The sequence below is a fragment of the Petroclostridium sp. X23 genome (genome assembly GCF_030013905.1).
Classification (GTDB): Bacteria; Bacillota; Clostridia; order SK-Y3; family SK-Y3; genus X23.
This window is the reverse complement of the sequence record NZ_CP124862.1, coordinates 1,787,815-1,845,485: the sequence shown is the minus strand read 5'-3', so window position 1 is coordinate 1,845,485 and position 57,671 is coordinate 1,787,815. Positions and strand designations below refer to the sequence as shown.

59 protein-coding genes and 2 pseudogenes (2 of these 61 only partly in view) are annotated in these 57,671 nt (G+C 37.3%); 42 read left to right on the top strand and 19 right to left on the bottom strand.

Annotated elements, in window-relative coordinates; all coding sequences use genetic code 11:
- On the top strand, window positions 1-589 hold the 3' portion of the coding sequence (locus QKW49_RS09025; protein ID WP_282867220.1) for an ABC transporter ATP-binding protein. The gene continues 176 nt to the left of window position 1, outside the view; the window shows 589 of its 765 coding nt (coding positions 177-765); the start codon falls outside the window, past its left edge; it ends in the stop codon at window positions 587-589.
- 32 nt (window positions 590-621) lie between these two features.
- Window positions 622-1,371, top strand: coding sequence for an ABC transporter ATP-binding protein (locus QKW49_RS09020; RefSeq protein WP_282867219.1), 750 nt, complete (start codon window positions 622-624; stop codon window positions 1,369-1,371).
- Between the two features lie 200 nt (window positions 1,372-1,571).
- On the opposite strand, the gene QKW49_RS09015 is transcribed toward QKW49_RS09020, so the two are convergent.
- Window positions 1,572-2,900, bottom strand: a complete 1,329-nt coding sequence (locus QKW49_RS09015) for a transposase (RefSeq protein ID WP_282863714.1) — start codon at window positions 2,898-2,900, stop codon at window positions 1,572-1,574.
- A 145-nt stretch (window positions 2,901-3,045) separates the two neighbouring features.
- Here QKW49_RS09015 and QKW49_RS09010 point away from each other — a divergent pair, with 145 nt between their 5' ends.
- The 5 genes from QKW49_RS09010 (at window position 3,046) to QKW49_RS08990 (ending at window position 7,596) form a co-directional block, all read left to right on the top strand.
- Window positions 3,046-3,891, top strand: a complete 846-nt coding sequence (locus tag QKW49_RS09010) for a transketolase (protein WP_282867218.1) — start codon at window positions 3,046-3,048, stop codon at window positions 3,889-3,891.
- A 1-nt stretch (window position 3,892) separates the two neighbouring features.
- Window positions 3,893-4,831 carry a transketolase C-terminal domain-containing protein gene (locus QKW49_RS09005; RefSeq protein ID WP_282867217.1) on the top strand — a complete coding sequence of 313 codons (939 nt, stop codon included), beginning with the start codon at window positions 3,893-3,895 and terminating at the stop codon, window positions 4,829-4,831.
- A 27-nt stretch (window positions 4,832-4,858) separates the two neighbouring features.
- Window positions 4,859-5,311 carry an RpiB/LacA/LacB family sugar-phosphate isomerase gene (locus QKW49_RS09000; RefSeq protein WP_282867216.1) on the top strand — a complete coding sequence of 151 codons (453 nt, stop codon included), beginning with the start codon at window positions 4,859-4,861 and terminating at the stop codon, window positions 5,309-5,311.
- Between the two features lie 12 nt (window positions 5,312-5,323).
- A complete protein-coding gene (locus QKW49_RS08995) occupies window positions 5,324-6,649 on the top strand; it encodes a transaldolase family protein (protein WP_282867215.1) in 1,326 nt (441 codons plus the stop codon).
- A gap of 176 nt (window positions 6,650-6,825) precedes the next feature.
- The gene (locus tag QKW49_RS08990) at window positions 6,826-7,596 is read left to right on the top strand and encodes an SDR family oxidoreductase (RefSeq protein ID WP_282867214.1); all 771 of its coding nucleotides are present in this window, start codon (window positions 6,826-6,828) and stop codon (window positions 7,594-7,596) included.
- Window positions 7,597-7,866: 270 nt separating this feature from the next.
- On the opposite strand, the gene QKW49_RS08985 is transcribed toward QKW49_RS08990, so the two are convergent.
- On the bottom strand, window positions 7,867-8,739 hold the full coding sequence (locus QKW49_RS08985) for a LysR family transcriptional regulator (protein ID WP_282867213.1): 873 nt from the start codon (window positions 8,737-8,739) through the stop codon (window positions 7,867-7,869).
- Between the two features lie 114 nt (window positions 8,740-8,853).
- Here QKW49_RS08985 and QKW49_RS08980 point away from each other — a divergent pair, with 114 nt between their 5' ends.
- The 6 genes from QKW49_RS08980 (at window position 8,854) to QKW49_RS08955 (ending at window position 14,781) form a co-directional block, all read left to right on the top strand.
- Complete coding sequence (locus tag QKW49_RS08980) at window positions 8,854-9,735, top strand: 4Fe-4S binding protein (protein ID WP_282867212.1); 882 nt, start codon at window positions 8,854-8,856, stop codon at window positions 9,733-9,735.
- Between the two features lie 220 nt (window positions 9,736-9,955).
- Window positions 9,956-10,177 carry a hypothetical protein gene (locus QKW49_RS08975; RefSeq protein ID WP_282867211.1) on the top strand — a complete coding sequence of 74 codons (222 nt, stop codon included), beginning with the start codon at window positions 9,956-9,958 and terminating at the stop codon, window positions 10,175-10,177.
- A gap of 341 nt (window positions 10,178-10,518) precedes the next feature.
- A complete protein-coding gene (locus QKW49_RS08970; protein WP_282867210.1) occupies window positions 10,519-10,878 on the top strand; it encodes a hypothetical protein in 360 nt (119 codons plus the stop codon).
- 90 nt (window positions 10,879-10,968) lie between these two features.
- The gene (locus QKW49_RS08965; RefSeq protein WP_282867209.1) at window positions 10,969-12,483 is read left to right on the top strand and encodes a UbiD family decarboxylase; all 1,515 of its coding nucleotides are present in this window, start codon (window positions 10,969-10,971) and stop codon (window positions 12,481-12,483) included.
- A gap of 104 nt (window positions 12,484-12,587) precedes the next feature.
- Window positions 12,588-14,474, top strand: a complete 1,887-nt coding sequence (locus tag QKW49_RS08960; protein WP_282867208.1) for an aldehyde ferredoxin oxidoreductase family protein — start codon at window positions 12,588-12,590, stop codon at window positions 14,472-14,474.
- A gap of 16 nt (window positions 14,475-14,490) precedes the next feature.
- Window positions 14,491-14,781 carry a ubiquitin-like small modifier protein 1 gene (locus QKW49_RS08955; protein WP_282867207.1) on the top strand — a complete coding sequence of 97 codons (291 nt, stop codon included), beginning with the start codon at window positions 14,491-14,493 and terminating at the stop codon, window positions 14,779-14,781.
- Between the two features lie 69 nt (window positions 14,782-14,850).
- Here the strand turns inward: QKW49_RS08955 and QKW49_RS08950 are convergent, their stop codons facing one another.
- The 4 genes from QKW49_RS08950 to QKW49_RS08935 all read right to left on the bottom strand — a co-directional run bounded on the left by QKW49_RS08950 (window position 14,851) and on the right by QKW49_RS08935 (window position 18,577).
- Window positions 14,851-15,054: a hypothetical protein gene (locus QKW49_RS08950; RefSeq protein WP_282867206.1), complete on the bottom strand. Its 204-nt coding sequence runs from the start codon at window positions 15,052-15,054 to the stop codon at window positions 14,851-14,853.
- Window positions 15,055-15,247: 193 nt separating this feature from the next.
- Window positions 15,248-16,342 carry a glycerol dehydrogenase gene (locus QKW49_RS08945; RefSeq protein ID WP_282867205.1) on the bottom strand — a complete coding sequence of 365 codons (1,095 nt, stop codon included), beginning with the start codon at window positions 16,340-16,342 and terminating at the stop codon, window positions 15,248-15,250.
- A gap of 320 nt (window positions 16,343-16,662) precedes the next feature.
- Window positions 16,663-17,271, bottom strand: coding sequence for a hypothetical protein (locus QKW49_RS08940; RefSeq protein WP_282867204.1), 609 nt, complete (start codon window positions 17,269-17,271; stop codon window positions 16,663-16,665).
- A 22-nt stretch (window positions 17,272-17,293) separates the two neighbouring features.
- Window positions 17,294-18,577, bottom strand: a complete 1,284-nt coding sequence (locus QKW49_RS08935; RefSeq protein ID WP_282867203.1) for a hypothetical protein — start codon at window positions 18,575-18,577, stop codon at window positions 17,294-17,296.
- A 410-nt stretch (window positions 18,578-18,987) separates the two neighbouring features.
- Here QKW49_RS08935 and QKW49_RS08930 point away from each other — a divergent pair, with 410 nt between their 5' ends.
- Both QKW49_RS08930 and QKW49_RS08925 read left to right on the top strand, forming a co-directional pair.
- On the top strand, window positions 18,988-19,338 hold the full coding sequence (locus QKW49_RS08930) for a DUF3795 domain-containing protein (protein ID WP_282867202.1): 351 nt from the start codon (window positions 18,988-18,990) through the stop codon (window positions 19,336-19,338).
- Window positions 19,339-19,421: 83 nt separating this feature from the next.
- Complete coding sequence (locus tag QKW49_RS08925; RefSeq protein WP_282867201.1) at window positions 19,422-20,246, top strand: endonuclease VIII; 825 nt, start codon at window positions 19,422-19,424, stop codon at window positions 20,244-20,246.
- A 106-nt stretch (window positions 20,247-20,352) separates the two neighbouring features.
- On the opposite strand, the gene QKW49_RS08920 is transcribed toward QKW49_RS08925, so the two are convergent.
- Both QKW49_RS08920 and QKW49_RS08915 read right to left on the bottom strand, forming a co-directional pair.
- On the bottom strand, window positions 20,353-20,760 hold the full coding sequence (locus QKW49_RS08920) for a hypothetical protein (protein ID WP_282867200.1): 408 nt from the start codon (window positions 20,758-20,760) through the stop codon (window positions 20,353-20,355).
- 39 nt (window positions 20,761-20,799) lie between these two features.
- Window positions 20,800-21,231: a hypothetical protein gene (locus QKW49_RS08915; protein WP_282867199.1), complete on the bottom strand. Its 432-nt coding sequence runs from the start codon at window positions 21,229-21,231 to the stop codon at window positions 20,800-20,802.
- 312 nt (window positions 21,232-21,543) lie between these two features.
- Between QKW49_RS08915 and QKW49_RS08910 the strand changes: the two genes are divergently transcribed.
- The 3 genes from QKW49_RS08910 to QKW49_RS08900 are packed head-to-tail and all read left to right on the top strand — an operon-like array spanning window position 21,544 to window position 22,533.
- Window positions 21,544-21,774 (top strand): hypothetical protein, encoded by a 231-nt coding sequence (locus tag QKW49_RS08910; protein ID WP_282867198.1) that lies wholly within the window; start codon window positions 21,544-21,546, stop codon window positions 21,772-21,774.
- Between the two features lie 22 nt (window positions 21,775-21,796).
- Complete coding sequence (locus tag QKW49_RS08905) at window positions 21,797-21,988, top strand: YwbE family protein (protein ID WP_282867197.1); 192 nt, start codon at window positions 21,797-21,799, stop codon at window positions 21,986-21,988.
- Window positions 21,985-22,533 carry a hypothetical protein gene (locus tag QKW49_RS08900; RefSeq protein WP_282867196.1) on the top strand — a complete coding sequence of 183 codons (549 nt, stop codon included), beginning with the start codon at window positions 21,985-21,987 and terminating at the stop codon, window positions 22,531-22,533. The genes QKW49_RS08905 and QKW49_RS08900 overlap by 4 nt, the downstream gene beginning before the upstream one ends.
- A gap of 21 nt (window positions 22,534-22,554) precedes the next feature.
- On the opposite strand, the gene QKW49_RS08895 is transcribed toward QKW49_RS08900, so the two are convergent.
- Window positions 22,555-23,910 (bottom strand): IS4 family transposase, encoded by a 1,356-nt coding sequence (locus tag QKW49_RS08895; protein ID WP_282863409.1) that lies wholly within the window; start codon window positions 23,908-23,910, stop codon window positions 22,555-22,557.
- A gap of 145 nt (window positions 23,911-24,055) precedes the next feature.
- Between QKW49_RS08895 and QKW49_RS08890 the strand changes: the two genes are divergently transcribed.
- Entirely contained in the window at window positions 24,056-24,232 is a 177-nt protein-coding gene (locus tag QKW49_RS08890) for a hypothetical protein (RefSeq protein ID WP_282867195.1), read from the top strand.
- Between the two features lie 312 nt (window positions 24,233-24,544).
- On the opposite strand, the gene QKW49_RS08885 is transcribed toward QKW49_RS08890, so the two are convergent.
- The 3 genes from QKW49_RS08885 to QKW49_RS08875 all read right to left on the bottom strand — a co-directional run bounded on the left by QKW49_RS08885 (window position 24,545) and on the right by QKW49_RS08875 (window position 31,338).
- Window positions 24,545-25,564, bottom strand: a complete 1,020-nt coding sequence (locus tag QKW49_RS08885) for an alpha/beta fold hydrolase (RefSeq protein ID WP_282867194.1) — start codon at window positions 25,562-25,564, stop codon at window positions 24,545-24,547.
- 401 nt (window positions 25,565-25,965) lie between these two features.
- Entirely contained in the window at window positions 25,966-27,219 is a 1,254-nt protein-coding gene (locus tag QKW49_RS08880; protein WP_282867193.1) for a glyceraldehyde 3-phosphate dehydrogenase NAD-binding domain-containing protein, read from the bottom strand.
- 30 nt (window positions 27,220-27,249) lie between these two features.
- On the bottom strand, window positions 27,250-31,338 hold the full coding sequence (locus tag QKW49_RS08875; protein ID WP_282867192.1) for a PEP/pyruvate-binding domain-containing protein: 4,089 nt from the start codon (window positions 31,336-31,338) through the stop codon (window positions 27,250-27,252).
- A 631-nt stretch (window positions 31,339-31,969) separates the two neighbouring features.
- On the opposite strand from QKW49_RS08875, the gene QKW49_RS08870 reads away from it, so the two are divergent.
- The 10 genes from QKW49_RS08870 to QKW49_RS08825 all read left to right on the top strand — a co-directional run bounded on the left by QKW49_RS08870 (window position 31,970) and on the right by QKW49_RS08825 (window position 40,662).
- On the top strand, window positions 31,970-32,443 hold the full coding sequence (locus QKW49_RS08870; protein ID WP_282867191.1) for a hydrogenase maturation protease: 474 nt from the start codon (window positions 31,970-31,972) through the stop codon (window positions 32,441-32,443).
- Window positions 32,421-32,681, top strand: a complete 261-nt coding sequence (locus QKW49_RS08865; protein WP_282867190.1) for a hypothetical protein — start codon at window positions 32,421-32,423, stop codon at window positions 32,679-32,681. The genes QKW49_RS08870 and QKW49_RS08865 overlap by 23 nt, the downstream gene beginning before the upstream one ends.
- The gene (hypF, locus tag QKW49_RS08860) at window positions 32,674-34,977 is read left to right on the top strand and encodes a carbamoyltransferase HypF (protein ID WP_282867189.1); all 2,304 of its coding nucleotides are present in this window, start codon (window positions 32,674-32,676) and stop codon (window positions 34,975-34,977) included. The genes QKW49_RS08865 and hypF overlap by 8 nt, the downstream gene beginning before the upstream one ends.
- Entirely contained in the window at window positions 34,937-35,164 is a 228-nt protein-coding gene (locus QKW49_RS08855) for a HypC/HybG/HupF family hydrogenase formation chaperone (RefSeq protein WP_282867188.1), read from the top strand. Before hypF ends, QKW49_RS08855 begins: the two co-directional genes overlap by 41 nt.
- Complete coding sequence (gene hypD / locus QKW49_RS08850; protein WP_282867187.1) at window positions 35,157-36,239, top strand: hydrogenase formation protein HypD; 1,083 nt, start codon at window positions 35,157-35,159, stop codon at window positions 36,237-36,239. Before QKW49_RS08855 ends, hypD begins: the two co-directional genes overlap by 8 nt.
- Window positions 36,232-37,233 (top strand): hydrogenase expression/formation protein HypE, encoded by a 1,002-nt coding sequence (gene hypE / locus QKW49_RS08845; protein WP_282867186.1) that lies wholly within the window; start codon window positions 36,232-36,234, stop codon window positions 37,231-37,233. Before hypD ends, hypE begins: the two co-directional genes overlap by 8 nt.
- Window positions 37,234-37,311: 78 nt before the next feature.
- Entirely contained in the window at window positions 37,312-37,806 is a 495-nt protein-coding gene (locus QKW49_RS08840) for a cytochrome b5 domain-containing protein (RefSeq protein ID WP_282867185.1), read from the top strand.
- Between the two features lies 1 nt (window position 37,807).
- The gene (locus tag QKW49_RS08835) at window positions 37,808-38,710 is read left to right on the top strand and encodes a hydrogenase small subunit (protein WP_282867184.1); all 903 of its coding nucleotides are present in this window, start codon (window positions 37,808-37,810) and stop codon (window positions 38,708-38,710) included.
- Window positions 38,707-40,119, top strand: coding sequence for a nickel-dependent hydrogenase large subunit (locus QKW49_RS08830; protein WP_282867183.1), 1,413 nt, complete (start codon window positions 38,707-38,709; stop codon window positions 40,117-40,119). The genes QKW49_RS08835 and QKW49_RS08830 overlap by 4 nt, the downstream gene beginning before the upstream one ends.
- A gap of 96 nt (window positions 40,120-40,215) precedes the next feature.
- Window positions 40,216-40,662, top strand: coding sequence for a staygreen family protein (locus QKW49_RS08825; RefSeq protein ID WP_282867182.1), 447 nt, complete (start codon window positions 40,216-40,218; stop codon window positions 40,660-40,662).
- Window positions 40,663-40,808: 146 nt separating this feature from the next.
- Here QKW49_RS08825 and QKW49_RS08820 read toward each other — a convergent pair whose 3' ends face one another.
- Window positions 40,809-41,414, bottom strand: coding sequence for a cupin domain-containing protein (locus QKW49_RS08820; protein ID WP_282868100.1), 606 nt, complete (start codon window positions 41,412-41,414; stop codon window positions 40,809-40,811).
- A 683-nt stretch (window positions 41,415-42,097) separates the two neighbouring features.
- Here QKW49_RS08820 and QKW49_RS08815 point away from each other — a divergent pair.
- A complete protein-coding gene (locus QKW49_RS08815) occupies window positions 42,098-42,961 on the top strand; it encodes a hypothetical protein (RefSeq protein ID WP_282867181.1) in 864 nt (287 codons plus the stop codon).
- A gap of 365 nt (window positions 42,962-43,326) precedes the next feature.
- On the opposite strand, the gene QKW49_RS08810 is transcribed toward QKW49_RS08815, so the two are convergent.
- Together QKW49_RS08810 and QKW49_RS08805 are read right to left on the bottom strand one after the other, a co-directional pair.
- The gene (locus QKW49_RS08810) at window positions 43,327-43,614 is read right to left on the bottom strand and encodes a DUF2000 family protein (RefSeq protein ID WP_282867180.1); all 288 of its coding nucleotides are present in this window, start codon (window positions 43,612-43,614) and stop codon (window positions 43,327-43,329) included.
- Window positions 43,607-44,539: a DMT family transporter gene (locus tag QKW49_RS08805; protein WP_282867179.1), complete on the bottom strand. Its 933-nt coding sequence runs from the start codon at window positions 44,537-44,539 to the stop codon at window positions 43,607-43,609. Before QKW49_RS08805 ends, QKW49_RS08810 begins: the two co-directional genes overlap by 8 nt.
- A 140-nt stretch (window positions 44,540-44,679) precedes the next feature.
- Between QKW49_RS08805 and QKW49_RS08800 the strand changes: the two genes are divergently transcribed.
- The 3 genes and pseudogenes from QKW49_RS08800 (at window position 44,680) to QKW49_RS08790 (ending at window position 46,712) form a co-directional block, all read left to right on the top strand.
- Entirely contained in the window at window positions 44,680-45,504 is an 825-nt protein-coding gene (locus QKW49_RS08800; protein ID WP_282867178.1) for a TrmB family transcriptional regulator, read from the top strand.
- Window positions 45,505-45,528: 24 nt separating this feature from the next.
- Window positions 45,529-45,876: pseudogene (locus QKW49_RS08795) on the top strand (D-alanyl-D-alanine carboxypeptidase); the annotation flags it as partial.
- Window positions 45,877-46,187: 311 nt separating this feature from the next.
- Window positions 46,188-46,712: a VanZ family protein gene (locus QKW49_RS08790; RefSeq protein ID WP_282867177.1), complete on the top strand. Its 525-nt coding sequence runs from the start codon at window positions 46,188-46,190 to the stop codon at window positions 46,710-46,712.
- A 393-nt stretch (window positions 46,713-47,105) separates the two neighbouring features.
- Here QKW49_RS08790 and QKW49_RS08785 read toward each other — a convergent pair whose 3' ends face one another.
- Together QKW49_RS08785 and QKW49_RS08780 are read right to left on the bottom strand one after the other, a co-directional pair.
- Window positions 47,106-47,330 (bottom strand): hypothetical protein, encoded by a 225-nt coding sequence (locus QKW49_RS08785; RefSeq protein WP_282867176.1) that lies wholly within the window; start codon window positions 47,328-47,330, stop codon window positions 47,106-47,108.
- 105 nt (window positions 47,331-47,435) lie between these two features.
- Window positions 47,436-48,140: a hypothetical protein gene (locus QKW49_RS08780; protein WP_282867175.1), complete on the bottom strand. Its 705-nt coding sequence runs from the start codon at window positions 48,138-48,140 to the stop codon at window positions 47,436-47,438.
- Window positions 48,141-48,408: 268 nt separating this feature from the next.
- Here QKW49_RS08780 and QKW49_RS08775 point away from each other — a divergent pair.
- The 3 genes and pseudogenes from QKW49_RS08775 to QKW49_RS08765 all read left to right on the top strand — a co-directional run.
- Window positions 48,409-48,564 (top strand): annotated as a pseudogene (locus tag QKW49_RS08775) (DUF255 domain-containing protein); the annotation flags it as partial.
- A 272-nt stretch (window positions 48,565-48,836) separates the two neighbouring features.
- Window positions 48,837-49,409 (top strand): DJ-1/PfpI family protein, encoded by a 573-nt coding sequence (locus QKW49_RS08770; RefSeq protein ID WP_282868098.1) that lies wholly within the window; start codon window positions 48,837-48,839, stop codon window positions 49,407-49,409.
- Between the two features lie 1,147 nt (window positions 49,410-50,556).
- Window positions 50,557-50,718 (top strand): DUF255 domain-containing protein, encoded by a 162-nt coding sequence (locus QKW49_RS08765; RefSeq protein ID WP_282867173.1) that lies wholly within the window; start codon window positions 50,557-50,559, stop codon window positions 50,716-50,718.
- A gap of 101 nt (window positions 50,719-50,819) precedes the next feature.
- On the opposite strand, the gene QKW49_RS08760 is transcribed toward QKW49_RS08765, so the two are convergent.
- The gene (locus QKW49_RS08760) at window positions 50,820-51,704 is read right to left on the bottom strand and encodes a LysR family transcriptional regulator (protein ID WP_282867172.1); all 885 of its coding nucleotides are present in this window, start codon (window positions 51,702-51,704) and stop codon (window positions 50,820-50,822) included.
- Window positions 51,705-51,885: 181 nt separating this feature from the next.
- On the opposite strand from QKW49_RS08760, the gene QKW49_RS08755 reads away from it, so the two are divergent.
- The 6 genes from QKW49_RS08755 (at window position 51,886) to QKW49_RS08730 (ending at window position 56,876) form a co-directional block, all read left to right on the top strand.
- Window positions 51,886-53,841 (top strand): FAD-dependent oxidoreductase, encoded by a 1,956-nt coding sequence (locus QKW49_RS08755; protein WP_282867171.1) that lies wholly within the window; start codon window positions 51,886-51,888, stop codon window positions 53,839-53,841.
- A gap of 288 nt (window positions 53,842-54,129) precedes the next feature.
- Complete coding sequence (locus tag QKW49_RS08750; RefSeq protein ID WP_282867170.1) at window positions 54,130-55,224, top strand: NAD(P)-dependent alcohol dehydrogenase; 1,095 nt, start codon at window positions 54,130-54,132, stop codon at window positions 55,222-55,224.
- Window positions 55,225-55,751: 527 nt separating this feature from the next.
- Window positions 55,752-55,961 (top strand): hypothetical protein, encoded by a 210-nt coding sequence (locus QKW49_RS08745; protein WP_282867169.1) that lies wholly within the window; start codon window positions 55,752-55,754, stop codon window positions 55,959-55,961.
- Between the two features lie 77 nt (window positions 55,962-56,038).
- Window positions 56,039-56,254, top strand: coding sequence for a hypothetical protein (locus QKW49_RS08740; RefSeq protein ID WP_282867168.1), 216 nt, complete (start codon window positions 56,039-56,041; stop codon window positions 56,252-56,254).
- A 29-nt stretch (window positions 56,255-56,283) separates the two neighbouring features.
- Complete coding sequence (locus QKW49_RS08735; protein WP_282867167.1) at window positions 56,284-56,505, top strand: putative toxin-antitoxin system toxin component, PIN family; 222 nt, start codon at window positions 56,284-56,286, stop codon at window positions 56,503-56,505.
- Between the two features lie 188 nt (window positions 56,506-56,693).
- A complete protein-coding gene (locus QKW49_RS08730) occupies window positions 56,694-56,876 on the top strand; it encodes a DUF255 domain-containing protein (RefSeq protein WP_282867166.1) in 183 nt (60 codons plus the stop codon).
- A 166-nt stretch (window positions 56,877-57,042) separates the two neighbouring features.
- Here the strand turns inward: QKW49_RS08730 and QKW49_RS08725 are convergent, their stop codons facing one another.
- Window positions 57,043-57,671: the 3' portion of a LytTR family DNA-binding domain-containing protein gene (locus tag QKW49_RS08725; protein ID WP_282867165.1), read on the bottom strand. Its footprint extends 100 nt past the window's final position; the window shows 629 of its 729 coding nt (coding positions 101-729); its start codon lies off the right edge, out of view; its stop codon occupies window positions 57,043-57,045.

The following is a 57,671-nucleotide window of genomic DNA, read 5'->3' as shown; positions in this document are numbered from 1 at the left end:
GATGCAACCCACATCAGGGGAAGTGTTTTTAGATGGTAAATCTCATGCAGGAACGGATGACAGGATTTCAATGGTATTCCAAAAGATTGCGCTGATGCCCTGGAAAACAGTGATGCAAAATGTGGAGATGGGTCCGAAATTTGCGGGTATCAAGAAAGAGATCCGGCGGAAAAGAGCACAGCATTTTATTGATTTGGTAGGGTTAAAAGGGTTTGAAAACAGTTATCCCAGGCATCTTTCAGGAGGAATGAAGCAGCGTGTCGGAATAGCGAGGGCCTATACCAATAATCCGGAGATTCTCTTAATGGATGAGCCGTTCGGACAGCTTGATGCCCAGACCAGGTATGCCATGCAGGACGAGATCCTGAGGGTGTGGGAGCAAGATAAAAGAACCGTGGTGTTTGTTACAAACAATATTGAGGAAGCTGTATATTTGGGAGACCGGATTATACTGTTCAGTGAACGGCCTGCAAGAGTAAAAGATATCTATTCCTTGGAGCATCTGAAAAGGCCAAGAAACAATATGGATAAGGAATTTTTGGAGATGAGGGAATTGATCGCCAATAATACCGACTTGGCTCTTGCGTAGAACGGATATTAATAGCAAAGGAGTTATGCATCATGGCAAACAACTCGGAGTATAAAGTGGAAGTGAAAGATCTCTGCAAGAATTTTGACGATCTGACTGTTTTGAAAGATTGCAGCTTTAATATCAAAAAGGGAGAATTTGTATGCGTGGTAGGGCCAACAGGCTGTGGAAAAACCACTTTCTTAAACCTGCTGACCTGCCTTATCGAGCCTACATCGGGACAGATACTTGTAGATGGAGAGAAAGCCGACCCGCAGAAACACAATCTCGCTTTTGTGTTTCAGGAGCCTTCTGCTTTCCCATGGCTTACAGTGGAGCAAAATATGCGGTTTGGACTTGAAACCAAAGAGCACCCTGAAGCCTATATTAAAAGCCAGGTGGATAAAATCTGTTCACTAATGGGCCTTGAAAAATACCGTCACACTTATCCGGGACAGCTTTCGGTAAGCGCGGAGCAAAAAGTGGTGATAGGGCGGGCATTTGCGATGAATCCTGACCTGCTGTTGATGGATGAACCTTATGGACAGATGGATATCAAAGTACGTTTTTATTTAGAGGATGAAGTCATCAAGCTTTGGAAGGAATTGAACAGTACGGTGATCTTCATTACCCATAATATTGAAGAAGCGGTCTATCTTGCCGAAAGGATTTTGATTCTTTCACCCAAGCCTGCTTCAGTGAAAGAGGAAGTCATTATCGATTTGCCGCGCCCGCGCAATATTGCAGATCCTGAATTTATCAGGATACGCAGTTATGTGACGGATATGATCAAGTGGTGGTAAGCATCAATATTTTATAACAAGTAGATGTTCAGTAAATAACAACAAAATGGTATAGAATGTTAAAGTTTTAGGTTATAGCAATAAACTATGTTCATGTGTACTTTGAAAATTTAAAGAATGGATGATAGGAATAATTTGGTATCTAAAAATGGTCGGAGATTCCCTATGCAAGAGAATAGTAAGAATATTTTTCCTGTAGTTTATGCAGCAGTCTTATGGTATTCTTTATTCTCAAGGGTTATGGCTATGGCTTTTGCATGTTGGAGCATGCAAACTAAGGCAGTTCTCACGAAGAAGTTCTTGGTACCCCTAAATAATGGAGATTTAAGACCGTTGTTGAGTACAATATCTCCAATAACGGATTCTATACGTGCTCTTCTTGAATAGATGTCTTTCCAGAGTTGTGAGCCTCTGGGAACTTGGGTAAACCAACGAATATCATCTTCAATGTGAGTATAGACTGTCTTGCCATAGCCAGAATCACAACATGGATGATCACACTTTAGTTTTTCAGCCAATTTTTTAGAAGCTTTTCTTGGACACCGCCATTTTAGTCGTCTTTTTTTCTTATCAATACCCCAATAGTAAAATGTATGACCAGCAGCACAAACAGGCAAACCAAACTCATTAGTAGGTGTTGGAGTTTGAGAATTTCTTGGATTAATTGCAATAATAGGCTTACCGCCTAGTAAACTAATCCACCAGTAAACATAATAAGCGTCGTATCCCGAATCAGCAATGACATAATGAAAGTCAACTTTCAAGTTGTGATAAAGATGCATTATTAGATGTGGTGTCATTCTAACATCGTGGACATCAGCACCTTCGACGAAGAATGTTAGTGGTAGGCATTTAGATGGATTATCTATCATAGGAGTTGTTGCAAAATGCAGACCGTATCCCATTAGATATTCATCAAGATTATGATCATAACCTTTTGTGGCTTCGGAGTCAGTACACATAGAGCATTTAAAGGGTTTTATATTACTGGCATAGCATCTACAATATTTTTCAGGAACATACTTTTGTTTGCAAAAAGATTTTACCTTGCAGCCGTCAAAGATTACTTTATCATGGGGATCAATGATTCCTAATTCGATAGATTCTTTGACAAATAACAATTCAAATATTTTACGGATTAGAGAACCTTGAAGCATGACATCTTCAACGTTTTCATCGCCGAAAAGATTAGAGATAAACCAAGAGAAATAAGCCTTAGAGGGCGTCTTGTCAGGAGAGAAACCTGATAGATAAGCATATCTTGGTGTATCCCTAAGTTCTTTGACCCATTTATTAATGGATGTAAAGCCAGCAAGGTACATCACAAGTAAAGACCTTAAAGCATCTTGAGGGCGATAAAGTGCAATACGTCCTGCAGGATTTTGTGAATAAAAATGTAAACAGAAGTCATAAACACGAGATAGATCAATCTTTGATATTATCTTAGCAATGCTGTCAGTCTCACTGACAGATAGAAATAAATTAAGTTTATAAGCCAGGTGACTCTGGTTTGGTGGAAGCAATGACATCAGCCCCTTTCTAAAATATTCTCTATTTTAGCAGGTTTGAGGGCTGTGAGGTGAAGAAAATTGTTTCCAGTTGATAAAATCAAGTTGAATCAAGGGGTTCAGCTTTGCTGAACACCAACTTATAACAAATAAATGAGGTGAAAAAATGGAGAGTCATGCATATAAAGAATTGAAAATAGCGGCAGCGAAAATACGAATGGATATTATAGAATCACTCTATTGTGCCGGGTCAGGACATCCGGGCGGATCATTATCCATCGCGGATATTCTTGCGGTGCTTTATTTTAAAGAGATGAATATTAATGCAGAAAATCCCGAATGGCCGGAACGGGACCGGTTCGTACTTTCAAAAGGGCATTGCGCACCTGCATATTATGCGGCGCTGGCGGAAAAAGGATATTTTTCTAGGGATGAGTTGAAAAATCTAAGAAAGGGATCAAGTTTCCTTCAAGGACATCCGGATATGAAAAAAACACCGGGAGTTGATATGTCTTCGGGTTCTCTGGGATTGGGTCTTTCGGCGGCAAATGGCATGGCGATGATCGGGAAGGCGGAAAACAAGGATTATCATGTCTATGCCATGCTGGGGGATGGTGAAATTCAAGAAGGTCAGATATGGGAAGCCGCAATGACGGCTGCGCATTATAAGCTTGACAACTTGACAGCTTTTGTTGATCTGAACGGTCTTCAGATTGACGGGGAAGTAGCAGCAGTGATGAATCCTGCACCGGTAGATAAGAAATTTGCTGCGTTTGGTTGGCATGTGATTGTGATAGATGGGCATCACTTGGAAGAAATCATAGATGCCATTGAAGAAGGTAAGCGTACCAAAGGAAGGCCTACGGCGATCTTATGCCGCTCTATCAAAGGCAAGGGTGTGTCCTTTATGGAGAACAAGGTTGGATGGCATGGTATGACTCCAAATAAAGAACAATACGATGAAGCGGTCAAAGAACTGGAACAAACATTAAGGGAACTGGAGGTTGGCTGAAATGGCTGAAAAGATGGCGACACGAGAGGCGTATGGTCTTGCACTGGCGGAATTGGGAGAAAAGCACCTGTTTTATGTTTGTGATGCTGATTTATCCAAGGCGACGAGAACGGAACATTTTGCGAAGAAATATCCTGAAAGATTTTTTAACATTGGCATTTCTGAAGGGGATATGATGTCAACCGCAGCAGGCATGTCTACATGCGGTTCACCGGTGTTCGCAAGCACTTTTGCAATGTTTGCGGCCGGGCGTGCCTATGATGCAGTAAGAAATTCAATCGCTTATCCTCATAGAAATGTAAAAATTTGTGCGACCCATGCTGGAATATTAATCAATGAAGATGGCGCATCACACCAATGTGTTGAGGATATTGCTCTGATGCGTGTAATACCGGAGATGGTAGTGATTGTGCCGACAGATGCTAAGTTGACAAAAGCAGCTGTCGAGGAAGCATTATTATATGATGGGCCGGTATATATCCGTTTGGGAGGAAAGTATGCCGAAGAATTGGTGTATGATACCGATATATCGTTTAAAATCGGCAAGGGGATGATCGTAAGGGAAGGAACGGATGCGACCATTATGGCTGTTGGGCGGATGCTGTATCAATCTCTTCTAGCGGCGGATATGCTTAAAGCGGAAGGCATTTCAGCGAGGGTAGTGGATATGTCGTGTATCAAACCGATGGATGAAGAACTGGTGGTCAGATGTGCAAAGGAGACGGGGGTCATCGTGACAGCCGAGGATCACAGCGTCATCGGAGGCCTTGGAGGAGCTGTTGCAGAAGTGGTTTCTGAAGCCCATCCCACTGTTTTAAGGCGCGTAGGTGTAAAAGACAAGTTCGGAATGTCCGGAAGTTTTGATGAGATGGTTAAGATATATGGACTTGATGCTGAAACGATTTTTTCAGCAGTAAAGGACGCCATTAAGGCAAAATAATATGATTTATTTGAGGAGGAGTTAATTATGAAGATCGGAATCGGAAGCGACCATTTGGCATTTGAATTAAAAAGCTTTTTGATGAATGAACTTGCTAAAAGAGGGCACGAAGTAGTTGACTGCGGCTGTTATGATGCAAATGAAGTAGACTATCCCGATGTGGCTGCGAAAGTAGCACAAGGGATACAGAAAAAAGAATTTCAAAAGGGTTTTTTGGTTTGCGGTACCGGGATAGGGATGCAGATTTGTGCAAACAAATTTAGTGGTGTTTATGCAGCAGTTTGCCATGATTTATTCTCTACTGATCGCTCGGTATATGCGAATAATATTAATATTATGTGCATTGGCGCTTTGGTAGCAGGCAAAATGACAGCTTTAAAGATGGCTGAAGAATGGCTGGCGAGAACTTATGAAAGCAAAGAGCCTTTTATCACAAAGCTGGGCAAGCTTTATGCATATGAACAAGAGAATATGAAATAGGAGGTTAAAGTCATGGAGAATAATAGCGTTTTAAAATGTTACACACACTCTATCCTAGGCAAAGAGGGTATCAATATCGCAAAAGGCGATGAAAGTTATGTGTATAGATTAAAAAACCAAGAAATAGGCCTTGCTTTATATTCACAGATAAAATCATACGCAAAATATATTGGAGTGACTCAAAACTTTAAGGAAGTCATTGATTATTTCAACATTCCGGAAGGAGAAACTCCGGCAGGATTTAAAGTAGAATATTCGCTGGAAAGTGATGGAATATGTAAAGCGGATCTGGTCCGGGATATCTCATATGATAAAAATGGCATTAAACGTCCTACCAAGCTTCTCTTTTCGGCAGATTCCGCCAATCCCTATGAGGTTTATCAAATAAAGGATATGGTGGCAAATCTAACGTGTAATCCGGCAATTATCTACAATATGTTCATTAATAATCCTCAAGCAAATATAGGACAAAAGTTCAAAAACAGAGATGAGGTTATGGATGAAATAGGAAAAATTCTGGGGCCTGGATGTGATATCAGCGTAGAGATTAATGATCCATTTAATGCATCCGATGAAGAGATTCTTGAAGAATGTGCACGCTTCAGTGAAATGCTTTCAAAATATAGGGTTGTAATTAAGATTCCTCATACAGGGCCAGTGAATGCTGAGAATGTGAAAGAGTTGTTAGAAGGAGATAAAAAATTCAATCTTAGATGGAATCAAGGAATTAATAAAGATAGACTGCGAGGACATAATTTAGCTATTATGTTGAAGGAAAAGGGTTATAGAGTGAATTTCACGCTGATGTTTGAACCTTATCAGACCGCTCTGGCGCTTCAAGCGCGTCCATATTTTATCAACAGCTTTATTATGTTCAGACATACGCAAAGCAAGTATATGTTTGGACTGTTAAAGGCGTATGAGGCTACGGGTGATGACACTTTCATGGATATGTTAAAACAGTATATGATAGACAACGATTATATCGGAGCCAATGAAGCAAATATGGATATGCTAAAAATAAAGAATCTAGCAGAGTTTATGTTAAAGTACAGAGGCTTTGATGATAAGGATTGCGATGGATTGGACAGCATAAGACATAATCTCAGAGTGCTGCGCAAGGCCAATATGTCGGATACGCGATTGATCATATGCAACTTCCAGGGAGATACATTATATCCTTATATCGATAAACTGCTGATGGAAGATGAGTTTAAAGATATGTCAGACCGTATCGTGATTACCACAGCTCCCGAACACCTTTCTCAATTTACTTCTTCACCATTGGTGGTTCAATTCCATAGACGTTTCATGAATGCGGCAAAAGGACAGAAATAGTTGAATATTTGTAATGAATGGATAAAAGAGCTTCAAGATCTGGTGCAACTTGCTATACCTTTAGCAACAGCACCGGGTCAAGGCTCTACGGCTCAATCATTTAGTCTTGCGATAAGATGGATTTGACTTTACTTTAGATTTTAATAATATTACTGATAGTTTACGAGGTGAGTTTGATGTTTAATTTGACACACTTATTTGATCTTACAGGAAGAAAAGCAATCGTAACAGGTGCGGCACGTGGTTTGGGGCGGGCGATGGCAGAAGGTCTCCATGAAGCAGGAGCGGAGGTGTGCATCATTGATATACTGGGTGAAATGTACACTACTGCAGAAGAAATGAGCAAGTTAGGAGAGAAAGTACATGCCATTAAAGCAGATCTTGGAGATGACAAGGATATTACACGTGCCTTTAATGAAGCTGTAGATATTATGGGAGGTAAGGTAGATATACTTTTGAACAATGCGGGAACAATTGTAAGAAAGGATGTCTTTGATCATACTTTGGAAGATTGGGAAAAGGTATTTAAAATTAATTCCACAGCACCGTTTATATTATGTAAATTAGCGGCGGAAAAAATGAAGGCTAATCATTATGGTAAGATAATAAATATAGCGTCTATGCTTAGTTTTATAGGAGCTTTTAAAAATTGTTCCTATTCCGCTTCAAAGGCATCCATTGCCTTACTTACCAAATCTTTATCCAATGAGCTGGCTAAATCCGGCATATGTGTAAACGCAATAGCGCCCGGATATTTTGAAACACAGCTTAATATTAAGGATCAAATGGGCAAAGAATTGGTAGATTCGATAAATAGCAGAATTCCCAAAGGGAGGTGGGCGAAGCCTGAAGAACTGAAGGGAGCAATTGTATTTCTTGCTTCCGAGGCTTCAAATTATGTATCTGGGGCGATACTAAATGTAGATGGAGGTTTTCTAGGTAGATAGGCTTAGGTACATTTTTAATGATGATCATTACAGGGCTGTTAAGCATTATAAAATAGTTATTTAAGAATAGTGTGAAAATACATAAGGGGTTGTTTTAAAATATAATTCAAATTTATTTTGAGACAGTCCCTTGGCCTGTTACAACGTATGAATATTGCTGCAGGTTGGTTTCGATGCTCCGATAAAATATTTTCAAAAGTATTTTAATATTAAGATAATATTAAAAGTAATCATGCATAAAAAGTGGGGATTTTGGTCAAAAATCAATGATCATCTATACAGGCAGGTTGACATAAAACTCATTAGGCTTTCTGACAAATACTTGTTTTTATGATATGCGGCATGAAAGTCTCGATCAAGATTAACATCGTTTATTAAAATACTATGAAGTTTCTTTGACTGCAATTCTTTTTCTACAAGCATTTTAGAGATGACTGTTAGACCTTGACCATTGATAACTGCATTTTTAATTGCTTCCGAGTTGTTACAAGTCCACTTTTCATTTACAGAAATTCCCGCGGCTTGCAGTGCTTTTTCAAAAAGCTCTCTTGTACCGCTGCCTTTTTCACGCATAACAAAATCTAAGCTTTGAAGTTGAGATATGCTGATGCTTTCTAAATTCGAAAATTTATGAAAAGCCGAACAAACAAGTATAAGCTCATCTGAAAGAATAGGAACAGTAATAATATCGGCGCTTTTTATTTCCCCTTCTACTATTCCTATATCCAGTTCGCTTTTTAATAGCATTTCTTCAATAACACCGGTGTTTTCAACAATGATTTGTGTTTTCACTTCGGGATGTTTGGTTTCAAAATCTTGTAAGATATCATTCAGCACACAAGTTCCAATCGTGATTGTCGCACCAATTTTCAAGCTGATATTTTTAGATTTCATACTTATATTTTCTTCCATTTCATCAAACAATGCGATGATATGTCTTGCATAATTCAAGAATTCTTTGCCTGCCTCAGTAATGAAAAGTTTTTTAGAGAGACGTTCAAATAGTTTTATTTCATAATACTGTTCTATTTCTGAGATGGTTTGGCTGATGGATGGTTGAGCGATATGTAGTTTTCTAGCGGCAACACTCATCTTTCCATATTGGCAAACGGCGATAAAAACCTTCAAATGTCTGATTGTCATCTTAATACTCCGTTCTATAGGTAAATACCTATTATAATAATAATATATTACTATTTTGCAATATATAGTTCAAGTATTATAATAGAAAGAGAAATAATAAATGGAGTTGATCATATGAATATAACAGCAGAACAAAGAAAGAAAGTGAAAGGACAAGGATTTTTATCCAATAATGATGGGATACATTTTTCAGCAAGGGTCATTACGAGAAATGGAGTTTTGAATGCTAAACAAATAAGAAACTTGAGTGAGGTCGCTGAAAAATTCGGAAACGGGAATGTCTCGTTTACTTCAAGATTAACAGTAGAAATTCCGGGGATTCAATACGATGATATTGAAAATGTAAAAGTATATGTAGCAAAAGAGGGTATGACGGTCGGTGGAACAGGAGCAAAAGTACGTCCTATTGTCGCTTGTAAAGGGACGGTTTGCACATATGGACTGGTGGATACCCAAGGACTTGCCATTGAAATCCATAAGAGATTTTATGAAGGATATTCCGATGTTATGCTCCCCCATAAATTTAAAATTGCAGTTGGAGGCTGCCCAAACAGCTGTGTAAAACCGGAGCTTAATGACCTGGGAATTGTAGGCCAGAAAAAACCGGATTATAATAGCCAATTATGCAAGGGATGCGCAAAGTGTGGTGTGATTGATACTTGCCCGATGAAAGCGGCAAGCATGGAAAACGGTAAAATGATCATTGATCAATCTGTGTGCAATAATTGCGGCTTATGCATCTCCAAATGCTATTTTAATGCGATCCCGGATGAAGAACAAGGATATAAAGTCTATGTCGGCGGCAGATGGGGGAAAAAAACACGTATAGGTTCACTTATTGATAAGATGTTTACAAAAGATGAAGTTCTGAATGTAATAGAAAATGCAATTTTATTGTATAAGAATGAAGGCGTACCGGGAGAGCGTTTCGGGATGACAATTGATCGAATAGGTATAGAAAAGGTTCAGGAAATGCTTATTGCAAATGATCGCTAAAAAGTAAAAAGGAATTTGGTGGAATAAAAGTAGAACAAGGTTTATGTCAATGAATTAGGAGAATATTTAAAGCCAATCTATCTAACATAAATTTATTAGCCCTAGAATAGTAGATTGAATGCTCTGTTTGTCACAGAATTACGTAAAGTTCATATATTATTATTAGATGAACTAAGTTGAATAGAATTTTAAAGAGGTGATTCTAAGAATGGATATGAATATGATGAATTGGCATATGCAGCTATATAATCTGCATAACCAACTAGCAAACGGTCACGCCCGCTCTGCTAATATTCAAAGACAAATTGCGCAGGTGAATTATCAGATGGCGATGCACCATCAGGGAATGGATATGCAGCCAATGCAGCCGACAGTACCTGGTGCACCAATGATGCCGCAAGATGGAATGCACGGTGACCCTGGTCATGACAATTACAGATAAGAATAAGTATTTATAGGGAAAAGGCAGTTATAGATTAGCTGTCTTTTTTATTTTTGAAAAGTGTACTATTAAATTAAAATAAATTCAATTATTTAACAAAAAGGACATTTAATTGAGAAATAGGTCTTCTGTGTATATTGTAAAGGATTTGTTACGGAAATATAATAAAATATATTAGGGGAATCAAATATAATAGATGTTTATATTGCATAAAAAGTTTGTACTGCGTCATATTAGTCCCTTATGTAATAGAGGGTCTTCTTCATAATTCCAGTGGAAAACAGCATGATTTACTATCAGCTTTAAAATACCTGTTAAGTCTGAACTAAAGGTGAGTTAAAATGATACAGATTATTAAAACAAAAGGCAGATTACAAATAAACATGACTGCATTTCCTATGGGAAATGATGTATGTATAATTTTAACGGGAGGCGATACACCGCACCTTGGTGCCTTAACAGCCGGATCATATTGTGAGAGCCTTCAAACAATTACTTTCTACCATCATAAAGAAAATGTCATTACAGAAATGTTCGGAAATATTCTAAGAAGAGCATACAAAGGCAATCTTGCTGTTTGCTGCGGTATACATTTAGATAATATCACTTCCCAAGAGATAGTAAATACAGTTGATTTATGCCGAGAAATAGCGGAAAAACTAAGTGAATTGTTAAGAGAAGATGACCAGACCATGAGGTGAATGACAAAATTGCCAACCGCTAAAGAATAAATAACCTTTTAAAGTATATCAATCTTAGTACGGGATTATTAATTATATAGGAGTGTTATTATGGTTAAAGAAAAAGAGAAAATAACAGATTTACGGTCAGCCCTGGCGTTGTTAAGAACAATACCGGGACAGCTCATTGAAACGGACGAACCTGCTGATCCGCATGCTGAGATATCAGGGGTATACCGTTATGTCGGTGCTGGCGGAACAGTACAGCGTCCGACGCAGACCGGTCCGGCAATGATTTTTAACAATGTTAAAGGGAATGAAGATGCAAGGGTTCTTATAGGGCTCTTAGCCAGTCGAGAAAGGGTAGCCCTTATGCTGGGCGCAGAGCCTCAACGCCTGGGATTCCTTTTAAATGAAGCGGTTACACACCCCATTGAACCAATTACTATTGAGCAAACTGAAGCTTTGTGCCAAGAGGTTGTACATTATGCTAATGAACGGGGATTTGATATCAGAAAACTGCTGCCTGCACCTACCAATACAGAAGAAGATGCCGGTCCGTATATCACTTTAGGGATGTGCTATGCCTCTGATCCTGAGACTGGAGAATCGGATGTGACAATACATCGTTTATGTTTGCAAAGCAAAGATGAGATTTCAATGTATATTGTACCTGGAGCACGCCATTTAGGTGTTTTTCATGAAAAAGCGGAAAAGGCGGGAAAACCGCTGCCTATTTCAATCAGCATAGGCGTGGATCCTGCTATCGAAATTGCAGCATGTTTTGAACCGCCCACAACACCACTTGGTTATAATGAGTTAAGTGCGGCAGGAGCTATTAGGAATAGAGCTGTTGAGCTAGTTCAATGCTTAACCATGAATGAAAAGGCTATTGCTAATGCCGAGTATGTTATTGAGGGTGAATTGCTTTACGATGTACGTGTCAGAGAAGATCAGAACACAAATACCGGAAAAGCCATGCCGGAGTTTCCTGGCTATACAGGTCCTGCCAACCCCCAGCTGCCGATCATAAAAGTAAAAGCAGTTACACACCGCCGCAATCCCATCATGCAGACCTGTATAGGACCTAGTGAAGAGCATGTTAATATGGCAGGGATTCCAACAGAAGCAAGTATCATAAAAATGGTAGAGAAGGCGATGCCTGGCCGTCTGATAAATGTTTACGCACATTCGGCAGGCGGCGGCAAATATATGGCTGTTTTACAATTCAAAAAAAGCGTACCGAGTGATGAAGGACGTCAAAGGCAAGCTGCATTATTAGCTTTTGCAGCGTTTTCCGAGCTTAAACATATCATTATTGTAGATGAAGATGTAGATCCGTTTGACAGCAATGATGTTTTATGGGCCTTGAATACGCGTTATCAGGGAGATGTTGATACGATTTTCATTCCGGGTGTACGCTGTCATCCATTGGACCCTTCCCAAAGTCCGGAGTATAACCCGTTGCTTCATGGAAAAGGGATTTCTTGTAAGGTGATTTTTGATTGTACAGTACCGTTTCATTTAAAAGAGCATTTTAAAAGGTCAAAGTTCAAAGAGATGAATCCTGCACGTTTTGCACCGGAATTGTTTGACAAGGGCTTGTACGTCGATGGAAGAAACTGACTTATAGATGATGCTGCAGGTGCATATAGAGATTTTGAATAGTATATTCATATATTAATAATTTACTTTATAAATAAACACCGTTAAATAGAAGGAGGGGTCTCATGTTAAAGGGTGGATATATGGGTAAGATTTTAAGAGTTAATCTCACTACTAAAAAAATCACTACTGAAGAACTTCCTGAAAAGATTGCAAAAGACTACATAGGTGGAGCGGGATTTGGAATCAAGTATTTATTTGACGAAGTTCCCGGTGATGTTGACCCTTTGGGAGAGGAGAATAAATTAATTTTTGCGTCAGGTCCATTAAGTGGTACCTCAGCGCCATGTGCAAGTAGAATAGCACTTACTACTAAATCCCCATTAACCGGAGCAGTTGGTATGGCCTTATCCGGTGGGTATTTCCCGGTAGAAATGAAATTTGCCGGTTATGATATCCTTATTGTTGAAGGTGAATCTGAGGAACCGGTCTATCTTTGGATAAAAGATGATAAAGTAAGCATTCGTCCGGCGAAAAAATTATGGGGTATAAATACCTTCGATACCCAAGTTTTAATTAAAGATGAGCTAAACGAACAAAATGCAAGAATCGCATGTATCGGTCCGGCTGGAGAAAATTTATCAAAAATGGCGTCCATTATTAATGAAAAAAGAGCTTTTGGACGTAAAGGAGTAGGGGCCGTAATGGGTTCCAAAAATCTTAAGGCAATCGCCATCAGGGGCACGGGGAAAGTCCCCATTGCAAATGAACAAGCTTTTAAAGAGGCTAGATCTTTTATGTTATCTGCAATGAAAAAAAGTGCGCATTTATATCCCCAGTTCTCTAAGCTAGGAACACCGATGGTTGTAGAGGTAACGAGTGCTTTAGGGATATTTCCTTCTGAAAATTACATAACTACAGGAGAGAAAAACTATGTTGGGGATCTTGGCGTAGAAGCTAGTCTGGAAAGAGCGAAAGGATCGGAACACTGCTATGGATGTCCTGTGGGATGCAGTCAAATGAAATTAGCCAGAGGAAGCTCAAAATATATCAGTGCACTTTCTGACCCAGAGTATGAGACCTATTATAGCTTTGGGGGAGAAACGGGTGTTCGTAATTTAGATAGTATTATATTTGCTGATCAACTGTGTGACAAGCTGGGCTTGGATACGATGTCCGTAGGTGTTACGATAGGATTTGCTATGGAACTGTTCGAAAAGGGAATTCTGACTTTAGAAGATACAGATGGAATAGATTTGAAATTTGGAAATCATGAGGTCATGGTAGATTTGATTACAGAGATTGCCTACAGAAGAGAAGGATTAGGAGCTTTACTATGCGACGGTTCTAAGGCAGCTTCTGAAAAAATTGGAAAAGGTTCTGGAAAATACGCGATGCACGTTAAAGGTTTAGAATTTCCGGCATATGATCCAAGGGGAGCAAAAGCTCACGGATTAAATTATGCAACATCATATACCGGAGCAGACCATAATAGAGGCTATGCATTTCAAGAAATATTTGGAGCGCCATTTCCAAAGGCATATGATAGGTTTGCAGCACAAGGCAAAGGTTGGTTGACAAAATGGAATCAGGATATTAGGTGCGCCACGACAGATTGTCCTACGATGTGCGGTTTTTTAATGGATATGGCATTACCGGATGTAGCTCAAAAAAATACGGCAGATATGGTAAGTAGTGTATCCGGCCTTAGTTTAACACCGGATGATATAGCTAAGATAGGTGAAAGAGTCAACAACTTAGCCAGGACTTTCAACATAGCTGCTGGTTTTACAAGGGCTGATGACACTTTCCCGGAAAGAATACTTACAGAACCAATCAAAGGAGGTCCTTCAAAAGGGCACTATATTAGTAGAGATGAATTGAAAGAAATGCTTGATGAATATTATAATGTAAGAAACTGGACCATGGATGGCATACCTACAAGAGAAAAACTAACCGAATTAGGATTAGAAAATGCAATTACTACTTTGGAAGGATTAGGACTCATTTAGAAAGGGCTGATAAGTAGTGATTGAAGTAAAAGTAACGGTTATATTAGATTTCATTCCATTGGTGGGAGGGAGTAGGGAACAAACTGTTCAAATTGAAGAAAATGCCAGTATCTTAGGCTTAATAGATCAACTAATAGTGATGTACGGAGAAAAACTAAGAAATAAATTATTTAATGAGTCTAAAGATATAAGACCTGAAATCGCTATGTTTTTGAATGGAAGAAATGTATTCGCTTTAGATGGATTGAACACGAAATTAAGTTTGGGAGATGAGATCTTAATATTTCCGCCTGTTGGAGGCGGATGAAATTATAAAAAAACAGGTTCGCATAGGCTTGTATGGAAACATTAATGTTTGCAGATATGAGTCCGGTACCTATATCAATAAAAATGATATTGGTGCAGAAGGAGGAACAGATGGTAATTGAGAAGTTTTGCCTATGTAGATACAATCTGTATAAAAGTCCTTTAGAGTGTTATTTAACAAACGGAAAGTACGTACTTCATGAGAGCAGTTACGTGCAGAAGTCGGGTTTAAGTCTGAAAGAGATTCTAATAAGCCGCTAATTTTTACTGCCATAACAATTCCCTCCGTAACATCATCTTAATTAAGGATATTATCAAGCGAGCGTGCATGCCTGTGCATCTTTTGGCAGGTATGTGGCTAACAGGTATTTAAACAGCGTACTTTTTTGGGGTCTCCCTTTCGTCTTTCCATAATAAAACCTCTTAAATGGTTATTCTATTCTAACCATTTAAGAGGTTTGTAATATTTACGAGATAGGTTTAAAGGTTTTCCCAAGTGCGTCTGCCGCTAAAAGCGCATCATAAAGTTCTGCTGGAGTAACATCTCCCAGCATATTGTGAATGGTTTCACCCTCAATACATGCTTTTTCAGCTGCGATACGCACCCTTTCAACATCTTTCACTCCAACTTCAGCTAAAGTTACGGGCAATCCGACCGAGATGCAGAATTCTATGACTTCAGCGATTTCTTCCATTGGTGCATTTTCAATAATAAGTTGTGCGATAGTACCAAAAGCAACCAAATCTCCATGCATGGTTTCTTCACATTCTTCCAGTGCCGTGAACCCATTGTATACGGAATGTGAAACAGCCAGGCCGCCATTATCTGCGCCTACACCACTTAAATAGGTGTTTGCTTCAATGATACTCTCCACTGCCGGGGTTAAAAGACCTTGCTCAACTGCGAGCTTTGCTTTATAGCCATCAGCAAGCAGTGTTTCATAGCAAAGTTCGCAAAGCGCCATTGCAGATTTAGTGATTCCGCCATTCTCAAGGCTTGGTGAGTTTGTTCTTACGCATGCTCTTGCTTCAAAATATGTACCTAAAGCATCACCCATACCGGCAACCAAGAATTTTAAAGGTGCTTTTGCGATAATAGATGAATCCACTATCACTGCTTCAGGATTTTTTGGATAGAAGATATATTTACAGAAGGAACCATCATCATTATAAATGACCGAAAGACCGGTACATGGCGCATCAGTAGCTGCAACAGTCGGCATAATCACTACAGGCAGCTTTTCATAGTAAGCAGTAGCCTTCGCTGTATCTATAGCGCTTCCTCCGCCGATAGCGCCTACAACCTGGATATTGTTTTCTCTAACGATATTTCTCATTCTTTCGATCTCGCCAGTGGAACTAATGCCGTTAAATACTTCAAATATAAGCTTTATTCCTGTTCCTTCAAAACTTTTTTCTATCTTAGGCTTACCAACTTTATAACCGCTTCGGCTGCATATGAATAAAAAGGATGAACCTAAATCTTTTGTATTTTCATATGCCTCTAACAAGGCGTCCTTTCCTTGAACATATTTTGCAGGTGCTCTCATCAGCTTTAACATAATATCGTCCCCCATTAAAATATTTTTAATTCTTATGTATCTCACATATGAGATGAAAATTTTATCTATAAGCTAAATTGGTTTTTAGTTTATAGATGACCAATTTAAGGCTTTACAATTACCAAGTTATATATCCTGTGAGTTTTCGTAGCAGCACTTGTCGATATATAAGCATGGTTAATACAATATAAGTATAGTAAATTGATAAATAATTATCAATCAGCTATAAGAGTAAAGATATAATAAAAAAATTTTTATTATATTATCAGATAAGGTTAAATTAGAATTTACATGTAAAGTTCGGAAGGGCTATTATCTATCTATTTATTCGATTGGTTTTCTTTTTCCGTAGCATAGTCAGATATATAAAAATCTACAATTTGAGCAAGCATTTCCGGTCGGAAATAATCACGATTGATACGTTTTAGCTGATTTCTATTTGTTTGTGATATAAATAATTCTTCTTTATAAGGATGTCCATATTGGTCAAGAAAATGATAATCTGCAGATAAGCGGATTTTTTCTATCTCCGGAAAAGTATCATAAATGGTGTAATATAAAAGCAAAGCGTTTTCCCAGATGATATCTTCCTTGGATTTAGATGTTTTGGGCTTGTTTTCCATATCTTTAATAAAGAATTCGACTTCTATTCTATTTTTTTCAATACGGGCATTCTTTACAATCTCTAAATTTTTAAAGGATTTCAGACCACCATTCAATTGATAAGAGTCAAGAAGATCTTCTCTTTTTTGAGCTTTTACATGTGCTATATCGTAGGCTTCTTTAAGAAGTTCTTTTTTTCCTTCTTTACTGTCTATTTTTCGATGCTGCTCAGGTGCAACATATAATCCGCATCCGATCAAATTAAAAATAATAAATAGAATTAGAAAGCTGAATATTCCGATCTTCCTATACATACTCACACCCATTAACACTTCCTTCCTATTTATTTTAAGAAACAAACGCTTGAAGGGATTTTTGCTCTGTTTCTCCCACAAAGATAACATTCTTTTCAGAAAATATCTTTTTTGCATAATCATATTCATCTTTATTCATGGTCTTTACTAGGATTAATATCTCTCCATCCATAGGATTGCTTCCTTTAACGGGGTCCCAATTCAGTTTTACCCTTACCCACCCTACAATATATCGATCTATAATATATCCAAGGATTCCGCCTAATACAAAGCCTGATAGCCCAATGGCAATCGGTCCTCCGGGGATAAGTGATCCTCCCCACATGGTGCCGAACAACATAAGGACTGTGGCACCGCACATCGTACCATTAAAATTACTGATCCCATCCGACTTACGGATACTATCTCCGGTTTCTATCTTAGCGTTATTGAGTCGATCTAAAAAGAATACCTCATATTTATCCAGTCCGTGGGTTTTTAGAGAATTAACAATGAGTTCCAGATCGATACCTTGCTTGGATGTTCCTATCAGATACATCGGATAATGCCTCCTTCTACTGACGGCGTGAAAATGTTTCTTTGTTCCAAAATGATAGCGTTGTTCTTCTACAAGCAGTTTGTTAATTTCTACAGCACATAGATAACTATCCCATATACAAAAACCATAGATAGAAGGTAAAAAAAGCAGCCACTGCCAATCTATGTTTTGCAAATAAATCTGCTTGCCTAAAAAGAATTTAGATAGCAAATGATTTGTTTGGGCATAGTAATTGATCACCATAGTCCAGCCAATCAAAATAAATCCTTTGACAAACTGACCGTTATAGAGTTGTCCTGAACCTCCCAATATAGTAGAGAAAAAAGCGGCAAGAGAGGGAATGCGTTGGTCTAGCATATTTACAGAAAATAGAGCTAGGCGCATCCTCTTAAAATACCTTTTTTCTTGTGCTTCTTCCAACTCACATATCCGGTTTCCTTCTATGGTCAACCGCCAGGCATCGTGCATTGCAAAAACCCAAACAGCCATATAAAACAAAGCCCAACGTTCATTTAGAACATGATTGGCTTTTACAAAGTTTCCGGTAAAAGTATAAAAGATGGCCAGATTAATATGCGCTTTTAGATTAATAAAGATTTCTCCAGCCATAAATATTAGTCCACGTGTATAGGCACCAAGGTGCATATGTCCAAAGCCAGGTATGGCAGCAGACCACCAAAGTGCAGTCCATGGGTGTGAACGATGGATAAAATTGATCCCTATCGGTGTAATATCCATTTTTACATATCGGACATCATCTTTTTTTATAGGTGTTCGCATAGTAAATTATTTCATCCTTCTAAAATTGTGACTTATAAGAAAACATATTTTTATGAATACTCCAAAATATTTCTATATTTTAATTCATTACTCTATCTAATCAATTATTAAATTCAATTTTTTAAATTACCTGAATGTTGTTTTTTTTCAAAATTAATACTTTTATTATATGAGAAAACTAAGCGTTATATTAAACAAATTATTTACATAAATGAATAATTTTACAATATAATTCGCTGGTTACAATGGAATCAACCATACTCATAAGCGGACTTTAATAAAATAGGTAAGTGAGAGAACAAATCCGGTAGACTGGCGAAGATTCTAAAGATATATGATAAACTATGACAGACAGTTGTCATATTTGGTATGTTATAATGTATCAAAACGCTTAAATGGGGGTTAAAGTTATGAATAACAAAAGAATTGCTGACGAAAGTCTCATTGCGTATTGCGGATTGTACTGCGGAGAATGCAAAGTTTATCTTAAAGGTAAATGCAAGGGTTGCAAGGAAAATATAAAGGCGGATAAATGGTGCAAGGTAAAAAAATGCTGTGAGGATAATTCCTACAAGAATTGTGCGGACTGCAAGACCTATAACAATTCTACCGATTGCAAAATGCTGAATAATTTTATTGCGAAGATATTTTCTCTTATGTTTGGTTCTAATAGAAACGCCTGCATAAAAAAGATAAAGGAAATTGGAAATCAAGCCTATGCGAAAGAAATGACAGTAAAAAAGTCTATGACAATAAAATAGTGGGAGAGAAATTTTAGAAATAGTAAATAACGGGTTTATAAATTTTGATAGTGCAAAAGTCAATGGAAAGGAGGAATGCTTTTATGATAGAACTTCCGGAAGCTGATTCAATAGCCCGGCAGATCAATGAAACACTTATTGGAAAAAAGATAATGAATGTTGTTGCAGCGCAACATCCCCATAGATTTGCTTGGTATTACGGAGATCCACAGTGTTACCATGATTTATTGTATGATAAAGTGATAGATCAAGCTGTAAGTTATGGTGGATTGGTTGAAATAATTGCTGATGATGCGTGCGTTCTTCTGGGGGAGGGGATTCATCTTCGGTATTATCACGAGGGTGAAAAGCTGCCGGTCAAGCACCAGTTGCATATTGAATTTGACGATTATTCATCCATTACAGCATCTGTGCAGATGTATGGGGGAATGTGGGCATATCCCCGAGGACAGTATGATAACAAATACTATATGATTGCAAAGCAAAAGCCCAATCCCTTATCTGATGTTTTTGATGAAGGATATTTCAACAATATGTTTGGTCAAAGTCCAAAAGAGCTTTCGTTAAAGGCATTTCTTGCAACAGAACAGCGTATTCCCGGACTTGGAAACGGTGTTTTGCAGGATATACTTTTTAACGCAAAATTACACCCTAAGAAAAAACTAAATACATTAACGGATCTAGATATACATCATCTCTTTTATGCGGTGAAAACAACCCTTGCTGAAATGACTATTGGTGGCGGCAGAGACACTGAACGTGATTTATTCGGCTGCTTCGGCGGATATAGAACAATACTCAGTAAAAACACGGTTGATAGGCCGTGTATTGCCTGTGGAGATATCATAAAAAAAGCTGCTTATATGGGCGGCAGCATTTATTTTTGTCCGACATGCCAAAAACTGTAGCACAGACAAGGGGAGAGGGATTATATAAATCAAAAATGGCGAGGCAATCTCGCCATTTGAAGATATAAAAATACGGTATTATAACATAAATGCATTATTGAGTACGTTACTTTTTAACTTTCATATTACTAAAATATCCTTTATTACAGCTGAAAAATTCATATACATAACCCTTGTAAACTCCAAAATCACTTTCACAATGTATACATCTACCATTAAGCCAGCGGCCTATTACACAAATACCATAATTCCAACTTTCGCGGCATTCATCGAATATGGGGAAATATCCTCCTACAGTCTGATCCAGTTCCTCATCGCTGAGTGGTATCTCTTTATTTTCAATGCTGATTTTGGAAAGCTCATCTTTATATTCCTTGGGTAATTCGATTTCTTTTTTAGATAATAACATTATATATTCCTCTGTTGACTTAGCTGTCTTCAATTTTTCAAACCATTCCTCATCTTTTGCGGCTTCTTTTATAAGAAACCTTATGTCCTCTAATGGTCTTTCCATGAATGCATCCTCCTAATCTATGTTCTTAATACTTTGAGATTACCAGTATACAGGATAAACCCTTTCATTTTTAAAATATCCTTTTAAGCAGCTGTATAATTCCCATTCGGTACCATCTTTTTCTGTTTCATTTCCTACATATCTGCAATTAACACATCCACCGGGGAGAAAGATGCTGATGCCTATTGTGCAAATACGTTTATCATATCTCTGAAGGCACTCGTCAAATATGGGAAAATAACCTCCGACAACCTGTTCTAATTCTGTATCGTTGAGCGTCTCAATTTCACTATGGAATTTGATGGAAGATAGCTCTTGTTTGTATTCTTCAGGTAGAAAAATTCCTTTTTCTTCTAATAATTTTGTGTATTCTTCCGCTGTCTTAGCATTTTTAACTCTATTAAGCCATTGAGAGTCTTTCTCAGCTTCTACTATACGCAGCCGCATATCTTTTGAATATTTTTGTGACATTTTTTTCCTCCTTATAAATTTATTAAATGATATTTGTTTTTGTGGTTTGGATATTTATACGGATAAACTTCAAAAGTAGCTCAACTTCTCTCCCTCAAAAAGGGGGACAGGTAATGTTGTTGGTGATATCCTAGATTTATTTAGGTAAGGATAGCGAATACCGTGCATGCTCCGAAGAAGTATGTACAGGGTAAAGACGAATGGATACTAGAAAATGAAAATAAGACTGACAAAATAGGAATAATAGGTTAGAATATAATTATGAGAAGGTTGGAGTGATGGTTATTTTAAAAACAGGACGGAGGGACTGCAATGAGTGAAGAATTTACAGAGAGACAATACCTGGAAGCGCGCAAGCAATTTCTATATAAGATAAGAAAACAACTAAACTGGACAACACAAGAGACAGCAAAGAAATTGAAAGTTATGGAAATAGAGTATGTAAACTTTGAAAATGGGTTAACAAAAGATTTGGTGGATTATGAATGGGAAGACATACAATATTTTTTAACGAATCACTTAAATCGATTAAAGGGGAAATAATGGGCAAGTGAGGAGAGATATAATGGATGGAACAATCCGTGGTAATATCAAAATAGGAAGTCATGTTTTGATTGTACAGAAACAAGACCAGCGCACAGGAAAATTGACAGAAGGAACGGTAGAAGCAATTCTTACTAAATCGTCTGTGCATCCGCATGGTATTAAGGTTCGGCTTGCCGGTGGAATAGTGGGCCGGGTAAAGGAGATCAAATGATGCTGGTAAACCGGATTAAATTTATCGTTGTTACTTTTATAATGATGATTACTTTATCAATATTGCTAAGGAATACTGTTATAGCAGGAATAATTACTTTTATTGCTATGGTTGTGGGGTATATTATCATTTCATATATACGTAGTAAAAAGAGGTTAAATCTACTTGAAGAACAATGTGACCCGCACGCTTTTATAGAGGCTACTGAAAGACAGCGGAATATAACAGGCAGAAATCCACGAATAAATGCATATTTAGACATTGATAAGGCAGCAGGTCTTATTCTGATGGGGCAATTCCAAGAGGCAAAACAGGTTCTATATTCAATTGATAAATCAAAATTGTCAGTAAAAAATGGTACTTTACTTGTATATACAGTAAATTTAATTTCCTGTCTATATGAATTAGGAGAAATTTCTGATGCGGAAGAGTTATTTGAGACACAGATTCCAATATTGCCGCCTGTAAATCGAAGAATGACCCTAGCGATGGAATTGCTTATTGCAGAAAGATTCTTTTTTTTAAATAGATATCATACGCGTTAAGTTAAGCTATTTTTTACCAATTTAATTGAGCAAATAGTGTTCCTGCAATCGCTCAACCGTGGTTTTGCGATTACGTTTATCATGTAAGCTTTGTTCGGCCGCTCTTTTAAGAATCAGTCGCAGTTCCGATATTGCTTCAGTGGTTGCATAAAGGCTTGAAAATATTTTTTCCACCTTTGTCGCAATTAGTTTGATAAACGACATCATACTAATGCATCTGTTTTTTTGTTGGTACATGAGGGCATACAGTGCTGAGTAGACTGTGAAAATTAGTATAATGGCAATTAACCTTCCATATAGAAGACACTCTAATTGCTCTTTACCACAGTTGCCTACTTTGCCAAGGTTTAGATAGCTTTTGCAAGCCTTAAATAAAAGCTCTATCTGCCATCTAGCTCTGTACAATTCACAGGCTGCCTTTGGAGTAAGCATATGTGCTGGGGCGTTAGTAATTAGAAGGTTCCATCCTAATAACTCTAAGTCATAGTCACTCAGTGTTTTGCCTTGTGACTTTGCTTTTTTATTTGCTTTGCGCCTACGTTCATTAGCGACTTCATCAGGTAAACGTACACCAATCAGCCGACATTGTAGTAATTTAGAATACTTGGTGCCAAAGTATACATCTATATCAACACTGGAGCTGTTTTTTAAAACACTTAAAAGGTCTAAGGCTTTAAAAGATTTAGTGTCAGAATTTTGTATTTGAAAAACAGTATTTGATTTAATTCGGCTAAGAAAATATGCACCTTTGGATATTATTTTCCTAAACAAATCTTTACTGTAATATCCTAAGTCAGTAATTAACAGCTCACCATGATGAATGTGTTTTAGAAGTTCATCTTTATAGCCGGCATCTGGACCAGGCGCCTTTGTCAACTCCATATTTGTGATAGTTCTGGACTTAAGGCTATATATAGTCTGGATTTTTAGAGCAGCTTTTGCATTATTGCCACCAAGACCTTTCCAGACATCTGCTAATTTGTCCGGAAGAGTAACTTTAGAGCTATCACATATTTTTACATCAGTAAAAGCTTGGAGCACATCGAGATTCTGGACAGTTATTGCTCTCTTGGCAGAATACTCAACTGCTGACTGGAATACTTGTTTTAGCAATAAAGCACTTGTAGCCAAACGTTGAAAAAGTCCTTCGCGTGTTATACTAAGTCCGCGTTGAATATTTTCGCATTTAGAAGCAGTTTGACGTAAGGATGGATTAGGGGTGTCCCATAAGCCGAATGTAAATACTTTTACTATAGTATCTGGCAGCAGCTTAGAGCGGCGCACCGTAAACCCTGTGTCCTTAGAAATTTCCAGTATTTTTGTCTTTCCTAAAAAGCAAATAAAGCTTATAATTAGTGATATGGGAACTTGAAACATGGGAACCTCACCTTTCATTTCTCTATTACTTTGAGGTTCTCATGTTTTTTTCTTTTTTGCAAATGTAATTATTGGTTTACCATAACATGGCTTAGCTTAACGCGTATGAAATAGATATGAAGAAAGTAAGGGGAGATTTTACCAAATGCTTAGTCAAAAAATAAGTAAACGTATACGATTATGCATAGTATATAGATTGGCAAAAATAGATGAAAAGGCCGGCGATATAGCATCTGCACGGGAGAAATATACAGAGGTAGCAGTGCATGGCAATAAGTTATGGATAGCAGCACAGGCTAAGGATTGTCTTGATAAAATATAACGATGTTTGTTCATAAATTGTAATAAAAGTAAATGGCCATATATGCTATTCATTAAAGGGGGTGCTACACAGCGAACTATTTAGTTCATTGTGCAACAGCCCCTCATTTTTTATATAGGCTAAAAATATATCTGGCGAAATACGGTATTCCCATTTTTAATTGTAGCCATTGGGGTCAATAGCTTATTGCCGGAAAGTTTGTAACCAAAGGAGTCACAAAAAGATTATATTCGCTCGGTAACAACAAATGTGAAGTAATAACTCCTTATGAAGGCAAACTTATCTTCATAAGGAACCTATACTGTTACACTTTTACATAAATTGGTTCAAGAATTCCAAAATTGTTTTACAATACTCATCATCTTGAGACATATTTTTGAAATCACAATTTTTTACAATGAAGTGTTCCCACGAATCTCGCACCCATGTTTGAACATTAGGATTAGCTTTCTTCAATCTTTCCGTACTGATTGACGGTACATTAGTATCTCCTGTACAAGCAACCAATAAAACGGGACGTTCTCCGGCATTTTTAATTTGCTCTATTGGTTTGATTTCATTTACTGTATCATTGCCAAATACCGTTTTTAAAGCAAGTTTTACAAGCGGTTTTTCTATTGTTCTAATAAAACCCGGTACATGATATTGTTTTGCCAAATCCATTGCTGCATCTTCAAAAGAGGAATAAGCAGACATTGCAATTAACCCATCTATTTCATCGATTTGTCCGAAAGCATTAACTGCTATTGCACCACCCATTGATACACCATGTAATACAATGGGAACATCTTTATATTTTTTTTGGCTTTTTATATAATTCACGACAGCACGTACATCATTTGTTTCCTTATATCCCAGGCAAATTCGATTACCGTCACTTTGTCCATGTCCCCGAACCTCAAGAAGTATTGTTGCATAGCCATTTTCCTTCATCCATGCGGCATGACCGTAAAAATAGGTTATGGAAGGCTGAACAATCCCTGTTAAGTATATAATTACCGCTTTAGGTTTCTCTGCATAAATTTCGGAACACCAAACATTTAGCCCGTCTTGTGTTTGAAAATACATTTGTGTTTCATCGAGTGAATAATCAGAAGCAGAATAAATGTCCTGCAACGGATCATTCTCTGTTGCATAACCTTTATAATTAACATGCTGGTTAAGAAAAATAGGGATTGCAGCAAAAGGTGTGACAACCATAAACAGACAACAAATAATCAATACGATTACCACTGCTTTTACAATACGTTTTAACAATAATTTTTTAATATCGGGTTCAGTTATGCTATTTAACTCAATATTTTTTTGTCCTGCTTGATTGTGATAAGCCATTAACCTCATCCTCTCATATTATATATAATAAAACCAGCGTTATAATTATAGATGAAGATAAACTAAGGTATATCTAATTAACCAGTTTACCACATTTAATAGCTTTTTAAAACAATACGTTGAAGATAAAATATATATATTCCTAATAGGCGATTAAGAATGATAAAGATGGGGCGATGGAAGATGTGCAAACCAATGCATACTGTGGGAGCAAAGAAAACAGGATTAATTATCCTGTTTTCTATATATAACGCATTAAATTTTTTACATTGGCAAAAGGTTTTGAGGTTGCGTATGTGTCCTTCAGAGACGCGCCCAAACTCACTTTTTTCAAACAGTGGACGGTCTCTTACGGAAACATATACTACCCCAAAACCTTTCATTTTGACCTCGGAGCAACTTTAGATAAGATTTTTATCCACGTATTTTGTCAGTTTTCCCAGGCAATTCACATAACAGCCAAACTCATTATCATACCATCCAAACACCTTTGCATGTGTCACAGGCAAATTCATGTCATAGGTCGTTTCAATTCCATAACGTCGAAGAGTATCGGCATTAAAAGACAAGAAACCTGTTCTTGTATGATTTTCAAGGCCTTCTATGACAATAGCCGCTTGACAGCCTATCAAATCGCTGGAAACATTTTGGTTTTCACTGAACACTAAGAGATCCTTTTGGGCGCCGGCAGCTGCCTTTCGATAGATGTCGTTAATGAAATTGTGGTTGATGATTGGAGTTCCACTCTCAGTCAGTTCGGTACGGAATGTGAGATTTAATGAAATAAGAGAAACCGTACTGGTAGGAACCCGGATGGAGTCTGCCATGAAGCCAACCTTTTTAATTTCCGGAAGAATCTCCTCCAATGCAATAGCCGCACCTGTTGAGGTGGGGATTATATTATTGAAAACGGAGCGGTTTCTTCTTAAATCCTTGCTGCCTGCCTTCGGCGGAGCATCTAGTATGCTCTGGTTATTTGTGGAGGCATGAACAGTAGTCATGGATGCGGTAACAATCTCTGATGTCTCTTTTGTATCCAGCAAAGGCTTTACCATATGGGACAGTCCCGTAGTGGTGCAGCTTGCTGCAGAAATAATATGATGTTTTAATGGATCATAGGAGGGATGATTTACTCCATAGACAAAAGTTGCACTGTCCTCGGGAAGTTTCCGTGAAGAATCTCTAATCTTAAAAGGTGCGCTTACGATTACCTTTTCCGCCCCGGCTTCCAAGTGTCCTCTTAGGCTTCCTTTGGGGTGATCTGCCGGCAGTGTCGGGTCTAAAAAGACACCGGTGCAGTCAATGACCAGTCTTACACCTTCTTTGGCCCAATCGATATCACGCGGATTTCTGGCGTTCTTCAGTATTTTTACCGGGATTCCATCCATTTCAATCATGCATTCCGACCTATCCGGAATTTTGATATCACAGGATTCTCCTGTATATCCATATAAGAATCTATTGAGAGTTCCATAGGTGGAATCGACGGATAGATATTGGATGATATCCTCCATTTTTTTTCCCAGTTCACGGCCCGAGTTGATGACGATTCCGTCAAAGTATTTTAGATTCAGATGATTCCATAATGTTAGCTTTCCGATCCGGCCGATGCCGTTAATTCCAAGTATCCTTTTGTTATGCAATTGAATTTCCATATTCGTGTTCCTCCCTTATTTTATGTTTTTCTATTCATGATATATTTCATAGTTACCTTGATATATATTGCCGAGACTACCGTCAATGGATATATGATCTCCCGGCATAAAAGTGTGACCGTTTATTGTGCACTTTTTTTCCAACTCCTTTACATTAAGCCCCCTGCACTTTACGATGCACACTTTGCCCAAATTGGCTGCCGTTACCGCAGCATGGGACGTTACCCCACCTTTGGCGGTAATCAAGCCATCACAGACAAAAATTAGTGCCATATCGTCAGGTACTGTATCCGGCCTTACAAGTATGATTTTGACATCGGGGTTTTTCTTTTTCAATTGCTCCATGTCTTCCATATCAAAGGCCAATAATCCTGATAGGACACCGCTGCTGACACCGATGCCATGCCCCACAAGCTTCATCTCATTCGGAGACTTTATAAAACCAGAGTAGGACTTCTGTTTTTTCAAATTTTGATTGCGAGTCTGCAAAATATATAAGCTATCAGGATGGTCTGCTTCAAAGGTAAATTCAATTTCCTGATGGACAAAGCCATGTTGTTCTATCAACTGCTTAGCATAACGCTTCAGTGCTTCATAAATCTGAGGAAATCCCGATTCCAAAGATAAGCTGCAGTCACTATAATGGTGTTTACGTTGGTATTCCGAAATAGGCAGAGTGTTTACCAGCCCCGAGACCACATCTTCCCCTTGACTGCAAATGGCGAAATCTCCATAAAGATGGACTCTTGAGTAACCGTTGAACGGCCTGCTGGTAAATACGACGCCTGTACCGGAACGGGGAGACGAATTTCCGAGTATCATTTTTTGAACCAGTACTGCAGTTCCCCATTCACTTGCAATCTGCATATGATTGCGGTAATAAACGGCACTCTCTGAAGACCATGAGTTCATAACGGACCGGATGGCTTGTTTAAGTTGCTTGAAGAGATCGCTTTCAATTTGTATATCATGATCTTCCAGCGCCTTTTTATAGGAAAAGGCGATTTCCCGCATCTGTTCTTTTGAAAACTGTATTTTCAATTTCACCCCTGTTCGTTCCTTATGTTCCCGCATTACTTGGTCGAAGATGTCCCTGTCTATACCAAAAGCCATTCCCCAGCTTTGGAGAAAGCGCCTGTAACAGTCCCATGCAGTCCATCCGAATCCCTTTGCTCTGCTAAAAGCTTCTGCTATCTCGTCATTCATTCCCACGTTTAAGAACGACTTCATTGCACCGGGCAATGAGATGGAGGAGCCTGAACGGACGGAAAAAAACAGAGGGTTGTTGGCGTTCCCATATCTTTGCCCGGTAATTCGTTCAATGTCGGCAATATTGTTTTTAACCATCCTGTCAAAATCCTGTCGCATATAAGGATGGCCGTTTATGGTCCCCCTATGTCTAAATACCTCGGTAGTTATAACAAACCCCGGGGGGACCGGGAACCCGTATGTAATCAGCTTTTTAAGGAAGAAGGCTTTTGCACCCAGAAATACCGGATTATCTACTTCCTCTGTTTTTTGAGACAAAAGGCTAAAGGTGAGATCCGGGTTATAGGTCAGCATACTCTCAATAAATTCATGTGAATAGTTATCCAGCATACTTCTTAATGTACCTATTGTGTCGGTTATAAAGTTATCCAGCTCCTGTACTAAAAAGGCAGAAGATAGATTGTCACGCAAAAACTTCTCTGATTCCATTTGATAGAGCTGTCTGTTTTCTATTTCGCTTTCCGGATCCGTAAGCCCTAAGATCTGCGGGATGATAACCTTAAGAGGTCTCTCGTAAACATCAAAAAAATATTCGCGTATGATTTGTTTGATGTCCCGGGCCATAAATTGAAATATATTTATGTATTGATCTACCGAAAAGCTTGGAGAAGCAAGGCCGTATTTCAACATATCCAAATGAGAGTTAAAACCCTGGTTATAGATTCCGTCAAGCTCCAGGCCTTCCTTGAAAAGCACCAGTACATTATAAATATGGCGGAAGGTTTTCGCAGTGATATACTCTGAATTAAATAGCTGCACCACCCTTGACATCAGTTTGGATACAGTTCTCTCAAGGCGGTACATCAAGCCTAAAGCTTCAAATTTGGGTTCAATATATTGGCCGTACATCGAAGGTATTCCAATAGCTATATGTCGTTTATAATAAATCTTTTCAAAAGCCTCACTTTCCTTTGGATCCAGTATGATTTCCTTCAGGTGGTTCATCAGTTTATAAATTTGCCTAATAGCGTCTTCGCAATGGTTGCTTTCCAGATCTTTCTTCAGAATCGATAAATCATTTCCGGTAAAGAAATTATAATTCTTCATCATAGAGATAATATCTTCCGATTCTAAAGAATACTTCTCAAGAATTAAAGAGTAAATTTGGAAAAGATACAATACCCTGCTTCGGTCTCGGTTAGTACCTGCGGAGAGGTTATCCAAAGTTTCCTTCAGCTTTTCAACAGTTAATTGCATAAGTTCATTTGGGTTTGAATTCAGTTTTTGACAGAGCTTTACCAACACTTCATGAACACCTATATACCACTCATTATCTGCATCCAGTATCTCAAAAATATCATCGGGTATGGTATCTTTCAATGGTTCTCTGTTGTTGTCATACCAATATTGTATAATCTTTTTTGTAAGCTCAATGTGAGTGTTGTTGCTTTCAGTATGAATTTGCTTCCGTAAAAAGTGAATCATCCGATCCTTTCGCATAGACAGCTCGTCAATGGCGGTTGTGACTTCCCGAAGCTTTCCTTCCGCACCGATATCACGGAAATAGATGGGGAAGATTCTGGCAAGCTGCTTTATTTCTCTGTAGGTCGGCCGAATGGGAGAATTAAGAAGCTTTGTTACATCCCTGGGGAAGAGGTCTGTATCTGATATAAAGATTCCTCCTAGCTTGAGGTTCGCTATAAGAGCAGCAAGAAGCTCCCTCATAGCAAAAGGGTCCTGCTCTATCAATTCAAGCCAAACCCGTATGTTCTTTACATGATTCGTGTTGACTTTAGTCTGCCAGTCGCTATTCAAACTTAATTTGCCAGGGTAGTTGAACCCTAGTTTGATAAGTCTTTTAGTGAAATATGCGATGCTTGCCGGATCCTTTGTGCTTATAACCTCCTTGCCCAGAGTGAGGATGCAGTCCAGTACGGTTCCGGGATGATCTTTTTGAAGTTCATGAAACTCCGACATCATCGTATATAGAAAGTCTGTAATATCTTCCCTGTCAAGCTCCTTAAACACACTTCTTAAACTCCGGTTCATATCATAAAGCAGATGATCGTACAAATGCGACATTCCAGGTAAATGCAGCAAAAAATGAAGATAATATATGGTTTCCAATGAGGAACTGAATTTTTCGGTAAAGCTGCGAAAGTAATTGGATATATCGTTGTAAAACATCAGATGGCGCAGCATTTCCCAATCTGTTACCTGTTTCATTTTATTTCTGAGGTGATCGAAAAACGGATGGCCAATGTCCTTTATTTTCTTTGCATCCATAGAGTGAAAGAGGTGACTTTTGGAATAAAACCATTCTTCGGCTTTTGAAGTGTTGTCCCAGTAATCAATACACTTATGGAGAAGATTTAGTGTCAGGTCCGTCAAAAATGGACTAAACTCAGGGATTTGGGCAACTTTGTTAAGATATGTTTTGAAATAGCCTGAGTTGCGTATATACAGAAGCTCATGCTGGTCCATGTCCTTTTGTATGATTTCTATACACTGGGAAATAATACTCGGGGGAAAAGAGCCAAGATTGGCAAGGCGGTCTATGAATTTTACCAGAGTTTTAATGAGAAGTTCTCTTTGATTTTCTTCCAGCTCGGATTCAAAGAGATTTTTAAAAATATCTATCAGTACTGTAAGCGCTTTTTTTGAGTGTTCCAGGGAATTATAAAACCACAGATCTTCCAGACATATATTATGTAGAGATTCTATTACATACTGGTTGCTGCGGTACTTGTGATTGAATTCTATAAGGAAATCTTGAGTTCGTTTATAGATTCCCCATTTGGATTTTGATAGTTCTCCAAACCACTTCTGAACCTCCGGGATCTCAGAGATCATCTCATGGGTTTGCGTAAGATTAGCCTCTAAAGCCTTTGAAGGAAATGCTTCTGCCATTTTCTCATCTCCTAAGATAAAATTAAAAGTAAATCGATTAGATATTCTTTTAGCATAACAAAGTGCTATATAATATAGCACAATGATGACATAACTGAAAAAAATTTTAAAATTTCATTATTTGTAAGATAGTATAGGTTTATATATAGTATAGCATAATTGTGGCATAAATTAAAAATAATTTCTTTAAATTCTTATTAATTAATGTAAAACTATAGTAAAAATTAACAAAGAGCTTATGAAAGGCAGTACATCTATCCTTATTCTTTCTCTTTTGAATAACATGGTTATCATATACAGGATGTTTGGAGTGATTTAACGGGAAAGACTTATGAGGAAAACACTAAGTGTTTGGGTGTTGTCGTTAAAAAGTTGTAACAGGTAGTATAGATATATAATCATAAACTTATGAAAGAATGTGATAGTATGCCTAATGATAAAATACCCAATCGTTTGATAAACAAAAAAAGTCCTTTTCCACAAAGGGATTTCCTAAAAGTACCATAAAAATACATCATTTTTCAGAATATCATAGTTATTTTTTAAATATTTAAAAATTTTTATACCCTTATCAGCATATATATTTAGTGGTGTAGTTATTCAAGAATAATTAGATGGGGTTGTTTTATGCATGATAAAAGTTATAGGTATTGGAAATAGGCTTATGATGGATGATGGGATTGCTATAGCAGTTCTGGAAAACATAAGAAACAAACTGAAATCAATGGGAATTGCAGTCATTATTGGAGAAACCGATTTTCAGTTTTGCTTTCACCAGCTCAAGGAAGATGATTTTGTTATTATTCTGGATGCTGCATATTCAGGGGCAGTAGCTGGAAATATTCACACATACAAGTTGCAGGAAGCGGTTACTGCATATGGAGAAACCAACTCTCAGCATGATATGAGCATCTTTGACTTAATGCGACTACACTCAAAACCACTAAAAGGTTATTTAATTGGCATTGAAATAGCAGAAGCCGGATTTGGATGTGAACTAAGTGAAGCCCTGAAGAAAAAATTTTATGAAATTTGTCTTGAGGTTGAGAGAAATATTTCTGAAATTGTAAAGGAGGTTCAAAATGCACGATACTTTTCTGAATGAAAGAATATACGAGGCACTGTTGAAGCTTTGCCAGGAAAATAAAATATTAAAACTAAATAAAATAAATATAGCAGTAAATATAGACAGCCATATCAGTGAAAACAGTCTTCATGAACATTTCGGTGAGCGAAATAGTAATCTGTTAGGTGACTGGACAGAAATTATTGTTGAAAAGCAGGATGTTGGCAAACTCAATGCGGTTATTAAGAGTATTGAAGGTGAGTCGACCGATGAATGATTTGAAAAGGTACACTGTCCATATAACAGGTATTGTTCAGGGTGTGGGAATGCGACCGCATATTTATAAAACGGCAAAACAACTCAACCTAGGAGGATGGGTAAGCAATCAAGGCACATCTGTAGTAATGGTGATTGTAGGTAGAAGAAAAAATATTCGGGAATTTCTAGCTGCATTACTGGAGAGGCCGCCTTCAGGTGCAAAAATTAGTAATATAAAAATTAAATCTGAGTGTTATGAAGAGTATAATAGTTTTTCTATTATCAATAGCTCTACAGACAACCAACTACAAGGATTTATCCCGCCTGATACGGCAATTTGTGATGAATGCATAAAAGAAATACAGGATAAGATGAACAGAAGGTATATGTATCCTTTCACAAACTGCACTTCCTGTGGTCCCAGATACTCTATTATAAAGACATTACCCTACGATAGAGCCAATACTTCAATGTCAGACTTTAAAATGTGCCCTGCATGCACGAGTGAATATGAAAGTCCTGACAATAGGCGATTTCACGCTCAAACAAACTGCTGTCCTGATTGCGGGCCAAAGCTTGCCCTACTTGACAGGAAAGGTAGACGAATAGATAGTATTCATCCTGTTGCTACTGCCAGACAACTGCTACATGAGAGCAAATTGATTGCTATTAAAGGGATTGGTGGGTATCACCTTGCCTGCAATGCACGTGATGAGAAGGCTGTAGACCTACTGCGCAAAAGGAAAAGTAGACCGGATAGACCACTGGCTATAATGGCAGTAAGTTTAGAAGCTGCAAAGTTAATCTGTAAAACAACTGATAAAGATGAGGAAATACTTACGAGCAAACAGAGGCCTATTGTTCTGCTTGAAAAGAGACTTCCTGAATTACTGCCTCACAATATAGCTCCAGGGATTAACCGTCTGGGAGTTATGCTTCCCTATACGCCGTTGCATTATCAGCTCTTTCATGAAGAACTTCAATACCTTATTATGACGAGCGGAAATGTCAGCGGGATGCCTATTTGCTACAAGGATGGGGAGGCACTTGAAAAACTTAAGGATGTAGCAGATTTTTTCCTTGTACATGATAGAGAAATACTCACTCCAATAGATGATTCGGTAGTTTGGGTTATTGATGAGAAAGAAATGGTAAGCCGAAATGCAAGAGGCTATTCCCCTTCTACCTTACAAATAGACTCAGATAGCGAAATTATGGCAATGGGTGCGCAGCAAAAATCATCACTATGCCTATTGCATAAGGGTTATGCTCACTCCTCACAGTATATGGGAAACCTGGATGAAATGACTGCGTATGAACAATATCTTCAGGCAATGAAAAGGATGAAAGCGTTGCTTAGTGCAGAACCTCAAATCATTGCACATGACTTGCATACCGGATACCTTTCCACAAAGTGGGCTAAAAAGCAGCTTGCTGAAAGAATTCCCATACAGCATCACCATGCACATATGGCCGCTTGCATGGCGGAGCATGACCTGAAAAAGAATGCAATAGGAATTATCTATGATGGAACAGGTATTGGTACAGATGGAGCTATATGGGGAGGAGAATTTCTTATTGGTTCAAAAGGTAAGTTCTCGCGAATTGGTCACTGGAAGTATGTGACCCTCCAGGGTGGAGATAGCGCTATTAAAGAACCGTGGAAATCAGCAGCTTCCTATCTATGTGCTATGGGCATTAACAGCGAGGAGTTTCTTGATAGTGTTAGTAGTTTAAAAGTCAAAGCTATACAAAATGCAATCAAGCATAATATTAATTGTTTCAAATCGTCAAGTATCGGAAGACTGTTTGACTGTGTATCTGCAATTGTCACGAAAAGGATGTATATTACATATGATGCTCAGGCAGCTATTGAATTTGAAAGTATAATAGAGCCAAATGTAACAGATTTTTATCCGTATTCTATCGATGAAAAAGAAGAGAAGCTGGAGATTAGGTATGAGGAAATAATATCAGACATTTTGAGAGATATGAAGGATGGGAAGACAGCTTCATATCTCTCAGCAAAGTTTCATAATACAGTTTGTGAAGCTACTATAAACTGTGTCTGCAAAATAAGAAACAGATGTGGGATAGACGATATCGTTTTAGGCGGAGGCGTGTTTGAAAACGCTTATCTGTTAAAAAACATGAAGCTAAGACTAAAAGAACACGACTTTAATGTATATCACAACATGAAGATACCCATTAATGATGGGGGAATTGCATTTGGGCAGGTAGCAGTTGCAGTACAAAGGGTAAAGGAGGGAAATTATGTGTCTGGCAGTTCCAGCAAGGATTATAACCATAGATAAAATACACGCATGGGCTGAAACAATGGGTGTGCGGCAAAAAGTAAATATTCAGCTCATTGATTCTCCTATACCTGGTGACTACATCCTCGTCCATGCAGGCTTTGCTATTGAAAAAATAGATCCGGAATATTTTAGATTTTTAAATGAGACACTTTATGAGATGTTGGAAGGTACAGGAAATGAATGATAATAGAATAGTTGAAAGACTAAATAGGTGTTTTGAAGATATTCATGATCAGGATATTCGGATAATGGAGGTCTGCGGAACACATACCCGGACAATTTCAAAATCCGGTATAAGGTATTTGCTCCCTAAAGAAGTGCTACTTTTGTCCGGACCGGGCTGTCCCGTTTGTGTTACCCCTGAATCATATGTAGATATGGCGATAGAAATATTGAATTTAGAAGGTGTGGTCCTTGTCACTTTTGGAGATATGATGAAGGTGAAAGGCACTCGCTTTTGCCTGTCAGACAAACAAGCACAAGGCTCGAAAATAATTGTTGTCTATTCTCCGGAAGATGCATTGACTATCGCTGCTAAAAATAGAGATAAGTTAATTGTTTTTATTGCAGTGGGATTTGAAACTACAGCTCCTCTGATTGCTGTGACAGTGAGGCAGGCAAAGGCAAGAGGACTTAATAATCTGTTCTTTTTTACAGCGTTAAAATGTATGGAGCCAGCTATTCGGTTTATTCTGCAGGATGGGAGAAATAAAATCAATGCAATGATTTGCCCCGGTCATGTAGCTTCAATTAAAGGAGCAGAGCATTTCAGGTTTATAACAGAGGAATTTGGTATTCCTGCTGTAGTATGTGGTTTTGAAAGTCAAGATATAGCAGCAGGGATATGTTTGCTGTTGGAGCAGTTTACGGGAAAAAGGCAGATAGAGTTTGTGAATCTGTATAAGCGGTGTGTTAGTTTCACTGGTAATACAATGGCTCAACGCATGATGAATGAAGTGTTTGATATAGCTGACGGAGATTGGAGAGGGATTGGCATCATCACGAATTCAGCCTTGGTGCTGAATGATAAGTATGAGCATCTGGATGCGGTCAAGCGGTTTGGGATAAAGATAGAGCAATACTCAAGTCCTGTGAACTGCCTTTGCAGCGAAATCCTTCTAGGACTAAAACTGCCTTACCAATGCAGGCTTTTTGGGTCAGTCTGCATACCAGAACATCCGTCCGGCCCATGTATGGTGTCTTCGGAAGGTGCGTGTGCAGCTCACTTCAGGTATGGGGGGGATAGGAAAAATGGATGAAAAAATCAGGCTTTCTCATGGAGATGGTGGTGCCGATACACAGCGTTTAATAAGAAATGTATTTTATCAATATTTTAATGATTCAAGCTCTAATGCTATGCCGGATTCCTTTGTTTTTGAAGCCAGGCAGAGTAAACTTGCTTATACTACGGACAGTTTTGTTGTGAAACCCTTGTTGTTTAGAGGAGGAAACATAGGAAAGCTGGCTATATGCGGTACTATTAATGACCTTGCGACAGCTGGTGCAATACCATTATTCTTAAGTGCCGGCTTTATCATAGAAGAAGGATTCAGTATTGAGAAGCTGCAGCTTATTGCAAAATCTATGAGAGATGTTTGCGAACAAACCCGTGCAAAAATCGTAACCGGCGATACTAAGATAGTGGAAAGAGGAAGTGCTGATGGGCTTTTTATCAATACCTCCGGAATTGGTCTGGTATCAGAGTTTTATACCGCCCGCCAGGCAGAACAAGGAGATGAGATTATTATAACCGGTGGGATAGCAGAGCATGGGGCATCCATACTTTTAGACAGGTATGATCTGGGTATTGAAACAGAGCTGGAAAGTGACTGTGCGCCAATGTGTTGTCTTATAAACGATTTAGGAGAAAATCTTAAGCAAGTAAAGTTAATGAAGGATCCTACCAGGGGAGGTATAGCGACTGCACTGAATGAAATAGCTCTAGAACAAAGGTTGGATGTAGAACTTGATGAACAGTCGATACCAGTAAAAAGTGAAGTGCATGCCATTAGTGATATTTTAGGAATAGACCCTTTATATCTTGCCTGCGAAGGAAGGATGCTGATTGTAGTTGAAAAAGGCTGCGGAGAGAAAGTGCTGCGCCTTATAGAAGCAATTGACAACTGCAGCAAAGCTCAGATAATCGGGCGGTTTGCTTTAGGACATCACGGGATGGTGTATATGAAAACGTTTATCGGTGGGAAACGTATCATCCCAATGCTGGAAGGTCAGATGCTACCTAGAATATGTTGAATAACAATTATGTGAATCACCGAAAAGGCGCCTTCGGAATATACTGAGTATGATAAATTAAATGCCGGAGGGGAAAACATGAGAGTACAAGATTTTTCAGGCAAGCACCTTGAACGCATTATTGCTGAAATCAACTATGATATAAACTTATTATATGTAATTCCATGTGTTTATACAAGGAATCTGATATTAAATCATTTAAGAGACAGAATATTCATGCTTGAATCTGTTATGAAAGCTATGGACCAACCAGTACATTTACAGCCACAACCTTTGCCTCTTCAACCGGGAGTTACCCCTATAGTAGAGCCGCCTGCACCGCTGCAACCAACGACACCGGGAAACCAAGCAACATTTACATTGCAGGAATTATCCAGATTTGATGGAAAAGGTGGTAATCCCGCATATGTTGCGGTAAATGGTACTGTTTATGATGTTACAAACAATGCTGCCTGGGCAGCTGCAACACACTTTGGACTGACGGCAGGCAAGGATCTGACCAATGAATTTGCATCCTGTCATGCAGGTCAGCCTATATTGACTAAATTAAAAGTAGTTGGAAAGTTGGTGTGAAATGAGTAATGGAAGCATTACCTGCCCTGAATATAGAGCGAGACTCAATACAGCCGCAAGTCTTGTGGATACTGTTAAGACACAAATCAGACAGGGTGTTTTAAGGAAAAGGAATCTTGTGTGGCTTGAATTGACTGGGTGTTCAGGAAATATCATATCACTTTTAGATGGATCGAATCCTGATTTCAAGTACTTAATTTCTCAGATGACTCATTTTATCTATAATAACAGTCTTTCAGCCAGCGAAGGGCAGAATGCTATGGAGCAGTTGTTTAGTGTCCTTGAAAGTGACTATATCCTTGCGGTTGAAGGCGCTGTTGCGACTAAGAATAATGGTCTCTATAACATTATCGGTCGCCTGAACGGCAAACCGATAACTGCCCTTGAGGCAGTGAAAACCCTAGGAGAGAAGGCGGCTCATGTTATTGCCATAGGTGCCTGTGCAACCCATGGAGGCGTTTCAGCAGCAAGACCTAATCCAGCTGAGTGTGTCAGTGTGCAGAGTGTATTAAACAGACAGGTTATTAAGCTGCCAGGATGTCCATGTCATCCCGATTGGTTTATGGGCACACTGGCTCATATCCTGCTTTATGGAGAACCTGAACTTGACAACAGAGATAGGCCGCTTCTATTTTACAGTACATTAATTCATGACAGATGCCCCCGAAGATCATATTTTGATCAAGGAATTTTTGCAGAAAAGCTAGGGGATAAAACCTGTATGTTCAAGTTGGGCTGCCGTGGGCCAGTAACACGTATAGACTGCCCAATCAGACAGTGGAATCAATATGTTAACTGGCCTATTGAGGACGACACTCCTTGCATTGGCTGTGCACAATTTGGATTCCCTGACGCAATGGAACCCTTTATCAGTTACAATACCACAAGAGAGGTTAAAAGATGACAAAGAAGATTATTATTAATCCTGTTACCCGGATAAGCGGATTCATGGAAATTCAAGCAGATATTGAAAATAACCGGGTGGTGGATGCTAAGACAGAAGGACTGTTGTTTCGTGGTTTTGAAAAAATGCTCAATGGTAGAAATCCCTTTGATGCAGTATATTTCACCCAGCGAATTTGTGGGATTTGTTCAACTGCCCATTCCATGGCTTCCACCCTTGCCTTGGAGGATGCTATGGGTGTTATACCATCTGAGCAGGGGAGATATTTAAGAGACATCATCCATGGATGTGAATTCCTTCAAAACCATATCCGCCATTTTTATCAGTATACCATCCCGGATTTTGTAAAACTGCCCGAAAATTATCCGCTGTTTAAGGCAGAACATAATGATTTCAGGCTGCCAAAACAAAAGAATGACAGACTAGTTAAGGATTACTTTGATTCTCTTGACTTAAGCCGGAGTGCCCACGAAATGCTTGCCGTACTTGGTGGTAAGGTTCCCCATAACCATGGGGTGTTTATTGGAGGCATTAGCACGCAGGCGACTACGGATAAAATCATCAAGATAAAATCTATTCTACATTCCATATACCAATTTATTAATGATAGAATGCTCCCTGATGTATATACCATTTCTGAATATTATAAGGACTATTTTGCTATCGGCAGAGGTTATGAGAATCTCTTAAGCTTTGGCTGCTTCAACGGTTACAAGAATCTAGGAACCCTATATGTAAATCCCCTTGTATATACTAATGGTAGAATAAGTGTATTCAATCCAGATAATATCACTGAAGAAATTGATTATGCTTGGTATAAGGATAGACAAAGCACAGATAAACCTTTTGAAGCTGATCCGGAAGCAGATATGAGCAAGCCTGGGGCATATTCATGGGTCAAAGCTCCAAGATACAACAATCTGCCCTATGAGACAGGCCCGTTAGCAAGGCAGTGGCTTTCTGGCGAGTACAGAAATGGAATATCCACCATGGACAGGACCATTGCCAGAGTTTTAGAAGCCAGAAAGATAGCATTAATTATGAATACACTACTTGAGAATCTTATCCCTGGTGTATCTGTACAAAAGGAGTATTCCATTCCTGAAACAACTGTCGGAAAAGGTTTGATTGATACTACGAGAGGTGCTCTAGGACACTGGTTGAAAATTAAGAATCAGGTTATTTCGTTTTACCAGATCATCACTCCATCTGCTTGGAACCTTTCAACCCGAAGCAGTAATGATATGAAAGGAACTGCTGAACAGGCACTTATCGGTACACCTGTAAAAGATATTAAAAATCCTGTAGAATTAGGCAGAACTGTCCGGTCTTTTGACCCTTGTATTTCTTGTGCAACCCATATTTACATGGGAGGAAAGCACATAAATACTATACATGTTATTCCTTAAACAGAACTTTTTTCCTGCTATGAATATCATATTATGAAAAGCATTAAAATAAAAAAATTAAATAAAGTGTGTAGTCTGTTATAGGGAAGTGATATATTGAAAAGACTCAATCCAGATAAGTTGTATGTTGAATTCAGAACTGGTGTTGCAATCACTGAGCCAGTAATAGGACGTAAGTATACATTAACGCATTCAGATATAACTGCAGACCTTTTTCTTACCATAGGTCTACAGTTTGCATATGACAAGGTCAATGCCATGAGAGATGAGGTGCTTGCAGAATGGAGAACGAATAATGGATTTCAGTTTCTATATGTATATGTTTATGTAGATGGTCAATTTGGTCCAGCGGTATCAGCTGTGCGTAATGCAATTTTTAGGCGTGAGCTGCCATTAGCCTTGGAAGCTATCAGATATGGAGATAGAAGATTCTTTGTTGCTCATTCAGGTTTAGACAATGCACCGATATGGATACATTTTGACTCAACAAATTCAGAGTACAACCGGTTCGAGAACTGGGGTACTCCTAATGATTATAAGTAAGACGTTATCTCTGTAATGATATTCATTTCTTCTTCGTTTGTTGAATTCTTTTCTCTCATTATAAAAAAACAGCTTTCTATGATGATTTGATTTTACCACAGTAAGCTGTTTTATCAAACTTTTTGCAATTATTTTGATATTTAGAATCAGTAGTTTTCTTCAGCATCTTCTTTTGTTTCATGAACTGTACCAAATGGGTGCTGAGGTGGTGCATAGATAGAGTATAATTTAAGCGGTTTATTACCTGTATTGATTAAGTTGTGCCATTTACCGGCAGGTATGATGAACGCATAATCATCATATACTTTTCTTTGAAAGTCCAAACAATCTTTTCTATCACCCATTTTAACAAGTCCTTGACCTTCTTCAATACGTATGAATTGATCAAGGTTCGGATGGATTTCCAAACCTATGTCTTCGCCAACATTGATGCTCATCAAAGTCAACTGTAGATGGCATCCTGTCCATAAAGCAATACGAAAATTATTGTTTTGTTTAGTAGCCTCTTCAATGTTAACTACAAATGGTTCCGGCCCATAATCCTTTAATATAATTGGGGCACCAGTGCTGGGTTGATTGGTATAGGGAAGATATTGATTAGGAAACTCATTCCAAAAATCTGAGTTATACATTGGTATGTTAGCCAAGTAAGGATACTCATACATTTTATAAGCGTTATACATATTGTTTGGGTTATACGTTGGTGTGTTAGCGTAATAGGGACATTGATACGTTCTAGGGGCATTATACATATTGCTCATTCCTTTCATAGGCTTATAATATTATCATATGCTTTATGTCAAGGAGATGTGATTTGATTCACTAGAATAATAGTGGATTCAGTTTCGTAATGTTGTATCAATAAGGCAGTAATTGATGGCTATTATAGGTATACGGTAAACTGAGCTGGCCCCGATAAATTAGATACATAGAAAAGGTCATCTATAATGTTTTTTATAAAACTGTTCCTGAAATCAGGAAAAATGTACATGCTTTTCTTGATGTTATAAGCAGAGAACCAGCAGTTGTTATAGAGCGACTATGTCTGGGATTGTAGGGACGTATGGCAATACGTCCCTACAATCCCCATCAAAAAATGTGGGTGCAATGATTCGTGGATTTAAATCTTCTGTTAACAACAAAAATAAATATATTGCGAAACGCTCCACAATGCCCTGTTTGGCAATCAAAAATTTTGCGCGAGAAACCAAAAGACTTAACTGCAGTGTTCATACACCGGCTGAGTCTTTTTTACGTGCAAAACTTCCGATTGACCCCTTCAAGAACCGTCCCTGTGATTATCTAACGGCAATTTTCTGTCGATCACATTTTTTGTTCCTCTTCAAATTAATAAAAGTTATAGTAAATGCACATCATATATCTGTATAGAAACTAACCTGAAAATCAGTTTGATAGAATTATGCTTGGAGTGCTCATGAATTCAACATTTTGGACTAACACAATATGGTATATCCTTTTAGGTATTTCGACTTTGCTCCAATTAGTCTTCGTAATGATCAAGGCAAAAAAACGTAGGCTTACATTTGCTGTTTATATAACGACAGTAGGTATAACTCTATATTTTGAAACGATAATTCTTATTTTTTTTAGAGCGTATACTTATTACCCCATGATACTTCAAAAGCATTCAGATCCGTTTAATGATGTTCTTGTGGGAAATCTTTTTTCACAGTTTTCTGTCTCAGCAACTGCTCTTTTAGTTGTAATACTCGATTTAAAGTATTACTGGTATTTTATATTTGGTGTTATCTATGGCATTATCGAAGAACTTTTTATAGCTTTAGGTATTTATAGCCATAATTGGTATCGGACATGGATGACTGTGGTTGGTTTTGCTATTCTCATTTGGGTAGTCAAAAAGATGTACTCAAAGATTATGCAACGAGTAAAGCCAATAACTTATTATGGATACATCTACTTAGGGTTATTTACGCTTGATGTTGTTACCTTATTGTGGGGTTTAGATTTAGCAGGATATATGCGATTTACTACAACATTGTTAAATAATCCGAAAGTTAGCCGTTACAGCTTATATTTGGTATATTACTCACTGTCATCCGTTTATATTATGTTGATTTATTTTTTGAAATCTAAATTGAGATATAAAGCTTTGATTACACTTATACTTTACGCAATTTACTATATTGGCTACAAACTAAATTTGATCTGGATTAAAGAAGGCTGGTTCTTGCCTGTCACTACCATAACAGTTTTCTGGATGTATCTATCAGTATTTACCCTGGATAAATTATATGGTGGATCACAAAAAAAGGTTTAGTAGAACTATTATAGGGAATGATAAAAAATATGTTATACTAAATGGAGTGATAAGAGTATGAATGAAAATAATAAACCTAATAGACTGGTCAATGGAAAATCATCCTATTTTTCTAAAAATGGGATGTTCTACTTGTGATTGATGGCAATCCGCTTACTATAACCAAGAAGGTAGGTAAGCCTCTTAATGCTTGTACTATTTCTGTGACTATTTAATCATTTCATATTTTTTGGTAAGTTTGTTGATTGTATTTTTAGAACCTATTAAAGCAATTCCAAGATATTTCATATCTTCAGTAGAGATACTGCGTGTGACTTCGAGAAATTCTTCATAGTTCTTTGTCTGCTGACCTTCTACAGGAAAATCTACAACATCACAGCCTTTTTTAATGCAGCCTTGCGAAGTTCTTTTAAGGCTTCTGCATCAGTACAAAGCATAGGAATATCCGTGGGAATCAATCCAGGGTGTACTTCACCAGAGGCGTCTACAAGAGGCTCGCCGAGAAGTACAGGATGCCGTTTGCCTACCGTGAGAGCGATAACAGCAATTGCATTGGCAAGTAAGCTACCGGATAGGTTACTATCCATTACAGTAGTACAGCGTGTAGGGATTTCTTCTAAAACCGTTAAGAACTTAGTATTTGCGTTATGCATTTTTCTTTTCTCCTTTCTGAACAGAACTTAAAATAACGCCTATGATGACAATAATTCCGCCTAACACTTGTATGACAAATACAGTTTCCCTCAATATTAAAATAGAAAATATCAAGCCTAAAACAGGGACCAGATTCATTAGAGATACAGAAACACTGGCTGAGAGTTTTCTTAGCCCTAAGTTATATAAAAGGAAAGCGGTAACAGAGCATCCTACACTTAGAAATATCAATGCACTTGCAGAAGTAATACTTGGCATTTTCCATGTACTACCTTCGATTATTACAAATGGCACAAAGAAAATGGCACCTACCAACATCTGATAATAAGTCAATGTCATGGCTGAATATTTATTTGTGATTTCTCTGGTAATAAAGTTATAGAATGCCCAGACTAATCCGGCTCCAATAAGAATTACATTTCCCAATAGGGATTTTGAACTGCTATCTATGGTAACTTGCGTTAGAACTGCAACGCCCATGAGAGCTAAAATAATTCCAAGTACCTTTCTTGCAGTGGGTCTTAAATGATAGATGAAAAATTCCAGTAGCGTTGTAACAGCTGGAAAAGAAGCAACAATTAAAGCAGCATTTGAGGAAGAAGTCATACTAACACCAATGTTTTCAATTGTAAAATATAGTGTAATACCTAAAATTCCACTGACTGCCACACGGATACGGTCTTCTTTATCTATTTTTTCATTATTTTTTATTATCCTGCGTATTATCCCAAAAAGGATTACAGCAAAAAATGTTCTAACTGCACCTAGCTGAATTGGGGCAAAAGTTTCATAAGCCATCTTTGTTGCAATAAAAGATGCACTCCATAATAGAACAGCACTTGCACTAGCCAAATAATAGCTATATAATGCTTTATTATATCTCAGTACCTCGTGTTTTTTCATCAATTTCTCTGATATCAGCATTTATTTATATTCTCCTTATATAGTGACTACTGAAGTAACTACTCTTAAATGGAATTTTATCAGTTTTAGTTGAATATGTCAAGATATTTGGTTATAATTTTAGTTACTAAGGTAGCTACTAAAAATTATTGGAGGATTATATGATAGAAAACATTTTAGAAACATTAAAAAATCTTAATTTTACAGAATATGAGGCTAAAGCATATCTTGCCTTATTGGAAGAATCCCCATTAACAGGTTATGCAGTAGCGAAAAATTCTGGTGTGCCACGCTCAAAAATATATGAAGTTTTAGATAGTCTTGCTACACGTGGAGATATTTTGGTTAGTCATGGGATTACACAACAGTATATTCCGATTCCTGCAAAGGAACTAATTAAAAACCGTCGAATCAAAGCTGAAGAAAATTTTAAACTTGCAGAATTATCTTTAGAACAATTTAATCATTCTGCAAAGAATCGCGAGAACATCTGGAATATTATCGGTCATAACGAGATACTGGATAAGGTAAAAGAATGTATACTTTCAGCAGAACGTAGACTTCTTATAGAAGTTTGGAAAGAAGAGTTTAAAGAACTAGAAGCTGAACTAAGGAAGGCTACAGATAGAGGTGTCTTAGTAACTATTATTGCTTATGGAGATATAGAATGTGATTTTGCCAATGTTTACTTTCATGATATGAGTAATGAAATTACGGAAGAGTACGGCGGACGTTGGCTGGTATTTAGTGCTGATGATTTAGAAGTTGTAGCAGGTATTGTATCTCTTGACAAAGACAGCCGGGCAGCATGGACAATGCACCAAGGGTTGGTCATGCCTATTACTGAAGTCATGATTCACGACCTATATATTATGGAAATTATGGGAAAACACAGAGAACTATTAGAAGAAAGTTTTGGTAAGAATCTCATAAATTTGCGAAAGAAATTTTCTATTCATCCAGATTATAAAAAACATTATGTGTAACAAGAGTAGATAACATAGTGATTAACAGTCAAAGATATGACTATTCTTCTAAGTTATGCTTTGCAAAATGATACTTTCCGGGAAGTTTTTACGTCGTCATGTCATTCCACACGGCCTACGGATAAGCATCCTAATGGGATAACCTTTTACAGTACCATGTTTAAAGGACTCAGTGATCAAAACATTTTTGGTGGAGAAATTTTAGGAGGAAAAACAGGATATACTGATAAGGCTGGTCTGTGTCTTGCGAGTCTCGCTAAAGTGGGTAATCAAGAATATGTTTTGGTTACAGCTGGTGCAAAAGGAGATAACCACTTGAAACAGTTTAATATTTCCGATGTAATAGCTGTATACAGCAATATAGGAAAATAATAAGTTCTTCATAAGAATATATTAAGATTTTGATAGGCAAAAATCCCAACATTGCCTGCCTGATTTCGATAAGATGAAATTGCCGAATCGGACAAGCTTTGATATAAATATTAGTAAAACAAGGTGTTTAATCAGCGCATTGCTGCGGAGCCTGTAAAGGGCGTATTAATATGCCCTGGTGACACGGATGCTGCTGCTACCCTATTTTAGATATAATAATAGTGAATACTTGTATTAAAGTGTGAACTGAACATAATTTATAAACTGAACATCAGAGAATAAGCAGTGATGGAATGAAAAATGGAGGTATTATGAATAAACGAGAGAGAATTAAAATAGTCTTTTTATATGCTGTTTTCATTTGTTACATACTTTTGTTAATTAAAATATTGTTGGTATCAAGAATTTCGTATTCGGAGCCTAAGTCAATCAATCTCATTCCTTTTTATAGTATAAAGGAATATATATATAGCAACTCTGCTACTATAAAAAGATTCGCTTTTGGTAATGTAATTGGCAATATAGTTATCTTTATTCCTCTTGGTGTATATTTGTCATTATTCAAAAATGATAAAAGAGTAATAACCAATTTGTTGTTTATAGTTATAGTGAGTTTGTTTGTTGAAATCATTCAAGGACTTTTAGGTATTGGAGCATCAGACATTGATGATATAATCCTAAATTGTTTGGGTGGATTGATTGGTATTTTAGGGTATAAGTTTTTATTGTTTATATTACGAGATGAGAAAAAAGTACATACTGCAATCACAATTCTATCTGCTATCGGATTACCTCTTATATTGTATTATTTATTCATGATGAGAATGAGATTCTAATATCTTTATTGGAATTCAAGAAGATATCCTACACAAAAAGAACGTAGAAATTAAACATAATGCGAAGTATAGGTTGGCTCGCTATCTTCTTATATTGAATCCTACCGATAAAAAGATTTTGACAATATTATTGCGTAAAATATAAATCAATAAAATCCCACGACCCCCTTTGTTTTAGGGGATACATCTTTACAACTTAACAAAACATGATAGCATTAGGTCACTTTGTTAATATTGATGAAAAGAGAAGTTAAAAACCTCTGTTGATTAGTCAACAGAGGTTTTATACCAACGCATTGTCTATAAAGAATATACTCGACATTTTATTAAAAAGGATAATGGAGATGGAGTGTTTCAGGAACTCCCTCTTAGGGGCTAAATATAGTCATGAAGTTAATAAACGCATGGCCCATTATAACATGGTGGAAATGGATTTATATCCTGAATCTGTCTAAAGGAATAATGTTTTGTTGCAAATTGGGATTGATATAAATACTCTAGCAAGTAAATTTCTCCGTTGGCAACGCCACAAAGTATACCCGAAACACCTTGTCCGTTAGTTAGAGACACGCCTACAGGTTGGTATATTAAAAACTGGAGTTTTTGCTGCCATGGCATATGGAATCACCTCCTGTTAACAGTATATTAAATTAACATAAGATGTTTTTATATAAGGTGATAGCTTTTAAATACGTTTAAAAATTAGCTGTTTTTTAAAGTGAATTATTGGATCAAAACTTGAGCTATTTCAGGATCGAGTAACCATGTTTGCTGGCTGCTTGAATATCTCCAGTAATATACCAGAGACCCTAACTGATCTGCGTGAGACATCCCTGCAATGTCATCCATTGCTGTCAGTTTATATGGCACACTTCGATCGATTTTAATAGGATAAAGATACGGCGAGTATAGGACAAACCCTTTATATGGCTTAATTAATGTCCCATCTTTGTTGTAAATTACACCTTCATACGCTTCTTTCCTATTGCTTACATCAAGAGTAATGGTTTGGTTTAGTGTTTTACTGGTTATATCAACCTTGTAAAAATCCTTGTAAATTACATCAAAACCCAGAGTTTTGGAAAGCGTATCATAGTCAAAAGGGAATTTGTCGGGAGCAGTTAAAAAAACTGCCTGGTTATTTAAAAAGGAGACCATATAGTAAACAGCCCTAGCTCCTGCTAAAGGAAAGCTTATAAAAATATCTTCCACCCTGTTGCCGGTGAAGTCGCCGAGAAAAATCCATGGAGCCGCACTGTAGTTATAATCAGGTGAAAGAGGTATGGTATATCTATATCCAGTCTTTCCGTCATCAATGACAAGCATAAAATCCCTATAAAAGGAGTTTTGGTCCTTATTACCAGTTAGGTACACCCTATCTGGAATCATATCGCCATTTACATCTCCAACTTTCATATCAATTATCATAGATTATCCCTCACATAATGTTACATTTACTAATACATAATATGAGAGCCATAAGCTATTGGTGCCACGTTACCATAAGATATATTATACTAATAGAAATTGAGAAAAAGAACAGATTTTCTTCTTAGGGTTATTTCAATAATATATTCTTTAATCCTTTTTAACTCAATCAATATTATCACTTCCATACAATTTCCAATGTGATAGGTTCCATTGATTCAGGGTATCCTATTTACAGGAATGAATTCAAATGGGAGTGAAGTTTTTTATGGAAGGGAAAAAAGCAAATCATTTAGCAACTGAAAAATCACCCTATCTCTTGCAGCATGCCTATAATCCAGTGGATTGGTATCCTTGGGGAAGTGAAGCATTTGACAAGGCTAAATCAGAGGATAAACCCATATTTCTTTCGATTGGGTACTCTTAGCTACAAATACTACCTTTCATTGGTGGCAGAAATTATTTGTAGCGATAAGAAACCTTGATATTTCAATGCTTAGAGCATCTTATAATTTATAAGGTGTTTTTAATTGCAGTTAAATAGACTAACAATATTTTTTATTTTGACTCTGTTAAAGAATAGTGTTGAAATTATGGTATTTCATTTGTATATCGCTTATAATAGAATTAAGTCGTAATAGTAGGATAATGCGACTTTATTTTTAATTTAATAAAATAGATAGGAGTGACTATTTGATGATTGATATAGGAATATTGGTTTTTGAAAATATTGAAGAATTGGATTTCGTAGCACCTTTTGAAGTCTTATCATATGTTAATAAAATAAAACCTAACAGTACAAATGTTTGGCTTATAAGTTCTGGGTCACAAACAATTCGAGGATACAATGGCTTACGATTCTCTGTAGATTATACCATTGATAATTGCCCATATTTAGATGTGTTAGTAATTCCGGGGGGACAAGGAAGAAAATCAGCCATGAAAAATATAAAAGTCCTTAATTTTATAAAAAGTAGATATAATGAGTTGAAATACTTATCTTCTGTATGTACAGGTTCATTAATAATTGGTTCTACAGGTCTTTTGAAAGATAAACTTGCAACTACTTATCATACTGCTTTTGATGAGCTTTCTCAAATGCAGGTAATTGTTCAAAAATCAAAAGTAGTACAAGATGGGAAAATTATTACAGGGGCAGGGGTTTCTTCTGGAATAGATGTAGGCCTATATTTATTGAGTAACTTATTTGATGAAACAATAGCACAACAAGTAGCGGATAGAATCGAATATATTTGGAACAAAGATTAAGACGTATTATTCTTATATAGTGAACCAAAGGAACCTCTGAGGTTCCTTTTAAATTTATTATAATATTAAAATCATTCTTTAAGCCGAATGGACATCTGCATAGGGATAATGAAGTAAGAATAATTTGTGTTAAACATTTCCAATTTCAATGGAGGTACATTGGTTTTGATGGGATTTTGAATCATTTTAGAATAAGCATTGAGAGAACTCATATTAAGGGATACGGTTTAAATAAAACTGATAGCACCAGTAAACACTGGATAAGCATTAAGACAGACATTCCCTTATCAGCATTTCAAATAAATTGAAACTGAGTTTGATTAAATAGTGGAAGATTAAATTTTTGGTTTCTACTATTGGAAAAATATATAATACAGTAGATATTTATTCGAGGATACAGAAGGTAAATATAAGAGTATGCATAGTGTTCTCTAAAAATGATGATGTTTTTAAAAGTTTGTTTAGACAGTATTTTAAAGGTTGCACAGTCTATGTTTTTCTGTAGTCCGTTGATTCATTTGGAACAAATTTGAAATTGGGTACTGCATTGCCATGTTGTGCTACACCCTTCAATTATTAAATATCAATACTATAACGGATTAACAGGAGATGAAAAAGAAAATAGCAGATAATCAGCAAAGCAACAGTTTACAGGCTTCCTACTCTACCGGGAGCCTATTTTGTGCGACAGGCAGTTGCACATCCATAAGCGACAGCTTTTGGAATTTTAAGTATGAAGGATAGCGACTACGTTACTGAAAACAGTAAAAACGAGTCTTAAATTCGGAAACTTAAGAGTTCTCGAAGGTGAAAGTCCTTCCCTAGGAGTGCTGATACAACCTAGGAAGCCTAGTCTAGGGCAACATCGTGAGGTGTTGTCTGAACATGATAATTCAAAAAGGCAGGTGAATATAGCACAGTTTATTAAAGATATTCAAGATGAGAGTTTAACATACGAAGAACAGAATGCATTGTATAAAACCGTTATAAAATCAATAACATATGCTAGGACTGTTGAGGATAATATAGAAATCAAAATTGAATACCGGTAAACAGAAAAGATTACTATCGAAGTTTAATAGTAATCTTTTTTATTTAGGGTATAATACATATTACAAAAAAATACAATATGAAAGGTGGTGGTGTTATGCCTAATAATAAAATACCCAATCGTTTGATAAATGAAAAGAGCCCTTATTTGCTGCAACATGCTTACAATCCAGTTGATTGGTTTGCATGGAGTAGTGAAGCATTTGACAAAGCTAAAAATGAGGATAAGCCAATCTTTCTTTCGATCGGGTATTCCTAGGTATAAATACTTGTTGCCATTGGTGGCAATACGGTTACTAGAACCAGAATTTATGTCACCATAACTGCTCCCATTCAGTTTTCCTGATCTATCGAAAAATGCTAAATAATATAATATTTTTGATTATTTATATAGTCTAAGAAGCACTTCATAGCAGGTGTGAGTGGACGATTTTTTTTGATTATTACGCATACTTCCCATGTACAATCAGGATTTTTAAAGGGAATAGCTTTTACATCTGCAATGTCCATCCCTATAAAGTGGACACCTACACCAATACCTTTATTTAATCTACTAAAATTATGTATTAGAATTAGTTCCATAGTTTCTAGAGAAATTTTAGGATTAAAACCAGCTTCTTTGCATTTTTTAACAAAGTTGTGCCTCAGTTTAAAGTTATTATTTAATAGCAAAAATTCTTCATTTTTCAATTGATGAAAATCTATTTCGACATTTTGTGATAATGGATTGTCCTTACTTACGAGAATACACATTCTATTCTTTAAAATAGTTTGACAATCAAAAGAAGTTTCATCAATAGGTGCAATGTTAAAACCAATATCTTCATGTTCGTTAAGTATAGCCTCTTCACAAGGAAGGTCTTGATATTCCGTAATATTTAAAATAATATCTGGGTGTAATAATTTAAAGTTATTGATATAGCCTTCCGGAAGTGCACTAATAACACCAAAAGACATTGCAATATTTAATATCTGTTGTTCTTTTTTTCGAATCTGTTCAAAATCGCTGGAAATTGACTCCATATGTTGTATGATTTTAATGGCACGCTCTTTAAAGCTTTCTCCATAAGGTGTTAGAATCATACCGGATTGATTGCGAATAAATAGTTCAACACCCAGATCGGTTTCTATTCTTTTTACAGCTGAGCTTAAGGCTTGCTGAGAAAGGTAGAGATTTTTTGATGCTTTAGAGATAGACTTACAATTACATATTTCCAAGAAATACTTAATGTGTTCAATTTTCAATTACCTCATCCTCCATTTAGAATAGGTGCTCTATATATTTATAATTATATTTTATTGATAAATATTAGTCAAACTCTTGATAAGAATACAGATATCTCTTGTTAATATACAACATAATTTTGATATTCACGATAACGTTTTAGAGTTACAATTGTTATAAAAATAACAGGAGGTCATCGATATGAACGCTAAGAAATATCCACATGTATTTCAACCATTAAAATTTGGAAACACAATCTTAAAGAACCGTCTGGAATTTACACCTATGGTTAGTTGCTTATCTAATGCTGAGGGTGAGGTAACAGAAGAAGCTGTTGAGTTTATTGGGATGCAGGCACGTTCAGGTGTATCACAAGTAATCATTGGAGATACACAAGTAGATTGGGAGAGAGCGTTATGCTTCTATGGTGAATTAAATGTACACCATGATAAATATATGGCAGGTCTTTCATTATTGGTAGAAGAGGCACACAGATATGGAGCAAAGCTTTCTATCGAATTAGCTCATGCTGGACGTGGGGGGGTTCCTTCTATGAATGTGAAACCTGGATTTGCACCTTCATATGTACCTACACCAGGTCGTATGCAAGATTTAAAAGTTATGGACCGCGCTGATATGGATTATGTCATTAATCAATTCAAGGATTGTGCAAGCAGAGTTAAGCGTGCTGGTTTTGATGCCATTTTTATTCATAGTGGTCATAACAACTTATTGGGACAATTCTTATCACGTTCTAGCAACTTACGTACAGATGAGTATGGTGGCAGCATGGAAAATCGTATGCGTTTTCCACTAGAGGTTATAAAGGGTATTAGAGAAGTAGTAGGACCTGATTTCCCATTGGAGATGCGTGTTAGTGGAGATGAGATGACAGGACCTGATGGCCTTCAAATTGAAGAGACAATTGTATATTTAAAAGAGGCGCAAAAATATATCAATATGGCACATATTTCTTGTGGAAATGTGTTTGTTGAACCAGGTGTTAAATATTCAGTGCCTCTATATCTCCAAGAACGTATGCAAAATGTAAAATATGCAGAAGCGGTTAAAAAAGCAGTCGATGTTCCAGTATCTGTAGTTGGCAATATATTTACTTTGGAAGAGGCAGAAGAAATCATTGCATCAGGTAAAGCCGATGTAGTTGGTATGTGTCGTTCACTTATGGCAGACCCAGACTTGATCAGAAAATCTGTAAGCGGTAAAAACGAAGATATTCGTCCTTGCTTACGTTGTATGGATGGGTGTGGTAAGATATTCCATGGCTTCCCGGTACGCTGTGCCGTAAATCCAGTTATTGGCCGTGAATTCAAGTACAAAGACATTCAACCGGCAAGAATTAAGAAAAAAGTAATGGTGATTGGTGGCGGACCGGCAGGGATGCAAGCAACTCAAACCTTAATTAAAAGAGGACATGATGTTACTTTATATGAAAAATCAGATAAATTAGGCGGTCTATTATTAGATGCAGGCGCAGTATCATTTAAAGATTTAATGAGAGATTATACTAATTGGAATGTAGATACCACTATGAAATCTGGTGCAGTAATTAAGCTTAACACAGAGATGACTAAAGAGCTAGTAGAGAAAGAAAAGCCGGATGCAATTATTATTGCAACAGGTTCAACGTATATTCGTCCAAATATTCCAGGAATTGATAAAGAAAATGTTAAAATGTTAAGCGATGTGGAAAATGGACGTGTAGACGTTGGAGAAACTGTTATTGTATGTGGAGGAGGCCTTTCAGGAATTGAAGGTGCTGTAGGACTTGCTAGAAAAGGCAAAAAAGTTACTGTTGTTGATATGATTCCAGTAGAAAAGTTCTGTGATAGTTTGTTTGGCATTACAAGAAAAGCATTATTTGATGAAGTAGAAGAAAGTAATGTTAAATTAGTTGGAGACAGCAAGATAGTCGAATTTGTAGATAATGGTGTTGTTATAGAAGATAAAAAAGGCAATAAGCAAACGATTGAAGCTGATTCCATTGTTATTGCGCTAGGTTTGAGATCAGAGAATAAATTAGCAGAAGAAATCATGCCTATTTTACCATTAGACACATATGTTGTCGGAGATGCTGATGGAGTGGAGACAGTACGTAAAGCAAACAAGACTGCATTTGATGTAGCGGTAGAAATTTAGATATACCAATAAGTCAAAAGTCCAAAGGAGACTCTAGGGGAAGAGCAAGTAAAAAGGGCTTTTCCCCAATTTATTTTTAAGGATGATGGATAAAAAAATCCAACAAATATAGAGGTTTGTATATTAACTTTAGGATAATATATGTTACAACCTATAGTTGTAACGTTACAAATATTAGATGCTGGACAATAGAAACAGGATAATATATAATTATTGAAAAGAATGTTAAAATTTAAACAAAGTATTTGTGAAAGGGATCATCTACTATTTCAGGAGGTAAGAGCGATTATGAAAATTAAAGCAGCACTTGTTAAAGAAGCCGGACAGCCCTTTAGTATTGAGGAAGTAGAACTGGCAGCACCAAAAGCGGATGAGATATTAGTGAAGATTGTTGCATCTGGTGTATGTCATACCGATGAGGTAGCGCAGATGCAGATTATTCCAGTACCGCTGCCTGCAGTATTTGGGCATGAAGGCTGTGGAATTATTGAAGAAGTTGGAAGTCATGTTGCTGATTTCAAGAAGGGAGACCATGTCAGCTTTTCTTTTGGATATTGCGGAAAATGTGAAAATTGCATGTCGGCTAAGCCGTATATCTGTAAAAGTCTTAACGATATTAATTTTGGAGGCGTTATGCCTGATGGAACAAAACGCCTGTCTCAAAATGGGCAGGGAATATCTTCTTTCTTCGGACAGTCATCTTTTGCTACTTACGCGGTAGTCAATCAAAATAGTGTGGTTAAGATTGATGATACTATTGATTTAGCACTGGTAGGGCCTTTAGGTTGCGGCATTCAGACAGGAGCAGGTGCAGTGCTCAACAGACTACGTCCTGAATTCGGTTCGACTATTGCTGTATATGGATGTGGAACAGTTGGAATGAGTGCAATTATGGCAGCAAAGATTGCGGGATGTGCTGCTATCATTGCAATCGGAGGAAACCCAAAAAGCTTGGAGCTTGCAAAAGAGTTGGGTGCGACGCATACTATTAACCGAAAAGAGTGTGACGATATTGTAGCTAAAGTCAAAGAGATTACTAAAGGTGGTGCAAGTTATGCCATTGACACAAGCGGTGTGCCGGATTTTGTTAGAAAAGCGTTGGCATGTGTAGCGCCTGGCGGTACAGCAGTTGTTCTTGGTGCCACAGGAGATTTGACTATAAATGTACAGAATGAGTTAATGGGTGAGGGAAAGAGCCTTATAGGGGTTATAGAAGGCGATGCTGTTCCAAAGCTATTTATACCAGAGCTCTTAAACTACTATAGAGCAGGCAGATTTCCTTTTGACAAGCTGATCACTTACTATAAATTTGAGGATATAAATCAGGCTTTTGCTGATTCACACAGCGGAAAGACCATCAAAGCTGTACTCAAAATGATATAAAAATATTTACATTAAAGTAGTTAATTAAAGAGTAGACAATATTTCGCTACACGGCTTGTGAATTGGTAATTCTGGGGCCAATTCGATACAAGCGTTGAAAAATTATTTCACACCCGCCAAAGACTATTGAAGAATTGATAAATCAACATTCTATAAGTTAGAAATAACATTTAGAGTAGTTCCGCTAACTCTTTCTTTCGCAGCTCAAACAACATTTGTAAGCTGTTATGTTCGGCATTTTCCTTCGGCTCATTTTCGAACTCTTATAGCGACTATGATATTTAAAAATACTACGGACATCAGTATGACAAAACTAACACTGTTAAAACCTTATAACGCTCTATTTATCGGCATCTATAAAAAAATCACGATGTCAGGTGGTAACGTAGAATCCTGTTTTTTCATCTTTTTTATTTGTTTAAAGCTGTCACATTTTCATGCCAACAGAATTATATCTCCCTTGAACAGACACATTATAGATTTCATCTATGAAGGATATTAACTAGTATTAGAAGGATGTGATAAGGGTGGCATATTTCGGCACAGGCGAAGCAAGTAAAAAGTATGAAAAGATAAGCGAGCAGACTTCAAACGGTAATACAACCGTTAAATACAGGAATGGAAATCAAAACTTTACCGTAGTTTTCAACAAACCTTCAGATGTCGCACTTAAAAGGTTTGCAAATACAGTAAATGATATCGTCACAGATATTGCAAATAAAAGAGTGTCAGCGTAAAGCTGGCATTTTCTTTATGGCTAAATCCCCTAATTTGTGGTATACTATTATCAAGATTGTGAAAGGCGGTGCTACCCATGGAAAGCAATGTACAGAAGGTAATAGAACTTATTGATACGCTGACTCCGGACGAGAAAAAGATAATATATAAGAAAATGAATGATGAAATCAACGGCAAGTTGCTTGACTTCCTTGATACCGTAAATGAAAGGGCTGAGAAGTACCCCATTTCACTTGATGAAATCACAAGAGAGGTTGAAGAAGTCAGGAGCAACAACCATGGAAAAGTATAAAGTCGTAGTTGATACAAACATATTTGTAAGTGCTTTCCTCGGAAGTAAAAACCGTTTTGCAGCGACCTAAGTTCAGCAAATATATTCATCCCCATGAACTTGATGAATTTATAAGCCTTTTGAGCTTAAAAAGCATTGTACCTTCAAACTACGGAAGGATAAACGACTGTCGGGATGAAAAGGATAATATGATATTGGAAGCTGCTGTGTATGGAAACGCTAATTTCATTATTACGGGTGATGAAGATTGATTAATATTAAACCCATACCGTTGGATTAATATATTAAGCCCTGTCGCATTTATCAAGCAGTTCTACGGGATTGAATAGAATAACACAAATATGACGTCAGCCTAATAAGCTGGCGTTTTTTGTTGCTGAATACTCGTGTTAGAACGTTGGTATACTAAAACCAAATATGAAAATTGGAGGATTAAATAATGACATTACCCGAAAAAGAGCAAGCAAAAGCAAGAAAGGCCAATAGATTGATAAATGAGAAGTCACCCTACTTATTGCAACATGCTTACAACCCTGTAGACTGGTTCCCATGGGGAGATGAAGCATTCCAAAAAGCTGCAAGGGAGAGCAAGCCTGTATTCCTGTCCGTGGGCTATTCGTAGTGAAAGGATACCAAAATCGACTTGCCATTGGTGGCAATTTCATCAAAGTAGACAACTCAAAACATAGCATAAAGTAGCTATTTACATAGGTTTTTAGATGATCTACTATTTCATCGCTATATGTTTGTGCATACAACGCATGTCCATCATATTTTTTCAGCTCCTATTAATCTTCAACCCGAAAAGAATAATTGATATAGGCCTGTTTTACTTCTTTGAAAGCATTTCTTGAAACGGGTATGGACAGGTTGCTTGTCGTGGTTAAGCCATCCTTTGATAGGTTCTTGATATAGTCTAAGTTGACGATATAGGAGCGGTGTGTCTTGAGGAACCGTTTATCTTTTAATAGAACAGCTTCAACTTGAGAAAACGCACTGTTGCTTTCTATTACGATCCCGCCTTTTTGATGAAGATAAAGAGATCTTCCGATCACCTCAAGATAGATCAGCTCGCGGAAGAAGACCTTGGACAGGTTGCCTTGTGCTTTTACAATGAGATATTGCTGCAGGTCGCTTCTAATATCGCGGAAGGCTTTTTCTAAAACGGAAAAGAACTTGTCTTTTTGAAGGGGCTTTAACAGATAGTTAATAGCATCCACAGCATAAGACTCCACCGCAAATTCCGGGGAGGTAGTCAAAAATATAATTTTGCTTACCTGATCCCTGTTTCTGATCTCGGTGGCTAGTTCAATACCGTTTAGGCCCGGCATAATGACATCCAAAAGAAAAATATCAAAATGCTTACCGCTTTCAAGCTGAGCGAGAAGCGCTATACTGCTTGTAAAGCTACTGACTT

Coding starts and splice junctions, on each gene's coding strand:
- hypF (WP_282867189.1), top strand. CDS start 32,674: ATGAATGATTTGAAAAGGTACACTGTCCATATAACAGGTATTGTTCAG.
- QKW49_RS08900 (WP_282867196.1), top strand. CDS start 21,985: ATGATGCTGGTAAACCGGATTAAATTTATCGTTGTTACTTTTATAATG.
- QKW49_RS08930 (WP_282867202.1), top strand. CDS start 18,988: ATGAATAACAAAAGAATTGCTGACGAAAGTCTCATTGCGTATTGCGGA.
- QKW49_RS08910 (WP_282867198.1), top strand. CDS start 21,544: ATGAGTGAAGAATTTACAGAGAGACAATACCTGGAAGCGCGCAAGCAA.
- QKW49_RS08840 (WP_282867185.1), top strand. CDS start 37,312: ATGAGAGTACAAGATTTTTCAGGCAAGCACCTTGAACGCATTATTGCT.
- QKW49_RS08915 (WP_282867199.1), bottom strand. CDS start 21,231: ATGTCACAAAAATATTCAAAAGATATGCGGCTGCGTATAGTAGAAGCT.
- QKW49_RS08935 (WP_282867203.1), bottom strand. CDS start 18,577: ATGCGAACACCTATAAAAAAAGATGATGTCCGATATGTAAAAATGGAT.
- QKW49_RS08830 (WP_282867183.1), top strand. CDS start 38,707: ATGACAAAGAAGATTATTATTAATCCTGTTACCCGGATAAGCGGATTC.
- QKW49_RS08980 (WP_282867212.1), top strand. CDS start 8,854: ATGAATATAACAGCAGAACAAAGAAAGAAAGTGAAAGGACAAGGATTT.
- QKW49_RS08905 (WP_282867197.1), top strand. CDS start 21,797: ATGGATGGAACAATCCGTGGTAATATCAAAATAGGAAGTCATGTTTTG.
- QKW49_RS08920 (WP_282867200.1), bottom strand. CDS start 20,760: ATGGAAAGACCATTAGAGGACATAAGGTTTCTTATAAAAGAAGCCGCA.
- QKW49_RS08780 (WP_282867175.1), bottom strand. CDS start 48,140: ATGATAATTGATATGAAAGTTGGAGATGTAAATGGCGATATGATTCCA.
- QKW49_RS08790 (WP_282867177.1), top strand. CDS start 46,188: ATGAATAAACGAGAGAGAATTAAAATAGTCTTTTTATATGCTGTTTTC.
- QKW49_RS08810 (WP_282867180.1), bottom strand. CDS start 43,614: ATGCATAACGCAAATACTAAGTTCTTAACGGTTTTAGAAGAAATCCCT.
- QKW49_RS08890 (WP_282867195.1), top strand. CDS start 24,056: ATGCTTAGTCAAAAAATAAGTAAACGTATACGATTATGCATAGTATAT.
- QKW49_RS08960 (WP_282867208.1), top strand. CDS start 12,588: ATGTTAAAGGGTGGATATATGGGTAAGATTTTAAGAGTTAATCTCACT.
- QKW49_RS08940 (WP_282867204.1), bottom strand. CDS start 17,271: ATGGGTGTGAGTATGTATAGGAAGATCGGAATATTCAGCTTTCTAATT.
- QKW49_RS08765 (WP_282867173.1), top strand. CDS start 50,557: ATGCCTAATAATAAAATACCCAATCGTTTGATAAATGAAAAGAGCCCT.
- QKW49_RS08865 (WP_282867190.1), top strand. CDS start 32,421: ATGCACGATACTTTTCTGAATGAAAGAATATACGAGGCACTGTTGAAG.
- QKW49_RS08875 (WP_282867192.1), bottom strand. CDS start 31,338: ATGGCAGAAGCATTTCCTTCAAAGGCTTTAGAGGCTAATCTTACGCAA.
- QKW49_RS08805 (WP_282867179.1), bottom strand. CDS start 44,539: ATGCTGATATCAGAGAAATTGATGAAAAAACACGAGGTACTGAGATAT.
- QKW49_RS08995 (WP_282867215.1), top strand. CDS start 5,324: ATGGAGAATAATAGCGTTTTAAAATGTTACACACACTCTATCCTAGGC.
- QKW49_RS08925 (WP_282867201.1), top strand. CDS start 19,422: ATGATAGAACTTCCGGAAGCTGATTCAATAGCCCGGCAGATCAATGAA.
- QKW49_RS09000 (WP_282867216.1), top strand. CDS start 4,859: ATGAAGATCGGAATCGGAAGCGACCATTTGGCATTTGAATTAAAAAGC.
- QKW49_RS08815 (WP_282867181.1), top strand. CDS start 42,098: ATGAATTCAACATTTTGGACTAACACAATATGGTATATCCTTTTAGGT.
- QKW49_RS08945 (WP_282867205.1), bottom strand. CDS start 16,342: ATGTTAAAGCTGATGAGAGCACCTGCAAAATATGTTCAAGGAAAGGAC.
- QKW49_RS08755 (WP_282867171.1), top strand. CDS start 51,886: ATGAACGCTAAGAAATATCCACATGTATTTCAACCATTAAAATTTGGA.
- QKW49_RS08970 (WP_282867210.1), top strand. CDS start 10,519: ATGATACAGATTATTAAAACAAAAGGCAGATTACAAATAAACATGACT.
- QKW49_RS08750 (WP_282867170.1), top strand. CDS start 54,130: ATGAAAATTAAAGCAGCACTTGTTAAAGAAGCCGGACAGCCCTTTAGT.
- hypE (WP_282867186.1), top strand. CDS start 36,232: ATGGATGAAAAAATCAGGCTTTCTCATGGAGATGGTGGTGCCGATACA.
- QKW49_RS08990 (WP_282867214.1), top strand. CDS start 6,826: ATGTTTAATTTGACACACTTATTTGATCTTACAGGAAGAAAAGCAATC.
- QKW49_RS08820 (WP_282868100.1), bottom strand. CDS start 41,414: ATGTATAATGCCCCTAGAACGTATCAATGTCCCTATTACGCTAACACA.
- QKW49_RS08885 (WP_282867194.1), bottom strand. CDS start 25,564: ATGGCTTATCACAATCAAGCAGGACAAAAAAATATTGAGTTAAATAGC.
- QKW49_RS08950 (WP_282867206.1), bottom strand. CDS start 15,054: ATGGCAGTAAAAATTAGCGGCTTATTAGAATCTCTTTCAGACTTAAAC.
- QKW49_RS08895 (WP_282863409.1), bottom strand. CDS start 23,910: ATGTTTCAAGTTCCCATATCACTAATTATAAGCTTTATTTGCTTTTTA.
- QKW49_RS08985 (WP_282867213.1), bottom strand. CDS start 8,739: ATGACAATCAGACATTTGAAGGTTTTTATCGCCGTTTGCCAATATGGA.
- QKW49_RS08975 (WP_282867211.1), top strand. CDS start 9,956: ATGATGAATTGGCATATGCAGCTATATAATCTGCATAACCAACTAGCA.
- QKW49_RS09020 (WP_282867219.1), top strand. CDS start 622: ATGGCAAACAACTCGGAGTATAAAGTGGAAGTGAAAGATCTCTGCAAG.
- QKW49_RS08740 (WP_282867168.1), top strand. CDS start 56,039: ATGGAAAGCAATGTACAGAAGGTAATAGAACTTATTGATACGCTGACT.
- QKW49_RS08800 (WP_282867178.1), top strand. CDS start 44,680: ATGATAGAAAACATTTTAGAAACATTAAAAAATCTTAATTTTACAGAA.
- QKW49_RS08785 (WP_282867176.1), bottom strand. CDS start 47,330: ATGCCATGGCAGCAAAAACTCCAGTTTTTAATATACCAACCTGTAGGC.
- QKW49_RS08965 (WP_282867209.1), top strand. CDS start 10,969: ATGGTTAAAGAAAAAGAGAAAATAACAGATTTACGGTCAGCCCTGGCG.
- QKW49_RS08770 (WP_282868098.1), top strand. CDS start 48,837: ATGATTGATATAGGAATATTGGTTTTTGAAAATATTGAAGAATTGGAT.
- QKW49_RS09010 (WP_282867218.1), top strand. CDS start 3,046: ATGGAGAGTCATGCATATAAAGAATTGAAAATAGCGGCAGCGAAAATA.
- QKW49_RS09015 (WP_282863714.1), bottom strand. CDS start 2,900: ATGTCATTGCTTCCACCAAACCAGAGTCACCTGGCTTATAAACTTAAT.
- QKW49_RS08730 (WP_282867166.1), top strand. CDS start 56,694: ATGACATTACCCGAAAAAGAGCAAGCAAAAGCAAGAAAGGCCAATAGA.
- QKW49_RS08870 (WP_282867191.1), top strand. CDS start 31,970: ATGATAAAAGTTATAGGTATTGGAAATAGGCTTATGATGGATGATGGG.
- QKW49_RS08835 (WP_282867184.1), top strand. CDS start 37,808: ATGAGTAATGGAAGCATTACCTGCCCTGAATATAGAGCGAGACTCAAT.
- hypD (WP_282867187.1), top strand. CDS start 35,157: ATGAATGATAATAGAATAGTTGAAAGACTAAATAGGTGTTTTGAAGAT.
- QKW49_RS09005 (WP_282867217.1), top strand. CDS start 3,893: ATGGCTGAAAAGATGGCGACACGAGAGGCGTATGGTCTTGCACTGGCG.
- QKW49_RS08880 (WP_282867193.1), bottom strand. CDS start 27,219: ATGGAAATTCAATTGCATAACAAAAGGATACTTGGAATTAACGGCATC.
- QKW49_RS08855 (WP_282867188.1), top strand. CDS start 34,937: ATGTGTCTGGCAGTTCCAGCAAGGATTATAACCATAGATAAAATACAC.